We start from the raw sequence: 57,671 nt of genomic DNA, 5'->3' as shown, positions 1-57,671 counted from the left end.
ATTAAGGTATCGTCCGCCACGTCTAACTTTATGATTGGCGTCACGGCGGCAGCCAGCGCAGTGGCCTGGTACAGCCGCGGCGAAATAGACGTTAATCTGGCGGGCCCGGTGGCGCTGGGTTCAGTGGTCGGCGCACTGCTCGGTGCCCGGCTACTGATGTGGCTGCCGGCCGAAAAACTGCGGCTGTTCTTTGTGGCGGTTCTGATACTGCTGGCCGGGCAGATGCTGATGAGCACCTTCGGGATTCAATTTCCGGGAGATTTATCATGAAACGTGCCGAAAATCACCGGGCGATAGCGCTGCTGCTCTCCTGGGGCAGCCCCCTCTCTACGCTGCTGATTGCCGCAGGGATAGCGCTTACGCTCTGGCCGCTGGCACCGCTTCCCTTGAGCGGTAGTGATATTGTCAGGGCAGGAATTCTGGTGCTAATTCTGCTGCCGGTGGCCCGGGTGGTGTTGATGCTGATAGGGTTTATTCGCCAGCGCGACAGGCTGTATGCGCTGATTGCCGCACTGGTGTTGATGATTATCGCTGCGGGTGCGTGGCTGGGGTAAAAGCGGGGCAAAAGCCCCGCTATCTCACACTCAGAATGACATCGTCACCCCCGCATAATAAGCACGACCGGGTTCGTTATAGGTCGACGCTCCCTCGTTTTCACGATACAGCCGCTTATCCAGCAGGTTACTAACACCGCCGTTCAGACGAAGATTCTGGTTAATTTTATAGTTCACGCCAATGCCCACAATAGAATAGGCTCCCACCTCTTTAGTAGACATACCATCAACCCCCTCTTCTTTACGCATTTCGGCGTATTCACGCGGCTTTTGACGCCCGTAGAAGGTCCAGTTCACATTGGTGGAAAGCTTATCCGTCACCTGCCAGTCGAGCATGGTGTTGACCGTATACTTCGGAATAATCGATAGCGGATTACCGGTGTCTTTATTTTCCGACTGAATCATATAAGTCGCGTTAGTGCGCCAGTTCAGTACGTCGCGCATTACCGGCACCACCAGGTTAGCTTCCAGCCCTTCCACTACCGCTTTACCGCCGTTTTCCCAACGCAGAATGTTGTAGCCGTTGGAAGCATAGCCAATCAGCTCGGTTCCGGAGACTATCTTGTTTTTATAATCGTTACGGAAATACGTGATTCCCGCATCCCAGCCGTCGTAAGTAAATTCCAGGCCGATCTCTTTGTTGACGCTGATTTCAGGTTTCAGGTTACTGTTACCCATCAGATAGCAGCTACCGGAAGCAATATTGTTCGGACAGCCGTTGCCACGGGTACTCAGCAGATAGCCTTCACTGGACTGATACAGGTTCGGCGCCTTAAACACCCGGGCGATCCCCGCCTTAATCTTGAAGTAGTCACCCAGCTCCTGCGATGCATTTAAACTGGGGCTCCAGTTCGAGCCAAATTCGGTGTGGTAGTCGAAACGTAGCCCCGGAATAATATTGGTGCCCGGGCGCAGCTCAATATTGTCTTCAAAATAGGCGGCGGCGGTATTGGCGCTGTTTTTACTGCTGCGCTCGCTGGCATCGCCGGAGATCGAGCCTATCGTAGTACCGGACGCATTGGTCATCGACATCGAATTAGGATCGTCCAGCGCCTCGCGGTTCCACTCCGCGCCCAGAGTGATGGTCTGGTCAAACAGCAGATTCAGCGGCAGGTTCACCTCGGCCAGCGAACGGTAGCTTTCCAGTTTGCTGGTATCGTAGTCGGTGGCGTTAATCATCCCTTCGACCTTACCACCCGCCCCTTCCTGCATCCGGGTGTTATGGGTGTTTTCGTAGTAGAACCCCAGTTTTGACTGCCCCCAGTCCCAGATACCGTTATGGGTTATGCCGTAGTTCTGGCGGTACATCCGGTTGGTCTCTTTCCCGTAAAGCGTGGAGATCAGGCCGTCCGGGCTGACGTTGCTGTTACTGTACTGGGTATCCCCGGCGTAGATGTTGCCCTGGCGACTGTATCCCGCTTCAAAGTCGATGATCTGCCGGGGAGACAGCTTCCAGGAGACCATGGCATTAATGTCTTTATTGCGCACCCCTTCACGCCCGGCGGCGTAAGATCCATTCTGGGCGGTATTAATGTCGGCGGCGTCGGCATCGGTTTTATTGATATTGCCGTACAGGCGCATAGTCAGCGCATCCCCGGCCAGTGGCCCGCTCAGGCTAAAGTTGGCACGTTTAGTGGCGCCCTCCTGGTCATTCTCCGGCTGATTAGTAAACAGCGACAGCGAGCCGTGCCAGTCGTTAGACGGTCGTTTGGTGATGATATTCACCACGCCGCCCGCGGCGCCTGAGCCGTAGCGAGCGGCGGCGGGACCACGCAGCACTTCGATACGCTCGACCATTTCCGGCGGTACCCAGTTGCTGTCGCCACGGGTATCTCTTTCGCCGCGCCAGCTGTAGCGCACAGAATTACGGGAGGTCACCGGAATTCCGTCAATCAGTATCAGCGTGTTTTCTGGCCCCATACCGCGAATATCAATCTGGCGGTTATTGCCACGACTGCCGCTGGCGCTGTTGCCGGTCAGGTTAACCCCTGGCATTTTGCGGATGATATCGGACAGATCGTTTACCGGCGGATCCTTTTCGATATCGTCGGCAGTAATGATGGAGACCCCAGGCTGCTGTTTGAGCTCCTGCTCCGCAGTGGCCTGTACCACCATCACATCTCCATCCCCGACCGAAGAGTCATCTGCGGCAAACGCACTGCCGCCCGCCAGGCTGGCAATCAGTACAGCCAGCGGCGTCTTGATGTAATTTTTATTAATAAACATGACGTTATTTTCCATAATGTAACCAAATGAAAGGCGCAAATCAGGATGATAATGATAATCCTTATCATTACAATCTGGGGTAATGAATCTCCTTATTTTCTTCACAATTTCTTCAGCACTTGAGGCTACGGGGAAGAGTTCGACATCAACAACGCATGAGATAAATCTGTGGTTTTAATCAGCCCAAATGAAAAACCTACAGGACAATTCAACATCCGGCTATTAAAAGTAAAAAAACGGACATGAAATAATATTCATTTAAAAGAAATAAAAATGCATTAAAGGATAACTAAAAATCGTCTCAGGGAAGAAAATAAACCATAAGAAACGCGCCAGCTCTACCTCGATCGCAGCCTGTTTGAGGGTACCGCTCCCGGCGCAGGGGTGGTCTATGAAATTTTCCGCCAGACCTCCGGCGCTGATGCGAGCTTCAGCGCACGGCCTGTGTCTGAACAGGAATTTCGCCAGATCTGGAACCGTAGCCGCAGCGGGTCACAGGGTAAAGACCGGCTATTCTTTTCGTTGCGCTATTTGCCGCAGGCCAGAGGGATTCTGGCCTATTAACTTCGGCGTGAAGCTTTAAATGATAAAAACCGACTGAACGTCATGATTCGATGAAATATGAGGCGACAGTGGCTATTCCGTTCACCGGTTCCGAAACCGACATAAGGGAAATCACCTTAAAGTGAACGGAACCTTCACCAGCGCGGCATATTCTCCCCTCACACAGCACTGTCGTGAAAATAACGCCACTGTGACGAGCCCTCTCCCCCAGGGAGGAGAGGGCTGGGGTGAGAGGAAACGTACCAGAGCCGTCTGTTACCTTCTCCCCACTCCCTTATCATGCCCTCTGCGCGCCGCGGCCCGACGACGCTTATCCAGATCCTTAATCAGCCGGTTAATCTCGGGAGCTGCAAACATCGCCTCCAGCGTCTGACTCAACTTTCGCCGCCAGTTCGGATACTGGGAGCTGGTGCCAGGCACGTTAACCGGCGTCGCCATATCCAACCAGTCCTCCGGCTGCAACCCCAGCAGTCCGCTATTACTGTCGGCAATATAACGCTGCATCGCCCGGTTCAGTACCGGCGACATCGCCATACGCCGCGCCTGATGCCCGGAACGCTTCGCCAGACAGTCGTGGCGATGCAGAGCATCGAGCAGCGTCTGCTTCGCCTCCTCGCGATCCGCATACAGCTCTTCCAGCACTTCCGCATCCGGGTAAAGACCCAGCTTCCGCCCAAGGGTCAGATCGCCGCTTTCCCAGTAGCCGCGCAGGGTCGGCATATCATGGGTGGTAACCACCGCCATTGCCTGTTCTGGCCACGCCTCGGGGGCGCGCACCTGATTCTGACTATCGCGTTCGAACCACAGCACCTTATAGGAGTAAACCCCGCCTTCACGCAGCTTGCCGACAATCTCCGCAGGCACGGTGCCCAGATCTTCACCGATCACCATACAGCGGTGACGATGGCTTTCCAGCGCCAGAATTGCCAGCAGGGAGTCCACCGGATAGTGCACATAGGCGCCGCGATCCGCAGTTTCCCCATAGGGGATCCACCACAGGCGCAGTAGCGACATCACGTGGTCAATACGCAGCGCGCCGCAGTTTTCCATATTGGCGCGCAGCAGATCGATAAAGGGCTCCCAGGCACGCTCCTCCATCACATGAGGATTCATTGGCGGCAGACCCCAGTTCTGGCCCAGCGGGCCCAGAATATCCGGCGGCGCGCCGACGGAGGCCTTCAGGCAGTACAGTTCGCGATCGCTCCAGGTCTCGGCACCGCCTTCCGCCACCCCCACCGCCAGATCGCGGTACAGGCCAATCGGCATCTCCAGCTCGCCGCACTGGCGCCAGCACCCGGCAAACTGAGACCAGGCCAGCCACTGTAACCACTGCCAGAACGCCACTTCGTCAGCGTGCTGTTGACAGAATTCCGTCACGGCGGGGAGATGGGCTTCGCGATACGCTTCCGGCCATGCCGGCCAGCCCCAACGACCGCCGTCTTCCGCCATCTGGTGCGCGTGTAACGCATCGAAGGCCGCCTGCCAGTAAAGACTGTCGCCGCGCTCGCGCACAAAGCGCTGCCAGGCAAGCAGCGATTCATCCTGTTCATCGCGCAGCGTAAACCGGCGCCATGCCAGGCGCAGAGCGGCAATCTTCAGGCGAGTCACCGCCGCATAGTCCACCCATTCGGCATCGCGCGCCGCCGCCAGGCTGGCGCGGGTGCCTTCGGCCTGCCACCAGCGCTGTGCCTCCTCGCTCAGACGGAAGTCCTCCACTGCCTCAACGTCGATATAAACCACGTTGAGCCAGCGGCGCGATGAAGGGCTGTACGGGCTGGCGCTTTCCGGGTTCGCGGGATACAGCGCGTGTATGGGGTTCAGACCGATAAAACTGCCTCCGCGCTGCGCCACTTCGGTCAGCATCTGCTTCAGATCGCCAAAGTCGCCGATTCCCCAGTTGCGCTCCGAACGCAGGGTATAAAGCTGAACGCAGGCGCCCCACAGCTTGTCGCCGGTGTTTAACGCATCCGGGGTATAACAACGCCGGGGAGCGACAATAATCCGGCAATGCCAGCGAGCCTCCTGCTGAACCAGCGTCAGGCTGTGGTAGCCCATGGGCAGGTCACCCGCCAGTTTCAGACCGTGGTCGGCCCGCACCTTACCGTTGTAATGCTGATCGCCCTCTTCGGTGGTGAGGTGCCAGAGGTACTCCCCCTTCCCCGCCACCGGCAGCACCATACTGCTGCCCACGATAAAGACCTTTACGCCTGGCACCGGCGCCGCGGTTTCGCGATGCGAAGCCGCGGCGCCATCCATGGCTTCCAGCAAACGCTGTCGGGTCTGGTCCGCAATGGCCTGCGGCTTGCCGTGAGCATTAATGTAGCTTGCCGCAATGCCCGCAGCGGCGGCAGCCTGTTCAAGACGTTTGCTTTCCATGGCGTTTCCTTCTTTCACAATTAGCGCTTTGCCTGCCAGATACGCGCCTGATAGTCGCGGATCGAACGGTCAGAGCTGAACATACCGCAGCGAGCCGTGTTGAGGATCGCCGCGCGGGTCCATGCCTGCGGGTCGCGATACAGCATCTCAGCCTGCTTCTGAGCGTCGGCATAGGCGGTGAAGTCGGCCATGACCAGGTAAGGATCGCCCCCCTCTTTGCCCAGGCTATGCAGCATCTGGTCGAACGCGTGCTTATCGCCGTCGCTGTAAATACCCTGCTCCAGCTCTTTCATCACCGCATCCAGCGCCTTATCGCCCTTACGCCACTTAAGCGGATCGTAGCCCTTCGCTTTCAGCGCTTTTACCTGCTCAACGGTATGGCCGAAGATAAAGATATTGTCGTCACCGACCTGCTGGGCAATCTCTACGTTAGCGCCGTCCAGGGTGCCGACCGTCAGCGCGCCGTTCAGCGCCAGTTTCATATTGCCGGTACCGGAAGCCTCTTTACCGGCGGTCGAAATCTGTTCGGAGATATCCGCTGCCGGAATCAGGCGCTCCGCCACCGATACGCAGTAGTCCGGCAGGAAGACCACTTTCAGCTTATCGCCCACTTTCGGGTCGTTATTGACCGCCTCAGCCACCTTGTTAATGGCGTAGATAATGTTCTTCGCAAGATAATACCCCGGCGCCGCCTTGGCGCCGAACAGGAAGACGCGCGGTACCCTGTCGGCCTGCGGGTTTTCACGAATCTCTTTATATAGCGCCAGAATATGCAGCAGATTAAGGTGCTGGCGCTTGTACTCATGCAGGCGCTTGATCTGCACGTCAAACATCGCCTGCGGGTTAATGTCGATACCGGTACGCGCCTTCACGAATTCGGCCAGACGCACCTTGTTACGCTGTTTAATCGCCTGGTACTGCTTGCAGAAAGTCGCATCGTCGGCAAAGGCTTCCAGTCCGCTCAGGGCATCCAAATCGTTGGCCCATTCGCGCTTGAGCGTTTCATCCAGCAGCGTTGCCAGTTCCGGGTTGCACTGCTTGATCCAGCGGCGCGGCGTGATGCCGTTGGTTACGTTATGGAATTTACCCGGCCACAGCAGGTGATATTCAGGGAACAGATCCTTCACCACTAGTTCGGAATGCAGCGCCGCCACGCCGTTGACCGCAAAGCAGCTCACCACGCACAGGTTCGCCATCCGCAGCTGGCCGTCATGCAGTACCGCCAGCTTCGCCCAGACCGCTTCATCTCCCGGCCACTGCTTCGCGACCTGCTTCTTAAAGCGAACGTTGATTTCCCGGACGATCTGCATATGACGCGGCAGCAGGGTGCGCACCAGGCGCTCATCCCAGCACTCCAGCGCTTCCGGCATCAGGGTATGGTTAGTGTAAGCGAAGGTACGGCTGGTGATGGACCAGGCGTCGTCCCAGCTCAACTGGTGCTCATCCAGCAGCACCCGCATCAGTTCAGGAATGGCGATGGTCGGGTGGGTATCGTTTAGCTGAATCACTTCATAATCCGGCAGCTCCGCCAGCTTGCGCCCCGCCTGGTGATGGCGGCGCAGAATATCGGCTACCGAGCAGGCGCACTGGAAATACTGCTGCATCAGACGCAGTTTCTTGCCGGCCTGATGGTTGTCGTTCGGATAGAGCACTTTGGTCAGCTTTTCGGCATCGATGCCCTGCTGCTCCGCCTTCAGGAAATCGCCATCGTTAAAACGGGTCAGATCGAAGGGATGGGCATGCTTCGCCTGCCACAGGCGCAGCGGCTGTGAGATCCCGTTGCGGTAACCGATGACCGGCAGATCCCAGGCTTCCCCCTTCAGCACAAAAGCCGGTTCCCAGCGCAGCTTTCCATCCTCTTTCACTACCTTACCGCCGATGCCCACCTGAACGTCCAGCGCTTCATTATGGCGGAACCAGGGGTAACTGGCGCGCTGCCAGTCATCCGGCGCTTCCATCTGATGGCCGTCGTTAAAGGACTGACGGAACAGACCGTACTGGTAGTTCAGGCCATAGCCCATCGCCGACTGCCCTACCGTCGCCATGGAATCAAGGAAACAGGCCGCCAGACGCCCCAGGCCGCCGTTCCCCAGCGCCGGGTCGGTTTCCTGCTCCAGCAGGTCGCTCAGTTCGATGCCGTGTTCGCTCAGCACCTCTGCCACCTCGCCGTACCAGCCCAGGTTCAGCAGGTTGTTCCCGGTCAGACGACCGATCAGAAACTCCATCGAGATGTAGTTCACGTGACGCTGGTCCGCTTTGGCTTTTTTCTGCGGGCGGGCGGACAGCAACTCTGCCACAGCGCCGCTCACCGCATGCCACCACTGGTGCTGCGTCATCTCCTGTGCGGCATGAAGCCCGTAATGTTGCCACTGACGCGTCAGGGCGGCCTGAAACTGCGCTTTATTAAATGACATGGACATAGGTAATCGGATTCCTGTAATGATTGAAATGCTGTTTTCGCTAGTGTGCCAGGCTGCCTACAGCACTTCCTCATCCCGAGGGGGATTAGCCTGGGAGGAGGAGTAGGGATGAGAAAAAAGTGTGATCGAGACCACTCAAAATGGCCGGTATCACCCGTTATTCATGCTCCCTTGCCAGGATTTATCCGAACTTCACACCGGGTAAATACAGTGTCCCTTCATGGCAAAATGACATCAGGTAACCGCATGAAAATATTATAATTAGCGTTTATTGACTGTCAGGTTATTATTCTGATGAAATAATTTCATCACCTGACTAATTAATTGCGCAGACAATGATGATAAGAAGTCACTTAATTTCAACCGACATACATTTCTTTAACCAGATTTAATTTGCTATACCGGGCAGGCAGTCAGGAAAAGTCTCGGGTGGCTCAGGCTGTAATGTAAATAACGCGGAAAACTGTGATAAGGCGCAACTTTGCCGGGGTAAAAAACGCGCCGTGCTTGCATTGCAGGATAATCTGATCGAAGTTATGTAATAATTAATTTCGAGGTGTAAAAAAAATCAGGTTAGAGATGGCCTGGCCGCTATCTCGTTTCTGATTGACCACCCTTTCCTGTACGGTAACGTCATTGAGTATGCTGATTCCTTCCAAATTAAGTCGTCCGGTCCGACTCGAGAACACGGTGGTTCGCGATCGCCTGCTGTCCAGGCTTGGCGGCGCGGGGAATTATCGTCTGGTGCTGGTCACCAGCCCGGCTGGCTACGGCAAAACCACGCTGATCTCCCAATGGGCGGCGGATAAAAGCGATATCGGTTGGTTTTCCCTGGACGAAGGCGATAACCAGCCGGAACGCTTTGCCAGCTATCTGGTGGCCGCGTTACAGCAGGCCACCGGCGGCCACTGCTCCCGCAGTGAAGCGATGGCGCAGAAGCGTCAGTACGCCAGCCTGAGCTCGCTGTTCTCGCAGCTGTTCATTGAACTGGCCGAATGGCAGCAGCCGCTGTGGCTTATCATCGACGACTATCATCTGATTTCGAATCCGGCGATCCACGACGCCATGCGCTTTTTTCTGCGCCACCAGCCGGATAACCTGACTCTGGTGATACTGTCGCGTAACCTGCCGCAGTTGGGCATCGCTAACCTGCGGGTGCGCGAACAGCTGCTGGAGATCGGCAGCCAGCAACTGGCCTTTACCCATCAGGAAGCCAAGCAGTTTTTCGACCATCGCCTGAGCGCGCCCATTGAAACAGCCGACTGTCAGCGCCTGTGCGACGACGTCGCGGGCTGGGCCACCGCACTCCAGCTTATCGCCCTGTCCGCCCGCCAGAACAGTGGCGCGGCACACTACTCCGCCCGCCGACTGTCAGGTATTAACGCCAGCCACCTGACCGATTATCTGGTGGATGAAGTACTGAACAACGTCGATGACGATACCCGCCGCTTCCTGCTGACCAGCTCCCTGCTACGCTCCATGAACGACGCGCTTATCGTTCGGGTCACCGGCGCGGAAAACGGCCAGATGCGGTTGGAAGAGATCGAACGTCAGGGCCTGTTCCTGCAGCGCATGGATGGCAGCGGCGAGTGGTTTAGCTACCATCCGCTGTTCGGCAGCTTCCTGCGCCAGCGCTGCCAGTGGGAAATGGCGACCGAACTGCCGCTGCTACACCGCGCCGCCGCCGAAAGCTGGATGGCTCAGGGCTTCCCCAGCGAGGCGATTCACCACGCGCTGGCGGCCGGCGACGATATGATGCTGCGCGATATCCTGCTACATCACGCCTGGGAGCTGTTCCACCAGAGCGAACTATCGCTGCTGGAAAACTCCCTGAAATCCCTGCCCTGGGAGACGCTGCTGGAAAATCCGCGCCTGGTACTGCTCCAGGCCTGGCTGATGCAGAGCCAGCACCGCTATGGCGAAGTGAATACTCTGCTGGCCCGCGCCGAACAGGAGATGAAGCAGGAGATTGATACCACCCTGCGCGGCGAATTCGACGCCCTGCGCGCCCAGGTGGCGATTAATAACGGCGACCCCAACGAGGCCGACCGACTGGCGCGCTCGGCGCTGGAGGCACTGCCGCTGGCCAGCTTCTACGGACAGATTGTCGCCACCTCGGTTCTGGGCGAAGTGCACCACTGCGCCGGTAACCTGCAGCAGTCACTGGCGATGATGCAGGAAACCGAAGCCATGGCCCGCCGCCACGAGGTCTGGCACTACGCGCTGTGGAGCCTGATCCAACAAAGCGAGATTCTGTTTGCCCGCGGCTTTCTGCAGGCAGCCTGGGATATTCAGGAGAAAGCTTTTGCGCTGATTCACGAACAGCATCTGGAACAGCTACCGCTTCACGAATTCCTGCTACGCATCCGCGCCCAACTGCTGTGGGCCTGGGGACGGCTGGATGAATCGGAATCCTCGGCCCGCGGCGGTATGGAGGTGCTGTCCGGCTATCAGCCACAGCAGCAGCTACAGTGCCTGGCGCTGGTGGTGCAGAACGCGCTGGCGCGCGGCGATATCGATAACGCCCGCAGCCATCTGAACCGGCTTGAGAACCTGCTCGGCAACGGCGCTTACCACAGTGACTGGGTTTCTAATGCCGATAAGGTCCGGGTTATCTACTGGCAGATGACCGGCGATCGCGCCGCTGCCGCGGCCTGGCTGCGCCAGACGCCGAAACCAGACTTCGCCCGCAACCACTTTCTGCAGGGCCAGTGGCGTAATATCGCCCGGGCGCAGATTCTGCTGGGGGAGTACGACGAAGCCCATCGGGTGCTGGAGGAGCTTAACGCCAACGCTCGCGCTCTGGAATTGATGAGCGATCTGAACCGTAACCTGCTGCTGCTCAACCAGCTTTACTGGCAGCAGGACAGCAAAAACGAAGCCCAGCGCGTACTGATTGAAGCGCTAAACCTGGCCGGAGGTACCGGCTTTCTGAGTCACTTTGTGATTGAAGGCGAAACCATGGCTCAGCAATTGCGCCAGCTGATTCAACTGAATATGCTGCCGGAGCTGGACCAGCATCGCGCCCAGCGGATTCTGCGGGAAATCAACCAACATCACCGGCATAAGTTCGCCCACTTCGACGAAAACTTCGTGAGCCGCCTGCTAAACCACCCACAGGTACCGGAGCTGATCCGCACCAGCCCGCTGACTCAGCGCGAATGGCAGGTGCTGGGGCTTATCTACTCGGGCTACAGCAACGATCAGATCGCCGGTGAACTGGACGTGGCGGCCACCACCATTAAAACCCACATCCGCAACCTCTATCAGAAACTGGGGGTCGCTCACCGCCAGGAGGCCGTCGCCCAGGCTCGCCAGCTATTGCAGATGATGGGCTATAACGCGCTGTAGTAAAAAACCACCTGCGTAGCAGGTGGCATTGATAACGCCCCAGAGGAGCGTACTGAAAGCCCTACAGTTAGTCTCTGCTTGTTCTGAACGATTTAAATCCAAAGACAATAAGGCAAAGCCAAAACCTGTTGCTGACCACCTCCATAGGAGGTGGTGTTCATGCAGGGATAAAAAAAGGTGCGCCAACGCGCACCAGTTACTGCAAAATCAGCACCGTGGGGTAGCGATTACCCCTTGCCTTTTACACTGCTGATAAAGGTGGTTCGGGCGGAGGAGGATCCCAGTCGCTCGGCTTCATTCAGCAGTTTCAACGCCTTATCAATATCGCCCTTCGCCACAGCCTGTTTAATGGCCTGGTTGAAATACGCTTCGGTATCCGACAACACCGGCCCACTCTTCGCGGCAGGCGCAGGCGCTGCGGCTGGCGTCGCTGTGCTGGCCGGTGCGCTATATACCGGGGCGGTATTGCCGACGGTTACCGGCGCCGGGCCGGAAGAACCGAACAGCGGCCCAACCAGCACGCTGGAGCTGGTGTTGGTGCTCACCTTCAGCTTCAGGCGGCCGTCGGTGACGTGACGGGCGATAGGATCCGGAATATCCGGCACTGCGTTTCCGGCCCCTTTCGCGTAAGCCTTGGCCGGATCGATCTGAACGGTAGTCTGCTGTAGATCCCGGGCGGTGGTAAAGACCAGCACATAGAGCTGCTGCTGGCCCAGCGCCGGGGTGAGCTTAAGAGTGCCTTCCAGACGATCGGCGGACATTACTCCCGGCGCCTGGTAAGTAAAGTAACTGCTGGGGAAAAAGGCCGAAGGCGTCATATTCTGGTCAAGCACCAGCACGTTAGGCGCGAAAACCTGATTTTTATTGACTTCACTGGTCAGGGTAATGGTCAGCTCGCCAATATTGGCCGGTACGCTGTATGCCGCCACCGGGCCGCGAATATCGCCGACGTTCAGGCTCTGACCACTGCTGGCAAGGTCGGTAGTCCGGGTTTTGGACTGGTTAACCGGCGTCCAGCGTAACTGGCGTAGCTGCTCGGCGGAGACGCGCGGCGCCGCGGAAGTATCCTGGGGAACGATATTCACCTCAGCCAGACTCACCGCTGGCAGAGAGGCGAACAGACCTGCGCTCAGGCACAGAGCGACGAGACTTTTCTTCATTTTCATTGTTGTCACCTGAATTTAGGGAGAGCGGCGCAAAGGTAGCCAGGCAAAAGCGCTTTACGCCCGCGCAATTAAAGCAGAGGGGAGCATTGCTCCCCTCACTGGGCTGTTACCACCAGATTTCCATCTGGGCGCCGAAGGTAAACTCATCATCGTTACCGCGGCTGTTAGTGAAGATGCCGTTACCGGAAGTGTCACGCAGCGCGGCAGTGGTCAGGTTGTCGCCATCTTTTGCGTAACCCCATTTTTCATCCCACTTAGCGTAGGTGGCGAAGACGCGGATCGCCGGACGGGACCAGATGCTGTCGCCCGCCTGCCACTGCTGAGCCAGGGTGATTTTATACTGACCGTTACGGTCACCGGTCTGCTGGGACTTCACATTGTCGTAGCCCACTTCCAGCAGGGTGCTCATGATCGGAGTCCACTTGTACATCGGGCGTACGCCCACGGTCCACCAGTCATTACCACGGCTGTTGTCGAGGTCTGTTTTCTGGAACATCGCGACGTACATCAGATCCCAGTCGTCGGCCAGGGTCACCGCACCGTGATCCAGCACGCGCCACATCTTGCCGTCGTTATTAATGCTGGAACCGTTAGCCAGGCCTTTACCGTGAGAGCTCATGGCATCGGTGGCGTACTGCAGCACAAACTTGTTATAGCCCTTCAGAACGCTCTGGGTATGTTCGGCGGTGAACATCCAGCCATCTTTAGAGGCGCCATCTTCCAGGCGATAGCCGTCACGCGGGTTCGCACGGCCGTAATCCACGCCCAGCTCCAGCATGCCTCCCGGGTTGATTTCCATGCTCGACAGACGCACGTCGAAGGTGTCGTTAGCGGTACGCTCGGCGTAGTCGCGCTGACGCTCGCTGGTGTAGTTATAAGAGCCGCCAGCCTCAGAGGCGCGAGTGGCGGCCAGAGAAAGCTTACCGAAGCCCAGATCGACGTTCTCAAGACCGGCGCCAGGGCCGGAGATATCCCAGTAGTAGAAGTCGATCATATGGACGTCGTGACGCTGATAGAAGCGCTTACCGGCCCAGATGGTGGAGCCCGGCAGCCATTCGATCAGGTTTTTACCCTGCACATTCACTTCACGGAAGGCCGGGCTGGTATCTTCCCAGTCGTTCTGCTGGTTGATGGAGTAAGCCACATTCGTGTCGAAATAGAAGCTCTTGTCGCCCTCTTTCCACACTTCCTGGCCCAGCTTTAATTCAGCGTAAGTTTCACATTCGTTACCCAGACGGTATTTGCTCTGTGCCCCGGTAGCCTGGAAGCACTGCTGTTCACCGCCGCTGCCGGTCCAGCCAATGCCGGAACGGGCGTAGCCGTGGAAGTCGACCGCCAGCGCCTGAGCGGACAGCATGCCGGCGGCGACAGCCATGGCCAGCGGAAGTTTGCGCAGTGTTATCATCGTTATTTCTCCTGAAATTGCTTTTATTGTGTAGGCGTACCCTTAAACGCCAGGCTCCTGATGCAACCGACGACAGGCAGTACCATCCTCACGGAACAGATGGCAGCGCTCCGGCGGCAGGCCGATGGCGAATGTCGCCCCCTCCTCGACCAGCACTACATCGTTCTGGCGGTACACCAGGTTCTGCTGGATGGCGGGGATCTGAATATGAATCTGGGTTTCGTAACCAAGCTGCTCCACCACCTGAATCTCACCTTCCAGGGTGACATCGGCGATTTCGCTGGGCAGAAGATGTTCAGGACGAATGCCTAAAGACATTCTGGCGCCGACCTGAACGCCAGCACTTTCGACCGGCAGCCAGATCTGCTGGCGGTTCGGCAGTTCCACCTGCACCTGGTCGATGGCGGTAGCGGTGACTTTTACCGGCAGGAAGTTCATCTTCGGCGAGCCGATAAAGCCCGCGACAAAGCGATCTGCCGGGTAGTGATAGAGTTCCAGGGGCTTGCCCACCTGGGCAACGCGTCCGGCGTCCAGTACCACGATTTTGTCGGCCAGGGTCATGGCCTCGACCTGATCGTGGGTGACGTAAATCATGGTGCGCTTCAGGCGCTTGTGCAGACGGGAGATCTCAATACGCATCTGCACGCGCAGGGCGGCATCCAGGTTGGAAAGCGGCTCATCGAGCAGGAACACGTTAGGCTCGGCCACCAGGGTTCGGCCAATGGCCACGCGCTGGCGCTGACCGCCGGAAAGCGCTTTGGGGCGGCGGTCCAGCAGGTGGGCCAGTTGCAGCACTTCGGCCACCTGGGTTACGCGCTGATTCATCACCGCTTTCTTCGCCCCGGCCAGCTTCAGGCCGAACGACATATTTTCCGCCACGCTCAGATGCGGGTAGAGCGCATAGGACTGAAAGACCATTCCCACGCCGCGCTGGGCGGGCGGCACATCATTCATTCGGGTTTCGCCAATAAACAGATCGCCGCTGGTGATGGTTTCCAGCCCGGCAATCATGCGCAGCAGCGTCGATTTTCCGCAGCCCGACGGTCCGACAAAGACCACGAATTCCCCTTCGGTGATGTCGAGGTTAATGTCCTTCGACACCACCACATCGCCCCAGGCTTTGGTGACATTCCGTAGCTGTACGCTCGCCATGCACTTCTCCCTCATTACAACGGACCGTCCACGGACGGATATTTTCGATGTCGGGACTATGGCGGATTGCCGCAAATGGGGAATCCTCCGCCCTGATGCTTTTTTGTGGGGGAGGAGATGGGAGGATGAGGGAATGGGCCTCGGGCGGTGATGCGCGGCGGCGGCGCCATTTTCGTGATCCAGTGACCATTCCTGGCCGCCTTTTTATGTGCGCCAGCACACATTAATGGCATTTATGTTACCGGGATCACATCTGGAGGGGGTGGGGCGTAGGGGGTGGGAGGATGAGAAGCGCTTGCCCGCGACGCAGACTGGGTGACGTACTCTATATACCTTCAAAAGGACGGGACTATGAAAATCAAAACCGGCGCTCGCCTTCTCGCGCTTTCCGCGCTGACAACGGTGATGTTCTCCGCCTCCGCGTTTGCCAAAATCGAAGAAGGCAAACTGGTCATCTGGATTAACGGCGACAAAGGCTATAACGGCCTGGCCGAGGTGGGTAAGAAATTCGAAAAAGACACCGGCATTAAGGTGAGCGTTGAACACCCGGACAAACTGGAAGAGAAATACCCCCAGGTCGCCGCCACCGGCGATGGCCCGGATATCATTTTCTGGGCCCATGACCGTTTTGGCGGCTACGCTCAGTCCGGCCTGCTGGCCGAAATCACCCCGGATAAAGCCTTCCAGGATAAAGTCTACGACTTCACCTGGGACGCCGTGCGCTACAACGGCAAGCTAATTGCCTACCCCATCGCGGTGGAAGCGCTGTCGCTGATTTACAACAAAGACCTGGTCCCGAATCCGCCGAAGAGCTGGGAAGAGATCCCGGCGCTGGATAAAGAACTGCGCGCCAAAGGCAAGAGCGCCATCATGTTCAACCTCCAGGAGCCCTACTTCACCTGGCCGCTGATCGCCGCCGACGGCGGATACGCCTTTAAAGCGGAAAACGGCAGCTATGACGTGAAGAACGTTGGCGTCAACAATGCCGGTTCCAAAGCGGGCCTGGGCTTCCTGGTCAACATGATCAAGAACAAGCAGATGAACGCCGATACCGACTACTCCATTGCCGAAGCGGCCTTTAACAAAGGCAACACCGCCATGACCATTAACGGTCCCTGGGCATGGGCCAATATCGACAAGAGCAAGGTGAACTACGGCGTCACCACGCTGCCAACCTTTAACGGCAAACCTTCTAAGCCCTTCTCCGGGGTACTGAGCGCCGGTATCAATGCCGCCAGCCCGAATAAAGAGCTGGCGAAGGAGTTCCTTGAGAACTACCTGATGACCGATGACGGTCTGGATGCCGTGAACAAAGATAAACCGCTGGGCGCCGTAGCGCTGAAATCCTACCAGGAGAAGCTGGAAAAAGATCCGCGCATCGCGGCCACCATGCAGAATGCCCGCAACGGTGAAATCATGCCTAACATCCCGCAGATGTCCGCCTTCTGGTACGCCACGCGTACCGCGGTCATCAACGCCATTACCGGCCGTCAGAGCGTCGATGCCGCCCTGAACGACGCCCAGGAGCGAATCACCAAGTAAGCCAGGAGCGGCCCTGCTCTACGGGAGCGGGGCCGCAGAGCATCCCGATACAGAGGAATGACCCCATGGATGTCGTTAAAAAGTCTTTCTGGCAGAGCGATGCGCTCAGGTGGCTGTCTATCGCCGCGCTGGGCCTGCTGTCAGGTTATCTTGTGGTTTTGATGTACGCCCAGGGGGAGTACCTGTTCGCCATACTGACGCTGGTGCTTTGCTCAGTTGGCCTCTATATTTTCGCTAACCGCCGCGCCTACGCCTGGCGTTACGTTTACCCGGGGCTGGCCGGTATGGGGCTGTTCGTCCTGTTCCCGCTGATCGCCACTATCGCCATCGCCTTTACCAACTACAGCAGCACCAACCAGCTCACCTTCGAGCGCGCCCAACAGGTGTTGATGGACCGCACTTACCAGGCGGGCAAGGCGCTTAATTTCGGTCTCTACCCTCAGCAGGATAAATGGCGTCTGGCCCTGAGCGACGGCGACCAGCACTATATTTCCGAGCCGTTCACCTTTGGCGGCGAACAGACGCTTGAGATGCACGCGACAGGGGCCCTACCGGAAAGCGAGCGCGCCACCCTGCGCGTGATTACCCAGAACCGCCAGGCGCTGGGCGCTATCACCGCCGTACTGCCGGATGAAAGCAAACTGGTGATGAGTTCCCTGCGTCAGTTTTCCGGTACCCGGGCGCTCTACACCCTGGCCGATGACGGCACGCTGACCAACAATCAAAGCGGCGTGAACTACCGACCGAACGACCATATCGGCTTCTATGAGTCGGTCAATGACGACGGTAGCTGGGCCGGCGAGCAGCTCAGCCCCGGCTACACCGTCACCATTGGCTGGGATAACTTCACCCGGGTCTTTACCGATGACGGGATCCAGAAACCCTTCTTCGCTATCTTCGTCTGGACCGTAGTCTTCTCGGTGCTGACGGTAATTCTGACCGTCGCCGTAGGTATGGTGCTGGCCTGCCTGGTACAATGGGAATCCCTGAAGGGCAAGGCTATCTATCGGGTACTGCTGATTCTGCCCTACGCCGTTCCGTCGTTTATCTCGATTCTGATCTTCAAGGGGCTGTTCAACCAGAGCTTCGGTGAGATCAACATGATGCTTAACGCGCTGTTCGGCATTAATCCGGCCTGGTTCACCGACCCGAATACGGCACGCGCTATGCTGATTATCGTCAATACCTGGCTGGGCTACCCCTACATGATGATCCTGTGCATGGGGCTGCTCAAGGCGATTCCTGACGATCTCTACGAAGCTTCGGCCATGGACGGCGCCGGTCCGTTCCAAAACTTCTTCCGCATCACGCTGCCGCTGCTGCTTAAACCGCTAACGCCGCTGATGATCGCCAGCTTCGCCTTTAACTTTAACAACTTCGTTCTGATTCAACTGCTGACCAACGGCGGGCCGGACAGGCTGGGCACCACCACGCCTGCGGGTTACACCGACCTGCTGGTGAGCTACACCTACCGTATCGCCTTTGAAGGGGGCGGCGGTCAGGACTTCGGCCTGGCGGCGGCTATCGCCACGCTGATATTCCTGCTGGTGGGGGCGCTCGCCATCGTGAATCTGAAAGCCACGCGCATGAAGTTTGACTAAGGGAGAACAAACACATGGCTATGGTCCAACCCAAATCTCAAAAATGGCGACTGTTCGGTACTCACCTGCTGCTGCTGCTATTTATCGCGGCGATTATGTTCCCGCTGCTGATGGTCATTACCATTTCACTGCGCCCGGGTAATTTCGCCACCGGTAGTCTGATTCCCGATCAGATCTCCTGGGAACACTGGCGACTGGCGCTGGGCTTTAGCGTGGAGCACGCCGACGGCCGCGTGACGCCACCGCCCTTCCCGGTGTTGCTGTGGCTGTGGAACTCGGTCAAGGTAGCGGGAATTACCGCGCTGGGCATTGTGACGCTGTCTACCACCTGCGCTTACGCCTTTGCCCGTATGCGTTTCCCGGGTAAGGCGACGCTGCTGAAAGGGATGCTGATTTTCCAGATGTTCCCGGCGGTACTGTCACTGGTGGCGCTGTACGCTCTGTTCGACAGACTGGGCCAGTACATTCCGATGATTGGTCTGAATACTCACGGCGGGGTGATCTTCGCCTACCTGGGCGGCATTGCGCTGCACGTCTGGACCATCAAGGGCTACTTTGAAACCATCGACAGTTCGCTGGAAGAAGCGGCGGCGCTGGATGGCGCCACGCCGTGGCAGGCCTTCCGTCTGGTACTGCTGCCGCTGTCGGTGCCGATTCTGGCGGTGGTCTTTATTCTGTCGTTTATCGCCGCGATTACCGAAGTGCCGGTGGCCTCGCTACTGCTGCGCGACGTGAACAGTTACACCCTGGCGGTGGGCATGCAGCAATATCTGAACCCGCAGAACTATCTGTGGGGCGATTTTGCGGCGGCGGCGGTGCTGTCAGCGATCCCTATCACCGTGGTCTTCCTGTTGGCCCAGCGTTGGCTGGTTAGCGGCCTGACGGCGGGCGGGGTTAAAGGGTAACGCCTCATCATTTTTCCTGTGGCTCTCCCGGCGCTTTTTACCCTGTGCAGCGCCGGGCAGAGAAAAAGGCAATGTCACTGCCTCCCTCGTTTCAATGTGCTTTTAGCGGCCCACAGGCCGCTTTTTTTTACCTGTAATAAATTATCAGCGATGCGCTGTATTTCTGCGCTTTGAATCTGTCTCGCAATATTTAGATGAGATTTCAGTGTTGTTTTATTGACGGAGAAATATGATTGCGGTGGTGCTTTATTCATGAGGAATATACCGCGCTGGCGAAGGTTCCGTTCACTTTAAGGTGATTTCTCTTATGTTGGTTTCGGAACCGGTGAACGGGTCAGGGTGGCTCAATCGCCACCACCCTGACAACCCGGGCTCCCCGGCGGTAACTCCAGTTTCATACCAATTCACGATGAACCTTTTCATGGTTCACGAAAAGCTTTACGAGCGGGATCGGGGAATGCAGATATGAGCCTGGCCTATGAACAAACCCTGTGCTACATCCGTTGTTTTGTTAACGCTGCACAGCAGGGATGCACCATGAAAAAAACAGATTCACCGGTTCCGCATGATGGCCTGTTTAAAACCTTTCTGGGCCATACCGATACCGCCCGGGATTTTCTGAAGATCTATCTGCCGCCGGAGCTGCGCAAGATATGCTGTCTGAATACGCTACAACTGGAGTCCGGCTCCTTTATTGAAGAAGATCTCCGTACTTATGCTCTGGTCTTTGAAAACCACAACGGGCGAGGCCTATATTTACACGCTGCTTGAACACCAGAGCAGCCCGGATCGTCATATGGCCATTCGGCTGATGAGATATGCGATAGCCGTGATGCAGCGCCATCTGGATAAAGGACACGCGCAACTGCCGCTGGTGGTCCCTTTCCTGTTTTGCCACGGGCGCGCCACGCCGTGGTCAGGGACGCTGAACTGGCTGGAATTGTTTAATGACCCGGAAGTGGCGCATCAACTCTATACCCATCCCTTTCCGTTAATTGATGTTGGCCTGCTGGAGGATAACGACATCATGAAACATCGCCGTATGGCGATGCTGGAGCTGGTCCTAAAACACATCCGCACCCGCGATCTGGTGGCGTTTATGGAACCACTGGTCACGCTAATACTTGCGGGATACACTACGGAAAGCCAACTGGCCACGTTAATGAACTGGATGTTACAGACCGGCGATTCGGCCCAACCACAAGTGTTTCTCAGGGAGATGGCCCAACAGTCGCCGCACTATAAGGAACTTTTTATGACTGCCGCACAAAGACTGGAACAGCAGGGAATAGAGAAGGGTATCGAGACGGGGCGCCGGGAAGGCATCAGACTGGGGGAACAAAAAGCGAAACAGGAGGTTGCCCGCAGCCTGCTGAAAATGGGGCTCCCCGTGCAGTCAGTGATAGAGGCCACCGGACTTTCTGAAAGCGCTGTTGCACAGCTCGCATCCTGAAGCCGTGCCGCAATGAGATAAGCCACCGTCGTAAACGAAGGTGGCTTTTTTTATGGTTCATCGACTGGAAACTTGCAGCGTTCAACAATGGTGCTGAGAACGGACGGAACAGCCATATTCCGCCAAATTCATCTTTAAAATATTCACACCAGAAGATGAAACAGCACCGCAAACAGAACAATATTCGCCAGCACAATAGCCCAACCGTTATACAGCATATATTTCAGATGGGTGGACTGCGCCAGCCCCATCTGACCAAACATATCCGATGACGGAAACGGCCCAAACCAGTCCACCTGACTCGACGCCAGCAATACAGCAGTGGTTCCCTGGGGCGGCACCCCGGCGGCCATCAGCATCGGGCCGAAGATCTTATAGGTAAAGGTCATCTGCGCTACCGCGGCACCGGGAACGTGCCCGACGATATTAAAGGCGAAGATAAAGAAGCACAGCCAGGCAGGGGAAATACCTTCCAGCAGCGGCTGGGTGTAGCTCAGCAGCCCCTGGTAGGCGTTCAGACCATCCATCAGCTCCAGAATCGGGTTATACAGCCAGTACAGAAGAAACATCCATACCAGCCGCCCGCAGCCGTGATAGAGCGCCTGTAAAATCGCCGACGGCCCCAGTCCACCCACCAGCCCGGTGATTAACGCCACCAGCAGCATCACGATAATCGCGAAACTGAAGCCCGCCTGAATCACCACGCCAACGATCGCCATCACGATAATGGTGGCGGCAAAGGCCAGGGCGCTCAGGCGACTGCGCCGCCGGGCCGGGCTCTGTTCGCTCTCCTCGCTACCGGAGAAATCGACCTCGTAGCGCAGTTTGCCTGCGGTCATCTTCTGAATCTGGCCCGCCATCAGCCAGCCGGTCAGCAGCGTCACGGCGCTCATCGGCAGCCCCACACAGAGCAGATATTCGGGATAGCTCAACCCGCCCAGCTTAAGGATGGTAACGGTACTCGGGGTAAAAGGGCCGGTAAACAGTCCTACCGAACCGGCGGTCATCATCAACGCTGCCACCGTCGGCGGCGTCAGGCCCACCGCCGCCGCTACCGGAATAATGACCGCCACGATAATGGCGTTACCGCCTGCCATGGTGCCCAGCGCGCCGCAGATCAACACCGACGACGCCATAATGCCAAGCTTAACCCTGGTCTGGCTCGACAGGCCGATACGATGAACCACAAATTTCACCAGTTCCACCGCGGCACCGGTACGGGTCGCCACCTCCCCCACTCCGGCACCGAGCATAATAATAAGCCCCACGGTGGCGATAAAAGAGCCGGTGGACTTCGCAAGCATAGTCCCCATTTCCGGCAGGCCAGTGGAGGTCATGATCATGGCGACCACTATCGACGAGATAACCGCCAGCACAATATCTATTCCCGCAAGGCTCAGCAGCGCCAGAGCCACGATGGGGGTAAAGCCCAGTAGCCCCAGTTCATGGCCGGGATGGGCCCGACACCAGATGGCGGTCAAAACAAACAGCGTCAGCAGCAAACCGGTAATAATATTTTTGCGGGTGAGGTTTCGCCCGGCAGGCGGGCTGCCAGGAAGCGTTGAGTCACTCATAAGGTTCCTTAAATGCCAAATCAATGCCTGCTCAGAACTTATCTTCCCTCGTTATCGTTATGGGTGAGGGTAATGGGTACAGCGGGTGGTGTTCTGAGAATCATGGGCGCCGCCTGAGCAGCAACTCAGCAGTAAAAGTAAATATTTTGCTGATTGGTTATTAAACTTATGTTAATTTTTGGACCGCCAAAAATGATTTTTTGTCTGCTGCCTATAACCCAGAGTTAACTCCTGATGAAGCTGCGCCACCTGGAAATCTTCTACGCCGTGATGACCTGCGGTTCACTTTCACGGGCAGCGGAATCGCTGAATATTTCCCAGCCCGCCGCCAGTAAGGCCCTGAAAAGCGCCGAACAAAAACTGGGCTTCCCGCTGTTTCAGCGGGTGCGCGGCAAGCTGCTGCCCAGCAGCGAAGCGCTGACGCTGTTCGAAAAGGCCCAAACGGTCTACCGGGATCTGGATAACCTGCGGCTACTGGCGGACAATCTGGCCCGGGACCCGCGGGCCAAAATCGCGCTGGGCTGCCTGCCAAGTCTGGGCCTGAGCCTGGTGCCAGGAATCGTCACCGACTTCTACCAGCAGAACGCTAATCTGGTGATGACGCTGAGTACCGATCATACTGAGACGCTTGTCAAAAAACTGGACCTGCGGGAGATCGATCTGGCGCTCACTTTTCAGCCTATCCAGCAGGGCGAGATTACCGCTACCGCTATCGCCCGGGCGCCGCTGGTGTACATTGACCGGGACTATCGCCAGGGAGCGGTCACCATGGAAGAGATAGACCAGCAGCGCTGGATCTACCCCGGCGCTCATTCGCTCTCGGCCGCCATTGCCGCCCGCCGCAACTTTGCCACTACTCGCCTGAACGTACAGACCTACTACATGGCCACCGAATTTGTGAAACGCGGCATGGGATGCAGCATTACCGATATCTTTTCCGCCCGTCACAACCTGGCGCCGCAAATGATCCACCCGATTACCCCGCCGCTGATGATTAACCTGTGCCTGCTGCGCCGGGCAGATGTCTCCCTGAGCCCAATTACCCAAAAATTTGTCGATTTTCTCTGCCAGCGGCTGCGCGATCAGCTTCAGGAAATTAACCTGGAGTTATACCCCGAAAATAAAAATTCAATTGCGCAGTACGGGTAAATGCTTTGACATAAATACCGCATTCATTAGCGGAAGTGTCAGGGTATGAATAAGCGTATTGTAGTGGTGGGCGGCGGCGTCATTGGGTTAGCGACGGCCTGGGTGTTAATTAAAAGCGGACATCAGGTTCAGTTGCTGGAGCGTAATGCCCTGCCCGCTCGGGCAACCAGCTTCGCCAACGGCGGCCAGCTCAGCTATCGCTATGTGGCCCCCCTTGCCGACCGCGGCGTGCCGTTACAGGGCATAAAATGGATGGGTAAAGCCGACTCGCCGCTTAACCTGCGCCTGAGAATGTCACCCGATCAGTGGTGCTGGCTGCTGCAATTTCTGCGGGCCTGCCGCCGTCAGACCAATAAAATCAACGGCGCCCATATACTGCGTCTGGCGCTGCTCAGCCGCCAGATAATGCAGGAGTGGCGCGATGAGGATAATCTGGCGGACTTCGACTGGCGGCGCTCGGGAAAATTAATTATTCACCGTCAGGATGATTCCCTGAATAAAGCGGTGCAGGGTATCGATCCTCAGTTTCAGCAGCATCTTAGTCACGATGACTGTATTAAGCTGGAGCCAGCCCTTGCCCATATCGGCAAACAGATTCGCGGTGGTATCTATTCGCCGGAAGATGAAACCGCAGACTGTTATAAATTCTGCCAGGCGCTGCTCGAAAAACTGACCCACAGCGCCAGCTTTACCCTGACCACCCGCTGTGAAGTACAGGGGATGAAGCGCCAGGGGGAGAGGATTCGCGCGCTGGAAACCAGCCAGGGCACGATTGGCGGCGATGAATTCGTGGTGGCGGCCGGTAACGGTAGCGGCGCGCTGCTGGGTAATGCCGGAATACGGGTGCCGCTGTGCGGACTGAAGGGCTACAGTCTGACGCTGCCTTATCCGCAGCGACCCGGCCTGGCGCCTGACGTCAGCGTGACCGATTATGGTCATAAGGTGGTCTACGCCCGGCTGGGTGACAGGCTGCGCATCGCCGCCATGGTCGACATCGGTTACGATGGCGATGAAATCCGCCCGGCGCGTATCCAGGCGCTGAAACGCATTGTCGCCGCCAGCTTCCCTGACTTACAGGGGCTGGATCAGGCCGAAATCTGGACCGGCATGCGGCCTTCCACACCGGCAGGTCCGCCGATGCTGGGGCGCGCCGGTTATCAAAATCTGTGGATGAACCTTGGTCAGGGCAGCCTGGGCTTTACGCTCGCCGCCGCAAGCGCGACGGTGCTTGGCTCGCTGATCCATGGCGAAGCGCCATCCATCTCTGTACAAGGCCTTACATGGGAGCCATAACATGAAAATAACCCGCAACAATCCCCAGCCGCGACTTTCCGCCAGCGTTAGCTGGGGCGATCTGATTTTTCTGTCAGGCCAGACGCCGAAAAGCAGCGAACAAGACATCACCCTGCAAACCCGGGAAGTGCTGGAGAAGATCGATAGCCTGCTGAGCGAAGCGGGCAGCGATAACCGCCATATTCTTTCCGCTCAGGTATGGCTGAAGAATATGTCCCGCGATTTCGCGGCCTTTAACGACGCCTGGGTCGCCTGGCTACCGGAAGGTCACAGCCCGGCCCGCGCCGCAGTTCAGGCGGAAATGGCGCGTGCGGATATTCTGGTTGAAGTGATGATTACGGCGGTGAAAGCCTGATTTTCACCCTAAGCCCCCTCCCGACAGATGGGAGAGGGGCGCCCCCAACCTTAAAACCGATTTGTTATCTCTTCTTGTTCATCATGCTCAAAAATTAAAGTTGCCATTCTGGCAACGATGTGCGCAAAATAGACATAGTTGCCAAAATGGAAACAGGGATGTAGTGATGCATGTCATATCCAGAGAGCCGTTTGTCCTGGCCGCCCGACACTTCCCTAATCAGGCAGGTGCTATAGACGGTCTGTACCATGAACTAAAACGTACCAGATTCACCGCTCCCGTAGATCTGAAAGCGACATATCCCAGCCTGGACAGAATGAAATATCGGGAAAAATGGTGGGTCATCGATATTGGCGGCGGCCATCTGAGGGTGGTGTTCTTCGCCGACTTTGAACGTGGAAAAATATTTATTAAACACATCACGACGCATGCAGAGTACGACAAACTGATTAAATACTACCGGGAGATGAAAGAATGATGTACTCCGACGCAGTACAGGCGGTCAATACCCTGGTTCGACTGGTTCCTCTGCTGGGGGACAGCCGCGCCCGGAAGGACTACGAAGAGGCCGTAAAGCTAACGGAATATCTGGTCGAATTCGAACCAGACAGCCCTTTGATCGATATGCTGACTGCAAAAATCGATGCTTATGAGGAATCCGCCCCCGAATTTGCCGAATTTAATGCCCGCATAGCCGCCGCAGGCAACGGCCTGACGCTATTGCGCACCCTGATGGATCAGTACGGCCTGAATACCAGCGATTTGAAAGAGGAGATTGGTTCCAAATCTCTGGTTAGCCGGGTGCTCAGAGGCGAGCGAACGCTGACCCTTGAGCATATGCGTAAGCTGTCCAAACGCTTTGGAATTCCGGTGAGCCGGTTCGTCGATTAACAGAGGGCGCCCCAACGCGTTCGTTGGAGCGCCCTGATCTCGCCCTGACATATACCCCTGAGCTACATCGAGAAAAAGAAAAGTAGGATAACAAGGTACATAATGTTTTCTTCTCTAATTGTTGATAGTAGTAAAACCCCAAATCCAAGAGCAATCAGCCACAATTACCCTATCTATTCCACTAAACGTTAGCAGTTATATCCAAGAAAACACTCACCTATGGTATTATATATACTTCTATCTGGTGTCTCTATGCTATCTGGCAACATTCAAAATTATCAATCATTAAATATTATGATATATTTACGCTTTCAATTTATGGATGAATACGATGAACACAGGAAAAAGTGACTTTGATTTTTTACAAGAAATTGGTGTTACAACTGAGCTTGTAGAAACCAGTGGCATACCTGTAGATACTTTGCGAGAGATTGTAAAAGATTACAAACATAATGAGCTTACTTTGCTGGATGAAGCAGAATATATAGCAAAAAAAATTCAGCGTTGTAATGCTATTCACTCTGTTCGCTGGCGAATAAAAAGTCACTCCCATCTTATAAAAAAATACTCAGAAAGATCACCGAAGAAAACCCATCCGAAAAATACAAGGAAATAAATGCGGATAATTATAAATCTATTATTACCGATCTCATAGGCGTCAGAGCCATTTATCTTTTTAAAAGTGACTGGCAAACAGTCCATGATCATATTTTATCTCGATGGGTATTAAAAGAAGATGAACCTGTAACGATATATCATCGAGAAGGTGATATTATGGATATCTACAAAAATCATCCTAAATGTGAACAAAAAAGACATATTCACAACTATCGTTCAATTCATTATATTGTACCTGCAACGAATATTCAGTCAGTGCAAGTTTATTGTGAAATTCAAACAAGAACAATTTTTGAGGAAGGATGGAGCGAGATTGATCACCAGGTTAGATACCCAGATTTCTCCGATGACGAAAACTTGATGAGTTACCTAACCATATTTAACAGGTTAGCAGGTAGTGCCGATGAAATGGGTAGTTATGTTAACGATTTAGTTGAATTAATAAAAAAGAACAATGAATTAGAAACCGAAAGGAAAACAAAGGAATCTCAATACACCTCCGAAAAAGAAAAGCTTGAAGAAGAAATAAAGATATTATCATCGGACAGAAAAAAATATCGATAAAATTAAATTCGCTTATGAAAAACTAATTAAAGTTCAAAACGATGAATTAACAAATTTAAAAGAAGCGTTAAAATCCCAATCCAATGAAACAATACGTTTAAACAGACAAAAAGACCCTGTTGTTAACATAATATATCAAAAAGATACAGACAAAACCGACACATCATACAAAGGCGAGGTAAAAATTGAAGTTATGAGAAAAAACAATATGGCATCATTTGCCATTCACTTCAACCCAGCCTTGACTGATATCCCAGTTGTAGAGGTTCAGCCGATCAAGACTAGCTGCAAAAATACAGAACTAAATGATTTAAAAATTAAAACAGGTGGTAGTAAAACCAGTGATTTTAATATTCATGTGCAAAATGATAAGTTGGGTTACATTGAAAAGGGAGAGTATATTTTTTCATTCTCAGCGAGAGTATCCTGAGAATGAATTTAAGCTTTCGGCTGCCTACTCTCCTGAGTTTTAGAAGGGAGGCGATTATTTTCGGCAACAGTAGAATAAATAATTGTATAGGGAATGAACCAGCATGGCACTTACAGAACTAATATAGTGGGCTCTTGTAGCACTTGCGCCAACCAAACAGGAAGATGGCATTCTCTCGGCAGCATAAGCGAGCTGTCCAGGCAGAATGAGCCGTTCCGGCTAACCTGTTCCCTGGAAGAGAAGGACAAGCAAACACTGGAATACCGTTTTCTGAACACACAAGGCTAGTATGTCAGGAATATCAAGGCGTTGAATGTCTGCATGAACGACATTTATCTCTCACGAGCAAACCGCAATGTCGCATTTGACGATAGTACCCACCCTACCTGATAACGTATCTGAATCGTAATGTAGCGGGCCTGATAAAGATGTTTAGTTCCTGTGGCTGGCAGGGAGAGTCTGAGTACGATTATCCCTGCCCTCCAGTATTCACTGCTGGGGCAGGGATAGCCTGAAAAGCTTGTCCTCATGTTGTGGCCCCGCAGTGCCAGTTCACGTACGAAGGCCTCTGAGGCTGAAATTTCGCCTGCCTATAAGAACATCCTGTCATGTTCTCACCCTTTGGTAAGGTGCCCTGGTTGTCCAACAGGTTATTAATATATTTCCGCATCAGTGCAGCCATACTACGGAGCCCCATGGTCTCTTCGTCAAGCACGAGCGTGACATCGACCAGAGGAAAATCACCGTTGTTATCACTCAAAGCGATAACTTAACGTCATCCCTACCCCATAGTTGCGGCCGGGAGCCGGTTCAAAATAACGACCGTTGCTCTCGTTAACGATAACCGAGCCGACATAGTCGCGATCGAACAGGTTATCGACCCGCCCCCAGACATCCAGCAGCCAGTTATCCTTCACGAATTTATAGCCGGTATTCAGCCCCACGGTGGTGTAGCCCGGCGCCGAGGCGCTGTTAGCGTCGTTGGCCTGGATGCGGCTCAGATAGCGCACTTCGCCGCCCGCGTACCAGCCCTGTTCCGGCAACCAGCCCAGCGAAGCGTAAAGGCTGTTACGGGCGATTCCAGGCATTCGGTTGCCGCTTTTGATATTGGCGCCTGCGTCCTCACGGTAGGTGGCATCCAGCAGCGTCCAGGCAAGCTTCGTGCGCCAGCTATCCATAAACTGCTGATCCCAGGCCAGCTCCACGCCGCGGCGCCGGGTTTTGCCCGCGTTCTGATAGCTGGTGCGCCCGTTATTACTGCTGGCGACCACAATCTCGTCGCTGGTATTGGTTTCAAACAGCGCGGCGCTAATCAGCCCGTTGCCTACCCGCATCTTACTGCCCACTTCTACCGTATTACTGGTGGAAGGCTTCAGTTTAAAGTTCAGGCCGCTCTGGCCATCGTTACGGTATGAAAGTTCGTTGATGGTCGGCGTTTCATAGCCGCGCCCAACGGAGGTATAGACATTCCAGGCGTCGGTCAGCGTGTACTTCAGCGCCGCGGCAGGCAGCCATTTGTGATAGCTGGCCTCGCCGCTGTCGTCGCCGTTGCCCGGCACCACATAGTGGTCGTTAGAGTCGAACCAGATGGAGCTGTAACGCACCCCGGCGTCCAGCGTCAGGCGCTCGGTTAGCTGCCACGAGGTCTGTAAGTAGGGGTCGACGTTCCACATCAGGTTGCGCTCTTTGCGGCGCAGATCGCCCTTCTCCCCCAGGGTGTAGTGGCCGTTGCTGTAGATAAAGTTTTCATAGCCCCGGCGCTGCTCGGTCATGGTTTCGTAATCGATACCAGCGGTAAACGATACCGGCAGCGGCCCTTCGGTCATGCGGTGAGTCCAGCGGGTATCGATGCCCTGATAATGGCGGGTCAGATCGATAACGCCCCCGGCGTGCTGGCGGCTACGTTGCTGAACAAAATACGGGATAGACTGATACTGCACGGTTTCGCGCATCCCGGCCCAGGCCGTCATGCTGAAGTCGTCATTATCGGTAACGGCACGCTGATAGCGCAGGCCAAGCTGGGACTGGCTGACGGTTTTACGGGTGTTGTACTGCTCGGCTCGCGGCGCCTGATGCGGATCGCTGCGCCACTCTTCCCGCGTCAGCCCACCCGGGTCGTTAGCTTTAATATTGACGCTGTTAAAGCTCAGGGTCAGACTGCTGCGATCGTCAATATTGACCCCCAGCTTCGCATTGGTCAGATCGCGGTGAGCGCTGCTGTGGTCGCGAAAGCCGTGGGTGGAAAAACGCGAGGTGGTGAGATCGTAGTTGAGATCGCCAGGCGCATCGCCTTCCCCCGTCGCGCCACTCAGCCGGACGCCACTGCGCCAGCTGCCATAGCTGCCGTAATAGTTGCTGGTGGAAAGCGTGGTCGGCTGGCGACCGCGTTCGGTGGTGATATTAATCACACCGCCGGAGGCATTGCCGTATAACGCGGAAAAGGGGCCGCGCAATACTTCAATGCTTTCCACCGAACTTAAATCCACGTTAGAGATCTGGCTCTGGCCGTCAGGCATGGTGGAAGGAATGCCGTCCTGATAGATGCGGATACCGCGTACCCCAAAGGTGGAGCGGGAGCCAAAGCCGCGCAGGGAAAGCTGGAGATCCTGAGCATAGTTCTGACGGTTTTGGATCTGTAATCCGGGCACGTCGCTCAGCCCTTCCGAGAGGTTGACCTGCGGCCTGGCCTGGCGCAGGTCGTCGCCATAGTCGACGCTCACCGCACCCGGTGCCGTAAGCGGCGAGAGCCCACGGTCCGGCGCCGCTGTCACTACCATGGTTTGTTCTTTCTCAACACCATTAGCCGCCTGAACGGCGGTAGCGGGAGCCAGTATCAGCGGCATGCCGACGAGTATTTTTTTCATAGTGCTATCCGTAACGCGAAAAGTGTTCGTCCTGAAATAAGGAAACGATAAAAGCAAAAGCGTAATCACAGAGTACCGGGCATTCCCGATAACTGTATAGTCCAATATCAGGATTCCGCTCACATTGGTTGGCCCCCGATCTCGTAAAAGAGGGCATCGATGAAAAACCGGCCATTCAGGAATGCAGTTCAGCGACCGTCATAGTGAAAACCAGCCGCTCGCCGTGACGGTTTTCATAGGCGTGGGCCACATCGGTTCTGGCAACCGCAGAGCAACCGGCTGCTACGCTAAGTTCTCTGTCGCCGAGGCTCAGCGTCAGGATTCCCTCTTCAACGTGCAGCAGCTCAAACGTCCCCTGAGGGTGACCGGGCGAGCTGAAGGCTTCGTCCGTAAACATCTCCCAGCGCCACAGCTCAATCATATTCGGCCCGCTGGTACCAGCCAGTAGCCGGGCGGAGCCCCCCTGTTCGCCGCGCCACAGCGTTGGGATCTCCCCGGCCTCAATCAGGTACGCCGCTGGCGTGCTGGTCACGTTCACCACATCGGCCACCGACAGCCCCAGCGCCGCCGCCACCTTACACAGAATGGCGATGCTCGGATTGGCGCTGCCCTTCTCGATTTCCACCAGCATCCCTTTACTGACGCCTGCGCGTCTTGAAAGCTCATCCAGCGACAGCCGCTGCGCCTTGCGGGTGTTTTTTATCCGCAGCGAAACCGCTTCGCTGACGCGTTCAATATCGGCACCCGAATCGGTCGATTTATTGACTTTTTTGGTCATCGGTCATTACCATGGTATAAAACAGTCAATACAGGATTATCATATGCTTTGCGTAACCCCGTCAATCGACCCGAAAATCGCCACTCTGGCCCCCGGCTTTCGGGCGCTCAGCATCGCGGTAACTGCCGCCCCTGTCGAGAATCCGCATGTCGGCCAGCAGGCGCTGAATCACGCCTGCGCCGTGGCTGCCAAGGGTGGCGCCCCCTGGGCACAGGCGCATCTGGCCGCCTGGGACGAGGTCTTTAAAGCCTTTGGCGCCAAACCCAAACGCACGCCCTGCTCCGCCGCAGCGTTATTAAAACGCGTTCAGCGCGACGGCATCCTGCCCGCCATCGATCCGGTGGTCGATCTCTATAACGCCATCAGTATTGAATACGCTATTCCGGTCGGCGGGGAAAATATTGCAGCTTACGTGGGCGAACCGCGACTGAAGATCGCTAACGGTACCGAGCTTTTCGACACCGTGAAAGAGGGCGAATTGTCGCACGAGCTACCGGAACCCGGCGAAGTGGTATGGTGCGACGATAAAGGCGTCACCTGCCGACGCTGGAACTGGCGTCAGGGCGTCAGAACCCGCCTGTGCGCCGATGACGAACGTATGTGGTTTATTCTGGAAAGCCTGCCGGAGATGCCGCTGGACGCCCTGCAGGAAGCGGGAGACAAACTGTGCGAGGGGCTGATACGGATGATGCCCGGCGCCAGCATCAGTAAAACCTTGATCGGCGTTCAGGCATAAAGGCTACCCGGCTGGCACACTGGATCTTTATGTACGACAAATTGTGTCGTTCACGCATTAAGGAACAAAATATGACCCTGTTTCTCAGCAGCTTTATCTTCGACAAAGGGGAGTACGACGACGACTTTTACCGTCTCGATGGCTGGATTGAAAACTTCACCAAAACCCTGACTGATTTTATCGGTATGGAAAGCTATACCGATACCGCCAGCGGCCGCATCATCAATAACTATTACTGGCGCAGCCGGGAAGCCATGGAAATCCTGATGACCAACGTTGAGCATCAGAAGGCAAAACAGCAGAACGGGCGCTGGCTGGAAGGTTACCAGGTGATCATTGCGCAGATAGAAGGCGCCCATAACCATCATCTTTCTCATCCTCTGGCGAATTATCCGCTACGCTATAGCGGTATTCCTGAAACTTCGGGGCAATAAATCCTCCCCCGATTCCGGAGGTTGAGTGTCGATTTTTACCGGCCTGAGCGCCTTTCCGTTAACCCCCCTGCGCGACGGGCTCCCTGATCAAGCCGCGTTTGTCGGCCTGATTGCGCGGTTACGCCGCGCCGGGGTCGATTCCATCAGCATACTGGGCTCCACCGGCTGTGCCCCTTACTTAAGCCAGCAGGAACGCGCTGAAGTTACCCGGTGGGCGATAGCCGCCGCCGAAGGTATTCCGGTGATCGTCGGTATTAGCGCCCTGAGCACCCGGGAAGTCGTCCAGTTGGCCCGGGATGCCGAACAGGCAGGGGCCAGCGGAGTGCTGCTGGCTCCCTTCTCTTACCAGCCGTTAACGGAAGAGGAGGTGTTTCATCTGTATGAGACGGTCACCCACCAGAGCTCCCTGCCGCTATGCGTCTATGACAATCCCAGAGTCACCCGCTTCGAGTTTAGCGACGCCCTGTACGCCCGCATTGCCGAGCTGCCGGGCGTGGCGTCATTTAAAATTCCGGGAGGCCCCGCCAACCCTAATGCCGCCAGGGAACGGGTCGAGAAACTGCGCGCGCTACTGCCCGCTCATATCACTCAGGGCGTTAGCGGCGATGCCTGCGCCGCCACCGGTCTGAATGCCGGATGCGACGCCTGGTATTCAGTGATCGGCGGGCTGTTTCCGGATCAGGCGCTGGAGATAACCCGTGCCGAACCGCCCGGGGCCATCGCCCTTTCAGAGAGGCTGACGCCGCTATGGGCGCTGTTTACCCGCTTTGGAAGCCTGCGCTGCATCGCCAGCGCTGCCGAAATTCTGGGGCTGGCGGCCCCCCCCTGCTTACCGGCCCCACTGCGGGCGCTGGAAGGGGAAGCGCGCCAGGAGCTGGCTGAAGTTCTGAAACGGCTGGGACTGGCATAATCTCCGTTTAACGCAGCGCGCTGCGTAACAGATGAAAACACTGTTCAATCAGCGGCGGCAGCGGTTGTGAATGACGCAACAGCGCCACGGTGCGGGTCAGTTCTGGCTGTTGCAACTGCACCACCCTGAGCTTAGGGTCGTTAAGATGCATGGTGTAAAGGTGAGGCAGAATGGCGACGGCCAGTCGTGAACGCACCAGCCCGTACAGCGTTTCGATGTAATCCACCCGGTAGCGCACCGCCAGGGTCAGGCGTTGACTCTCGACCAGCGATGCCACCAGACGATGACCGTTGCCGGTTGAGAACATCGCGATATCGCGCGCGCCAAGCTGTTTCCAGGGAAGGTGCACCGACTGGGACAGCGGATCGTCGCGGTGCAGCACCGCGACAAAGGGATCCTCACGCAGCGGAAAAGCGTTGAGCGCAGCCGGCACCGTGCTATCCAGCGCGCCGACGCCAAAATCCACCCGTCCGTGTTGCAGACTCTCCATAAGCGCATCATTCGCGCGATCCAGAAACTCTACTCGCAGCCGCGGAAACACCTGAGTCAGGCGCTGCGGAATAACGGGAAACAGCAGTGAACTGACTGACGGAATCAGGCCGATCCGTACCGTACCATCGCCGCCGGCTTCCACCACCTGCTGCATATCGTGAAACCCCATCTGCGCCGCGCCAAGCACCCGCCGGGCATGAGGTAAAATCGCCATACCCAGTTCGGTCAACGATACCGCCGACGCCGTGCGGTTAACCAGCTTTCCGCCGAGTACGTTTTCAATCTGACGCAACGCGCTGCTCAAAGCGGGCTGGCTAATCGCCAGCCGACTGGCGGTATCGGTAAAATGGCGCAACTCGGCCAGCGTCACAAAGTACTGGATTTGCTTAAGCGAAAGCGCGGGCAGGCGCTGCCAGGGTTCTGTCATGGGGCGATTCCGGTGTCATTTTTATCCAGCATAACGTTTTGTTATCGGCCGATAAATTTATTCAGCTGGGCAAACGATTGCGCTGCTTTTAAAGTAGCGACTCTGTCCGTTTTTGCCGGGAACCTTTATGCCCACCTCAGTTGAAACCCGCCGCCGGGCTGTACAGGCGGCTCGTGGCGAAATCGCCTTCGATCTGTTACTGACCGACGCTCAGATCGTCGACATGGCCACCGGCGAAACGCGTCCGGCTGATATCGGCATCGTCGGCGAACTTATCGCCAGCGTCCACCCTCCCGGCAGCCGTCATGATGCGCATCAAACCCATACTCTTTCCGGCGCCTGGATTACTCCCGGACTGATAGACACCCATGTGCATCTGGAAAGTTCCCACCTGCCGCCGGCGCGCTACGCCGAAATCGTCGTGGCTCAGGGAACCACAGCCGTATTCTGGGATCCTCACGAACTGGCGAATGTGCTGGGCATCGAAGGGGTCCGCTATGCCGTCGAATCCAGCCGCAACCTGCCACTGCAGGTAATGGTGGCCGCGCCTTCCAGCGTGCCGTCCACACCCGGGCTGGAGTGCTCCGGGGCGGAATTTTCCGGCAAAGAGATGCAGACCATGCTCGCCTGGGATGAAGTGCGCGGCGTCGCGGAAGTCATGGATATGCATGGCATTCTGCACGGCAGTGAGCGGATGCAGGATATTCTGGAGGCCGGACTACGTAGCGGTAAATTGATTGAAGGGCACGCCCGGGGCCTGAGCGGCCAGGATCTCCAGGCCTATCTGGCGGCTGGCGTAACCTCGGATCATGAACTCACATCCGGCGCGGACGCGCTGGAAAAGCTGCGCGCCGGGCTGACCCTGGAGATACGCGGTTCGCATCCCTATCTGCTGCCGGAAATTGTGGCGGCGCTGAAAACGCTGCCGCATCTTTCTTCCCAGGTAACCCTGTGTACCGACGATGTACCGCCGGACATCCTGCTGGAAAAAGGCGGTATCGTTGCACTCCTTAATCTGTTAATCGAACACGGGCTACCAGCCGTGGATGCGTTACGTTTCGCCACGCTCAACGCCGCCATCCGCCTGCAGCGTAACGATCTCGGCCTGATTGCCGCCGGTCGGCGCGCCGACCTGGTGGTTTTCGACTCTCTGGAGCAACTCCAGGCACAGCGCGTCTATGTGGCAGGTCGTCAGGTCGCGCAGCACGGCGTCATGATGGAATCGGTAACTGGCGCGCAAACAGCGCCGCCACGCGATACCCTGCGCCTGGCCCCGCTAGCGCCCGGGGATTTCACCCTGCGTATCGGAAATATTCAGCACGGCGAGGCGCGACTGCGCCATATTTGCGGCGCGCGCTTTACCCGGTGGGGAGAAGCAGAGGTATTGATCCGTAACGGCTGCGTGCAACTGCCTGACGGATTTAGCTTTATCTGGGTTCAACACCGCCACGGCCGCCACGACGCAAAGCCGCAAATAGCGCTACTGGAAGGCTGGGGCGAGCTGCGCGGCGCCATCGCCACCAGCTATTCGCACGATTCTCACAACCTGGTCGTGCTAGGCCGCTGCCCACATGATATGGCGCTGGCCGCCAATACCCTTATCGCCAGCGGCGGCGGCATGGCGCTTACGCAAAACGGCTCGCTTATCGCTCATGTGGCCATGCCGATAGCCGGAATGCTTTCCGACAGCCCCCCTGCCGAACTGGCCGCCGCCTTCCGCGAACTGCGCGAGCGTAGTGCCGATATTGCCGACTGGGAACCCCCATACCGGGTATTTAAAGCGATCGAAGGCACCTGTCTGGCCTGTAACGCCGGCCCACATCTGACCGATTTAGGATTAACCGACGGCGCCACCCGCCAGATTGTCGATCCTGTCATTGACTGTCGGGAAACACCGACTGACGCACAACAACAAGATGATAGCCCAGGAGAGCCAAATAATGGCCAATACCACTGTTAACTCGCCCGCACCGGCCAACTGGCTGGAGCGGCGCTTTGCGCTGTATACTCGCGGCAGCAGCGTACGTACCGAATGTCTGGCCGGCATTACCGGCTTTCTTGCCGCCGCTTATCTGCTGGTGGTGATCCCCAGCCTGCTGGCCAGCGGCGGTATGGATAAAGGCGCCGCCACCACAGGAACCATCGTGGTATTCGTTATCGGTTCGCTGCTGATGGCCTTCTACGCCAACCTGCCGTTTATCGTCGGACCGGGAATCGGCGGATCGGTGCTGGTCGGCGTCACTCTTTCGGACAGCGCCGGCATCGGCTGGCAAATCGGCCTCGGCATCGCCTGCTGGTCAGGGATTCTCTTCTTCCTGCTGACCAAATTCGGGCTGCGTGAAGTCGTGACCCGCTCGGTTCCCCAGTCGATCAAACTGGGCCTGACCGCTTCCATCGGCCTGTTCGTTGCGGTGTTGGGATTTCGTAACGCCGGGCTGGTGCTGGCTAATGTTAAAACCAACGCGCTGATGCTGGGCGACTTCCTGTCGCCCGGCGCGCTGGTGGCGCTGAGTGGCCTGTTTCTGGCCATTGCACTACAGGCGCGTCGGGTGCCGGGCGCCATTTTATGGGCCATTTTGTTCGCCACCCTGGTCGGCGTACCGGCAGGCGTTACCCAACTTCCGGCCAGCTTTATCGACCTGCCGCATCCCATTACGCCGGTGCTGGGCGAGATTGACCTGACAGGCGCGCTGAACATTGCCTTTCTGCCTTTTTTATTCGTCTTTTTCGCGTCAGAATTTTTCTCCACTATGGGGACAACGCTGGCGGTAGGCGGTGAGGCCGGACTGCTGGATGACGAAGGCAATATGCCGCATATCAATCGCCCGTTTATGGTGGATTCTATCGCCGCCGCGCTGGGGCCATGGGTCGGCATTCCGGCTGCGACCGCGTTGATTGAATCTTCGGCGGCGGCGGAAGCAGGCGGCAAAACCGGGCTGACCGCCCTGGCGGCGGCGACCATGTTCCTGCTGATGCTGCTGTTCACGCCAGTGGCGCTGATGATCCCTAAAGAAGCCACAGCGCCAGCGCTGATTTTGATTGGTCTGAATATGTTTAGCGGCCTGCGTAAAGTCGAACCTGGCAACTTTACCGATGGGCTGCCGGTACTGATGATGGTGATGATTACCCTTATCGCCAACAGTTTCGGTACCGGTATCGCCGGTGGGCTACTGTTCTATATCGCCATTAAAGCCGTTGCGGGCAAATGGCGCGACATTCCGGTGGGACTGTGGATATTGGCAATTCCGCTGATTTATTACTTTGCCACGCTGGTAAGACACTGACAGCCTCTTTCGTCTCCCCCGGGCGGAAAACCGCCCGGGGCTCAGATCCCCCAGAACATCAGATTTATCGCATCCTTAATCGCATTCTCATAATGGCTGAGATCGGCCAGTTCCCGGCCAGTCACGGCAGTGGTCACGCTGGCCATATCAGTGGTCATTAGTCGGTAGTCATCACCGTCGAATCGAACCACCGGATACAGTTCACGGGAAACGCGCTCTGACAGCAGGCTGGCGCTAACCAATGGGATCACCATTCTTCGGCCAGGGGTATCCACTATATCGCTCTGGACGTCGACGAACAGGCGGTAGCGGCTCTCCTTCCGCTTATAGGCATAGGCACGGTACTGCATCTCACCAGTCCCTGTTTTCATCGGCAAACGAGCCATTCTGTTCGATAAAGCGGGCGACCTCGGCCATCCCTTCAAGGTTTTCGGCCCGCCAGCGTTCGGCGCGCAACCGTCGGGCTTCCTGTTCCATGGCGGCGCTGACCAGTCCTGAGATATTGACCCCGGCCTCCTTAAGCTGCTGGTAGTGATCGCTGTCGACGGTCACGGTGATCCGCTGTTTCATGATGCACGCTCCGGTATGTAATTCGGGTATGCGATACAGTATATACTTCCCTCTGCAGCCGCAGTGACATAATTCGCCAGGCCGCTATTGGAGGCGCGGCCGCTACCTGCTAACGGTTAATTCAGCATCCCAGCCGCTGGCGAAACGTCTGTAGCCTCTCTTCGCTCATGCCCACCTGCTGCGCCGCTTCACAAATCGCCTGCCAGCTACCGGCATCCAGCGGAATGCCCTGCTCCAGACGTTCCCGCCGGGTATTCACTTCCCATTCGCCGGGTAACAGAATCGGCGCATCGTCGGCATGCGGCGACGCTTTAACCCACCCGGCAAAGGCCTCGGTCTGCTGTTCGCAGTCCGGCGCGCCGAACAGTTCCGGATTGATGATAATTGTCGTCATGCAGTTGAGGATGGCGTCCGCGCTATCCTGCAATGTCTCCTGATGGGTGGTTTTCCCGCCGGAAAGCGCTCCGCCCATAATTTCGCACATCGCCGCCAGGGCATAGCCTTTATGCTGTGCGAAGGTCAACAGCGAACCTAATGGCGAAACCTGCATCACGGCGGGATCGGTAGTCGGTATCCCGTCTGCGTCAATCAGGCACCCTTCCGGCACCGAAACGCCTTTGTGCCAGGCCACGCGCGTTTTACCGAAAGCGATAGCGCTGGTGGCGTAATCCAGCAGTAGCGGGAAGTCGTTTTTGCGCGGGAAAACAACGCAGAACGGGTTGGTTCCGAACCGGCTATCGCGGCCATTAAATGGCGCAACCATCGGATTACCCACCACGTTAACAAAATGAACAGAGACGAAACCCGCCGCAGCGCACTGTTCAGCCCAGTAGCCAATACGTCCGATATGGTGGGAATTGTGCAGGGCGACGGCCGCAATACCGAACTCACGCGCTTTGTCGATGCCAAGCGCCATCGCCTCGTGGGCCGCCACCTGACCAAAGGCGCCATTGCCGTTCAGCGTCACAATCGCACCGGCGTCTTTCACCACGCTGGCATGCTGGTTAATTTGCAGATGTCCCAGTGAATATGAGCGGATATAGCTGGGGATCATCCCAATGCCGTGCGAATCGTGTCCGGCAAGGTTTGCGGCGATCAGATGATCGGCAACCTGCTGCGCCTCCTGCTCATGGCTGCCCATCTGGCAGAAAATAGCCTGAATAAAGTCGTGCAACGTCTGCGCGTGGAAGCGATGTCCACTGTTCATGGTGAGCTCCTGTTTGTGCTGGGGATAAGTTGCGTTTGTTATTTTTCAACAGGCTATGCTGCGCGCAGAGGGGCGGGAGATCAATAAGCGAGTCATAGATTTGATTCGGCGCCATAAAGAAAACCCTTCCGCCGCCCTTGCGCTGTCGGCCCACAGCGGCGGAAGCGTAAGCCGCTACACGCCCAGTCTGTCCCGCAGGCTGTAGTACGCAGCCCCCATGGCGGTAAAGGGAATGCGCAGGTTGCGGCCCCCCGGGAACGGATAGTGCGGCAGACGGGCGAAGGCGTCGAAGCGTTCGGCATCGCCGCGTAGCGCTTCGGCGATCAGTCTGCCGGCCAGGTGGGTACAGGTCACGCCGTGCCCGCTGTAGCCCTGCATGTAGTAGATATTGTTCTCCAGCCGCCCAAACTGCGGCATCCGCGACATGGTAAGCAGGAAATTGCCAGTCCAGCGGTAGTCTACCTTCACCCCTTCCAGTTGCGGGAAAGTCTTCAACATCTTCGGGACGATCAGGCGTTCCACGTCATCCGGATCCCGGGCGCCGTAGACCACGCCGCCGCCGTACAGCAGCCGGTTGTCCGCCGTCAGGCGATAGTAATCCAGCAGGTAGTTACAGTCCTCAACGCAGTAATTGGCTGGTATAAGCTTTTTCGCCACATCGGCGGGCAGCGGCGCGGTAGCGACAATCTGCGTGCCACACGGCATGCTGCGCTTCGCGAGTTTAGGCTCCAGCTTATCGCCCAGATAGGCGTTACCGGCAATCAACACATAGCGCGCCGTTACCTGGCCGTGGGCCGTTTTTACGATCGCCGGTGAACCATGTTCGATTTTCACCACCGGCGACTGTTCGAAAATCCGTCCGCCATTCAGTTTGATGGCCTGAGCCTCGCCAATCGCCAGATTGAGCGGGTGAATATGGCCACCGCTGCGATCGAGCAGCGCACCGACGTAGCGCTCGCTCGCCACTTCGCGGCCGATAGCTTCTTCATCCAGCAGCGTTAACTGGCTATTGCCGTAACGCTCCCAGTTGGCCTTCTGCTCTTCCAGTGTCGCCATCTGCCGGTGATTCAGAGCGACAAACAGCCCACCTTCGCGGTAGTCGCAGTCGATCCGGTAGCGACTGATGCGCTCGCGGATAATCTCACCGCCTTCGAACATCATGCTGCCCAGCATTTTTGCGGCATCGGCGCCATAGCTGCTTTCAATCACATCGATATCACGGCTGTAGGAGTTTACCAACTGCCCACCGTTGCGCCCGCTGGCGCCGAAACCGACCCGCGCAGATTCCAGAACCACCACGTCATAGCCCTGCTCGACAAGATGCAACGCCGATGAGAGCCCGGTAAAACCGCCGCCCACCACGCAGACATCACAGTGAATGGACTCCGTCAGGGCGGGAAACGGCGCATATTCGTTAGCGCTGGCGGCATAATAACTTTCGGTATGTTCAGTCATGATTAACACTCCAGAGCAATCCAGATGGTTTTCAGTTCGCTGAATTTATCCAGCGCATGCAGTGATTTATCGCGTCCGTTGCCGCTCTGCTTCACTCCGCCGAAAGGCACCGTCATATCGCCGTCGTTGTAGTTATTCACAAATACTGCCCCGGACTTCAGACGGCGGCTCAGGCGATGCGCCCGGGAGAGATCGCGGGTCCAGACCGCCGCTCCCAGGCCGTAGTCGCTGTCATTGGCAAGCGCCAGCGCCTGCGCTTCGCTGTCGAAGCGCGTGACCACCAGCACCGGGCCGAAAATCTCTTCCCGGGACAGACGCAGGGTCGGGTCGCTGACCGCGAAGATAGTTGGCCCCAGGCTCGCGACCTGCTCACAGTCACGCCCGTCCAGCAGTAGCTGCGCGCCGCTATTTTCGCCGTCGCGGATAAAACCGTGCACGCCGTCGGCGTGGGCGCTGTCAATCAGCGTACCCATAGTGCATGCGGGATCGAGAGGATCCCCCGGCAACCAGTTTTGCGCCTGCTGTTTCAACAGCGCCAGGAAACGGTCGGCAATGCTCTCTTCTACCAGCAGGCGAGTACCGGCAATGCACACCTGCCCCTGGTTATAGAAGATGCCCGCGGCCGTAGCGGCGGCGGCTTTTTCCAGATCCGGGCAGTCGGCGAAAACGATGTTGGCGCTCTTGCCGCCCGCTTCCAGCCAGACGCGTTTCATATTGCTGTCGCCAGCGTCACGCAGTAGCTGGCGCCCGGTGCGTCCGGAGCCGGTAAAGGCCATCACGTCGACATCCATATGCTGCGACAGCGCCTGCCCGGCTTCATGGCCGTAGCCGCTAATCACGCTGAGCACGCCGTCCGGCAGCCCCGCCTGCTGCGCCAGCGCCGCCAGGCGCAGCGCGCTGAGTGAAGACTTCTCTGACGGTTTCAGCACCACGCTGTTGCCCGCTGCCAGAGCGGGCCCCAGCTTCCAGCAGGCCAGCATCAGCGGGAAGTTCCACGGCACCACTGCGGCCACCACGCCTGCCGGTTCGCGAACGATCAGCGCCAGGGCATCCTCCCCGGTGTTCGCCACTTCGCCATAGACCTTGTCGATAGCTTCGGCGTACCAGCGAATGGCGCGCACGGCGCCGGGAATATCGTCGCGCAGGCTATGGCGAATCGGTTTGCCAGTATCCAGGGTTTCCAGCAGCGCCAGCTCTTCGGCGTGCTGCGTCATTAAATCGGCCAGCCGGTTGAGCACCGCCTTGCGCTGCGCAGGCGCCGCCCGGGACCAGTCGCCGCGTTCGAAGACCGCCCGCGCGGCGGCCACCGCCCTGTCCACGTCCTCCTTTTTGCCGCGTGCCACCTCGACCAGAGTCTGGCCGGTGGCAGGATTAATACAGGCAAAGGTTGTTCCGTCCCGGGCCGCGCAATATTCACCGTTAATAAACAGACGCCCTTCCGGCACGCAATGACGCACCTTTTCCTGCCAGTATTCCTGTGAATGGAAGTCCATAATTACCCCTTAATTTTCAATTAGATATAACAGGTCATCGCTCTGTTTGCGGCAAAAGGCGGCCGCAGGCGGCCCCGGGAAATATTTCCCGTAAAAGCCAGCCAAAGGCCTGAATAAATCAGGCCACTTTAGAAATCAGAATGTGGTGGGGGTATGCGCGCTGATAATGCGGCAGATACCCGCCGATGTATTGCTAAAGCTGTGGGGAATTCCGGTGTTGATGGCATAGCTCTGCCCGGTGGTCAGGTGGTAGCTCTGACCGCTGATGGTCAGTACCACTTCGCCTTCCAGCACCGTACCTATCTCTTCCCCCTGGTGCTTAATCCGCTCCCCTGTCGTGGTGCCAGGCTGATAGGTTTCAAACATCATGGCGAGCTGCCTTTCGGGGTTGCCGTTATGAACCAGCTTCATCGATACCCCCTGGCTGCCGATCTCGATCAGATCCTGCTGTTCAATCACCACCCTGGGCTGGTCGGGTTTATCCGACTCGGCAAAGAACTCCGACAACGACAGTCCATACACCCTGAGCAGTTTTTGCAGGGTACTGATGGCGGGACTGACTTTGTCCTGTTCGATGGTGCTGATGGCGCTGTGGGTTAACCCCGACAGTTCCGCCACCCGGCGCTGTGAAAGACCCAGTTGCTGGCGAATTTCCGCCAGACGCTTCCCCGGAGCCAGGGCCTGATCGCTCATATACGTATTTCCTTAAAATTATGGTCAAACCTGCTGTTTTTCAGCGTGATAGTTCTGACAGGCGCTGATAAAGCCCGCCAGCAACAGACGCGAAAGCTCATACTCGCGACTGTTCCATTCCGGATGCCACTGCACGCCCAACGCCCAGGGATGGTCGTGAACGCTGACCGCCTCTACCAGTCCATCCTGCGCGCGCGCCTCAATACACAACCGCGGGCCTAACGTTTTCGCACCCTGCCCGTGTAATGAGTTCACCCAAAAGGTACTGCATCCCGGTATCAAACGCGAAAGTAACCCGCCCGATTGCACCTGCACTTCGTGGGAAGGCGCATACTGCTGTTCCACCGGAAGTTCCGGATCCTCGCGGTGTTCGAGAAACGCCGGTTCGTCAAACAGGCGACGATACAGAGTCCCCCCGGTGGCGACAACCAGTTCCTGCATCCCCCGGCAGATGGCGAAAAGGGGGATGCGCCTTTCGAGCGCGGCGTCGATTAGCGCCATGCTCAGAAGATCACGCCCGGGATCGGCGTCAGGCTCATCGCCGTTTTCACCATAAAGGTGCGGCTGCACGTTGCTGGGGCTTCCGGTCAGGAAAATACCGTCGAGTTTGGGCAGTAGCGCCGCCAGAAGCTGGGGTTCAGCCAGCGCATGCGGTAGCGCAATCGGCAGACCGCCAGCAAATAAAACCGCATCCAGGTACTTTTCTTGCAGGGTCTGGGACTCGTGTCCCTTAATCCTGTTCCTGCACATCACAACACCAATAGTCGGTATGTCAAATATATTGCCCATGATCGGCCTCACATGCTGGACTAAATTATTTCCAAAACACTTCCATTTTGCCACTTTCCGTTCAATATTTTCACAATCTAGCAGTGCAATAACCATTTTTCAAACTTAAATTAACATTTGACAAACATACCGACTGGATACAAATTCAACAGAACGGACATTATATTTAACAGTCGTCCAAACCGTTCGCAACCAAGACAACGATGGTGAATCATGGAAACCAATATCCTGGAAGTTGAGAGCTTTATTCAGCATTCTGAAGAGAGGCGAAGTAGCGCGTTCGGCCTTGAGGTAAAACGTTATCTGGAACGCTATCCGGAAACCCAGTATGTGGATGTGCTGCTGACCGACCTTAACGGCTGCTTCCGCGGCAAGCGTATTCCGGTCTCCGGCCTGCATAAACTGGACAAAGGCTGCTATTTTCCGGCATCGGTGTTCGCCATGGACATTCTGGGCAACGTGGTCGAAGAGACCGGGCTGGGCCAGGCGCTGGGAGAACCGGATCGCACCTGTATCCCGGTGCCGGGCACTCTGACCCCTTCTGCCGCCGAACCACAAACCATCGCCCAGCTACTGCTGACGATGCTGGATGAAGATGGCACTCCCTTTGACGTTGAACCACGGAACGTTGTCAACCGGCTCTGGCAGCAACTACGCAGCCGCGGCCTGTTCCCCGTGGTAGCGGTAGAGATGGAGTTCTATTTGCTGGATAAGCAACGCGATGCCGACGGCTATCTGCAACCCCCCTGCGCTCCAGGCACCCAGGACCGCAATACCCAGAGTCAGGTCTATTCGGTGGATAACCTGAATCACTTCGCCCGGGTACTGAACGACATCGACGAGCTGGCCCGCCTGCAGCTCATTCCCGCCGACGGTGCGGTAGCCGAAGCCTCTCCCGGACAGTTCGAAATCAACCTTAACCATACCGATAACGTGCTGGATGCCTGTGACGACGCCCTGGCCCTTAAGCGCCTGGTGCGAGTGGTGGCGGAAAAACACGATATGCACGCCACCTTCATGGCCAAGCCGTACGAAGAGCACGCCGGTAGCGGTATGCACATCCATATCAGCCTGGTCGACAGCCAGCGCCACAACGTACTGGCGGACGATAACGGCGAAGATTCGGCGCTACTGAAGCGCGCGCTGGCCGGTATGATCGATCTGATGCCCGCCTCCATGACGCTTCTGGCGCCGAATGTGAACTCCTGGCGTCGCTTTCAGCCCGGCATGTACGTACCGACTCAGGCCTCCTGGGGCCACAACAACCGCACCGTAGCGCTGCGTATTCCCTGCGGCGATCGCAACAACCACCGGGTGGAATACCGGGTGGCGGGCGCCGATGCCAACCCCTACCTGGTGATGGCCGCGATACTGGCCGGCATATTGCACGGTCTGGACAACACACTGCCGCTGCCGTCACGGGTGGAAGGCAACGGTCTGGAACAGGAAGGCGTGCCCTTTCCCATTCGTCAGAGCGATGCGCTATCGACCTTCGCCAGCCATCAGGCGCTGCGCGAGCAGCTGGGGGAACGCTTCAGCCACGTCTGGCTGGCCTGTAAAAACGACGAACTCACCCAGTTCGAACGTCTGATTACCGACACCGAAATCGACTGGATGCTAAAAAACGCCTGAGGGCGTAAAAAACGCTCCCGTCGGGGGCAAATAATCAGTAGCATCATGCGGCCTGAGTGGAACCGGGCCGTCATAATTTTCCCAACGCGAGGCCCACCACAGCCGACGTTCGCAGGGACATTTTCCGAATGCCGTCCAGGGAGCGCAGGCGGCAGCGGGTCTTCCGATAACAGACAGATTTTGACGAGGAAATAACATGATGCCGTTCTCAGCTTACCCGCCGGGTGCGGGCCTGCGCCCGGGCCACAGTGAATATGGGCCAACTGAATGCCTGAATACCGGCGCGTTTCCCTGGTTCCCGACAGCGCGATTTACCCTCTTGCTAAAGCGGTTTGCAATAAGGATCACACTACAGCAAATCGTTACCGGCAAAGGGGGCGCGCGCCATGTCCACTAATACCTCGCTCAATACCGCCGCCGTCGCCAAACCGCAGCTGCGCAAATCCCTGAAGCTCTGGCAGGTGGTGATGATGGGCCTGGCCTATCTGACGCCAATGACGGTATTCGATACCTTCGGCATCGTCTCCGGGGTCAGCAACGGTCATGTTCCGGCCTCCTACCTGCTGGCGCTGGCGGGCGTGCTCTTTACCGCCATCAGCTATGGCAAGCTGGTACGCCAGTTCCCCCAGGCGGGCTCGGCCTATACCTACGCTCAAAAGTCCATTGGCCCCCACGTTGGCTTTATGGTGGGCTGGTCGTCGCTGCTCGACTATCTGTTTCTGCCAATGATTAACGTGCTGCTGGCGAAGATCTACCTGACCGCGCTGTTCCCGGAAGTGGAATCCTGGATCTGGGTGGTAGGTTTTGTGATTATCCTGACCGCAGCCAACCTGAAGAGCATTAATCTGGTCGCCAACTTTAATACCCTGTTCGTGCTGGTGCAGGTGGCGATTATCGCCGTCTTTATCTTCCTGGTGGTTCACGGACTACAGCGCGGCGAAGGGGTGGGCACTGTCTGGTCGCTACAGCCGTTTATCAGCGAAAACGCCCACCTGCTGCCGATTATCACCGGTGCGACCATTGTCTGCTTTTCGTTTCTGGGCTTCGATGCGGTGACTACGCTTTCGGAAGAGACGCCGGACGCCGCCAAAAAGATCCCCAAAGCGATATTTCTGACCGCGCTCTACGGCGGTTTTATCTTTATCGTCGCCTCGTTCGCCATGCAGTTGTTCTTCCCGGACAACTCGCGTTTTAAGGATCCCGACGCTGCGCTGCCGGAAATTGCCCTGTACGTCGGCGGCAAGCTGTTTCAGTCAATCTTCCTGTGTACCACCTTTATCAACACCCTGGCATCGGGGCTGGCTTCCCACGCCAGCGTCTCGCGACTGCTGTATGTGATGGGGCGCGACCGGGTCTTCCCGGAGCGGGTCTTTGGCTATGTGCATCCGAAGTGGCGCACTCCGGCGCTGAACGTGATTATGGTGGGGATCGTCGCGCTGTCGGCGCAGTTCTTCAACCTGGTGACCGCCACGGCGCTGATTAACTTCGGGGCGCTGGTGGCCTTCACCTTTGTTAATCTTTCGGTATTTAACTTCTTCTACCGCCGGGAAGGGCGTAATAAAACCCGCAAAGAGAAGTTCCACTACCTGGTGCTGCCGCTGGTGGGTGCCGCCACGGTCGCCGTGCTGTGGATCAATCTGGAAGCAACCTCCCTGACCCTGGGGCTGGTATGGGCCGCGCTGGGGCTGCTGTACCTGACCTGGCTGACCCGACGTTTCCGTCAGCCGCCACCGCAATACGATGCGGCTAAGGCGGAGCGAATCTGGGAATAACTTATTCCCGGGAGTGCCTGTAGGCTCTCCCGGGAATTCTGTTCAAAAGGGGAAAATATACGGCAAAGGATTAAGCCAGCATCTCCAGGACATCAATGTCTTTCATGGTAAAGACCCTGTTACTGTCACCAAATTCAACGTGCCAGCTATTATCAGAAACCATTATTCTTGCATCGCTACTGTGCTCATCAGCGAAAGCACCGGATAAAAACGCTATCATATTTCCGCTGGGATCCAGTGGAGTTATGGAGTTGTGGAGCTTTTGCAGCGCCTCCTTTTTTTTACTGTCTTCTACGTGACTGCCCAAATCACCATTCAGCTTAGTTAACACTTTTGCATAAGACTTTTTCAGATCAATTCTTGCTTTAGACAGTGACTTAAGGGCCACCATCAACTTTTTATTAAGCCTGACCTGGTTGTCTTTATATCTTGATCTCAAAATTAAAAACGCGCCGACCATAACTGAGCTGGCACCCGCCGAAGCAAGAGCAACCCTGACGCTAATCTCTCTCATAACCGCTGCGATAGCCCCCCCGGAACTTAACAGGCTACCTAACGGAGATAATATTTCCCACAGATAATCGCGCGTTGTTTTATTGTAAACATCCCTGACCCGTAGCGGGTTCCAGGAGTTCAGATTACCGGAGGAGAATTGGTTAAAGAACCCCCCAGTACCGGGGGTTATGGCCGGATTGATTCGGCTTTGTAAGTGTTGTTCTTCATCAGGCGGCATCGTTCTCATCTGATGGCTGCCAGCAGTGCTGTTAGTCAGCAGCGTTTCATAGGTTCTCATTGCCAGATCGACATCGTCATTGGCAAAGCTTTGCAACTCATCTTCATGAAGATGATTGACAACATCGACCAGTAACTCCATCTCTTTTCGACTAAATTTGGCCTCAGAACTACTGGGTGCACTGCTATTATAAATAGCATTATTAATCGAAGATGCTATTCCAGCCATTGGTTACCCCACCATGATTAGATTTCTTTATTCTGTTTAATATCCCATCCTGCTTTGGTCTCTGCCCCTTTGGTGCCCTGATCGCTCTGCTCCCAGTAATGCAGATTCGCTTTTGCCGCCTGAAAATAGTAATTGACCATAATTTTATCCGTCTGGCCGACGCCGGTAAATTTACAGCCAGTGACAAGGACATCCTCAAGAACTACGCGGGTATATTCCAGCTTCTGGCCCCCGGCCTTACAGGCGGATAACTCAACCTTATCCACATGTTTACCGGATGCGCAGAATTTCAGGATAGCCGGGGTTCCTTTATCGATAAAAGCCTGTACGGCAAAGTCACTGAACTGAACTTTACCTGTTCCACCACCACCGCCTACGGACATATTGCCCGGCTGGCTGGCTCCCCAGTTAAAGGACAGAATATCGATCCAGTTTTTATGCTCTGAATCCTCAGATTCACCGGTAACTCCATCAACCTTCAGATACATATCGATAGCCATTATTTTTCCTTTATCACGTGACAGAAAACAATCAAGGTTCTCCTTAGATAGACGTGTTCATGATTCATTTCAACACATTTACTTTGCATTTATTGAATCTAAGAAAAGTCTCAATTGCATGATAATTTCAGGTGACGCCTCAGGTCATTGATGGCAGCGATATTTTTAGCAAAACACCCACCCGGCAGGAGCCAATTATGGCCTGTTTTATTAAGTATGACTAAATCCAACATTCACACCTCTGCGGCTTCCCCTTTGTTACTATTCCGGCACGCAAAAATTAAGCGCTACTCCCTTTGTTAACCACGCCGGTACGTTATGAAAAAACTCGCCATCTTTTGCTGCGGACTGCTGTTCCCGGTCCTGTCCCAGGCCAGCGCACTCTACTTTTATGAAATCGGCACCGAGGATACCGCGCTTGCCGGTGCCGGGCAGGCCGCCCGCGCCCAGGATGCCTCGACGATTGCCACCAACCCTGCGGGAATGACCCGACTGCCGGACCATATGTTAACCACGGGTATCCAGGTGATGGACGGCGATGTCTCCTACGATATGGAGAATAACGGCAGAGATCCTGGTGACGTCATGCGACCGTTTCCCAATGCCAGCCTGTTCTACAGCCAACGTCTGAGCGACAACCTCTACGCCGGTATCGGTATGTACGGTAACTTTGGTCTCGGCCTGGACTTCGGCAACTGGGCAGGAGAGCGGTTAATCAATAAAGCGACAATGGTAGGTGTCACCCTTAGTCCTTCCATTGCCTGGAAGCTGAGCGATAAAGTCTCCATCGGTTTCGGCCCCGGCATTAACTACGGCTATCTGAGCCTGAGGCGCGACGTTAACGGCAGCGATGAACGCCAGCATGACAGCGACTGGGCCATGAATTACAAGCTCGGGTTACTGATGGATCTGACCGATCAAACCCGCATGGGGATAACCTGGACCAGCAAAACCGATTACGACTTTGATATCGATAGCACGGCTCGCTTCCCTAACCTGCCGAACAGGGAATATAGCCTGCCCCTTTCCGCTCAGGTGCGGGCTCCCCAGCAGATTATGGTCAGTCTGGTACATGATATTAACCGCCAGTGGTCCGTTATGGGGGATTTAGGCTGGCAGGACTGGAGCCAGTTCGGCAGCCCGGAAATCTCGGCTGGTAACCGGGATCTTACCCACAGCAACCGTCTGAAAGACTCCTGGCATACCGCACTGGGGGTTCAGTATCGGCCAAATGAGAAATGGCGAATTAACGGCGGTATCGCGTTTGACAGCACCATCTACGATTCCCAGAGCGATGTGTCGTTGTCGTTGCCAACCGGCGATGAATGGCGTTTCGCGACCGGCGCCCAATACCAGATTACGCCGTCCAGCAATATCGGTTTCGCCGTGGAATATCTGCATATGCAGTCGTCAAAAGTGCAGTCGCCCCCGGCAATTAAAGGCGAATACAACCGTCCTTACTTCTGGTTCGCCAGCGTCAACTACAGCTATCAGTTCTGAAACTATTACCCTAAGGTAACTACTTGTGGTGCCCCCGGCCTTTTGCTAATAATAAGCCGGGTCTGATACACAGACTCTTTATTCATCAGCATGTTATATCGGCTATTGGGTTATTTATGGCCGGGGCTTCCCCGCGCCATCACAAAGAGAAACCGGGTATGAAAAGTGCAGTAAAACCTATGGCGATGGCGGCGACGCTGCTGGCGGCAGCTTTTTGCTCCAGCGCCCTGGCGCAGAATATTTCCCCCGTTCAGCAGGAAAAAAATCGCCAGCTGGTGATTAATTTCTATAACGACTTTTTTAACCGCCACGAGGTGGATACAGCCGCCCGGGTGGTGGCGGAAGATTACCGGCAGCATAATCCCCAGGTGCCGGACGGCAAGAGACCTTTTGTGGAAGGATTCCGCGACTATTTCCGGCAGAACCCCAACGCCCGGGCGCGTATCGTACGCAGCGCCGTAGACGGCGACAGGGTCTGGCTGCACGTTCATTCCACGGAGCACGACGGCGATCGCGGTGAAGCGGTAGTGGATATTTTCCGGGTTCGCGATGGTAAAATCGTCGAGCACTGGGACGTTATCCAGGCGGTGCCGGATAACGCGCAAAATGCCAACACCATGTTCTGATCCTCCTCCGGCGCGGTACTCTCCGCGCCGCCATGCCATACCAAAAAGCATTGTATTAACAGGAAATCCTGTAACCGCGATCGCACTTTTACGCGCCTGCGCTTTCCGTGTCGGCACAGTGGTTTACATTTTCATAACACACTACCATACCAACAGGTTCCCGATTATGCAGGCCATCCGCAAGACCAACGTCAGATTTCATATCGCCATCCTGATGTTGTTCGCCACCATCATTAACTATCTGGATCGCACCGTGATGTCGGCGGCGGCGCCGGTGATTGAAAAAGAGCTGGCGCTGAATGCCGAAGAGATGGGCTGGATTATGTCGGCCTTCTTCCTGAGCTATGCCCTGTGTCAGATACCGGCGGGATATCTGGCTGACCGCTTCGGCCAGCGCCGGACTCTGGCGGTATCGGTGATCTGGTGGTCGCTGGCAACCATGGCGACCGGTCTGGCCCGCACGCCGCTGGCCTTTGTTTCCGCCCGGATCTTTATGGGGATCGGCGAAGCCGGAGCTTACCCCTGCAACAACGGCGTTACCGCCAAATGGTTCCCGGACCGCGAACGCGGCAAAGTGGTGGCGCTGTTCGACAGCGGTTCCAAGTTCGGCACCGCCTTCGCCATGCCGCTGGTGGTGTGGGCCATTGCCACCTGGGGCTGGCATGCCGCCTTTTATCTGTGCGGCGGGCTGGGGCTGCTGTGGGCGATATGGTGGCTACGGGTCTACCGCGATCCGGAAAGCCACCCGGCCGTGAGCCAGGATGAACTCGACTGGATCCGCAGCGGACAGGCCAAGAAAGAGGGGATCGATAACCGCATTCCCATGAAATGGTATCAGCTGTTTAAGTACCGCAACGTCATCGCCATGTGCGCGGGCTTCTTTATGCTGAACTACGCTATCTTCTTCTTTATTACCTGGTTCCCCACCTACCTGATGAACGAACGCGGCATGAGTCTGGCGGAGATGGGCTTTGCCGCCATGCTGCCGCCGCTGAGCGGCATTGTCGGCCAGTATATCGGCGGCTGGTTTACCGACTATCTGTACGCCCGCACCGGCAACCTGAATATCGCCCGCAAGATAAACCTGGTCGGCGGCATGCTCCTTGCCACCAGCATCGCCCTGGCAGGAATTACCGAATCCACTCAGGGCATGCTGGCGCTGCTGTGCCTTTCCTATGCCGGTCTGGCCTTCGCCGCATCGGCGCTATGGTGCCTGCCAGGCGATATCGCGCCGCGCAATATGACTTCGCTGCTGGCGGGAATGCAGAACGCGATCGCCAACTGCGGCGGCATTCTTGGCCCGGTGGTGACCGGCTATCTGATCGCCAGCAACAACGGCTCCTTTATTCCGGCGCTGGCAGTATCAGGCGGCGCCTGTCTGGCCGGGGCGCTTATCTATCTCTTTGTTCTGAAAGATATTAAGCCGATAGAGGCAAACGACGGAAGGCAGAAAAGCGAGTAAGGGGAGATTTAGCTCGTGATAAAAGAAAGGCTCCTTACGGAGCCTTCAGATTTCACATAGCTTGCGATTAAGCGCTTTTTGTTTCAACTTCATTCTCAACAAGGTCGATGAAGAGTGGTTATTTTTTTCAAACAAATACTTCGACTCAAAGGGTTCATTTGCATTCACCACTGCGGCATCGACCAACGCCTTAAACACTCTCTTATCTTTGTTGTAGTCCCAGGCGAAAGGAACTGAACGAGATTGCTTACGACAATATGGCATAGCATGCCCTCCCTTCGACAACATGTTTATATGCTCGTAACTCTTCTGGTAACAGTGAGCGCGGAATCTTTTTTGGCAACCCAGTATGTTGATTATACCTCGGTTCATTTTTTAACCCAAAGATGTAGTCGTAAGTCTCTTCCAGTGAGATGCTACGCCCCCTGTCAACCACACCTCCAGCCGCCGCCTGAAAAACGAAACCACCCACGTTAAAGGTCTCAAAATGGGAGATCAACGCCAGGGAGACAGTCTGAAGGACAATGGCACTCCCCAGGCCAGCGAACTGTACGAGCCTGAAGTCACCAGAGATATCCGTTCCATCAAAGACATCAAAGTACACTTCAGCCATACCATTACCAGGGAAAGGAATACCATTCGGCATCTCATAACCTATTCGGGTAAATATGTCCTCATCAACCAGACTGCCGACAATAACCGTGTAGAACTGATGACCAGCAGAAAAAACATAACTATGATGAACCCGACGATCATAAATAAATTTCTTTCTTCTCAACCTGTAATCATCAAGGTATTCCTCTTCCTCAATACGCACCTATCGCCTCCTTCCTGGAGATTTTTATCATGCCTGAGTAACAACGGGCCGCCGCCAAAGGATGTATCAACACCACCTTTGATCATTAGGGTTATGCTTACCGCTGCGTAACGCCATGGTTTATCGCCGTCAGCGGCTCATTAACGTCAAACAACTCGCAGACCACCTCGTTAACGCCCATGGCCTGAAGCCTGGCAGTATGCTTAGCCATATAGGCCCGGGCGCTCTTATCATCTTCAAACAGGTAGATGCCCCCCGCCAGCTGGCGCTGAGCATCTTCGGTCCAGACTTTCCAGATAAATCCCGGCTCCTGGTTAATGGATTCGGCCAGATCCTTAAGCTGTGTGGCCATCTGCGCCCCAAACGGGCCGCTGAAATCGAAGTGAATCTGTATTAATTTTGCCATTATCGTTCTCCATAACGGTTGCGATCAGGGCTGATTATGACACCACTCCCGGTGAAAGCCAGCGCTGTCACCAGGACTTTCCCGGGCGTTTTATGAGACATTAATCACATATTTCAAGCCGTTAGCGACGCCGGATAACCGCTCGGGCGACGCAGCAACCGCTCGCCACGCCATACGACCGCTCAATCAACTTTCCCCCAGAGCGCTGTACAAATTTGCGACTATACGGCCAACGCTGGAAACAACCCTTTTTACCCCCGACCGCGACAGGAGTCAGTGCGGTCTTCTCTTAGTCAACAAACAGCAAAAAAAAGACAAGCAGGTCCCTATGAATAACAACAAACTCATCAGGCATATCCCCTGGGTCGCACTGGGGATACTCGGTGCGTGCTGTCTGGCGGTGGTTGCGCTACGGCGCGGCGAACACGTCAGCGCACTCTGGATAGTCGCCGCCTCGGTGTCGGTCTATCTGGTCGCCTATCGCTATTACAGTCTCTATATCGCGCAGAAGGTCATGAAGCTCGACCCAACGCGCTCAACTCCCGCGGTCATCAACAACGATGGCCTTAACTACGTGCCCACCAACCGCTATGTGTTGTTCGGTCACCACTTTGCCGCCATTGCCGGTGCCGGTCCGCTGGTGGGGCCGGTACTCGCCGCCCAGATGGGCTACCTGCCGGGAACCCTCTGGCTGCTGGCCGGTGTGGTGCTGGCGGGCGCAGTGCAGGACTTTATGGTGCTGTTTATCTCCTCGCGCCGTAACGGTGCCTCGCTGGGTGAGATGATCAAAGAAGAGATGGGCCGGGTTCCGGGCACCATCGCGCTGTTCGGCTGCTTCCTGATTATGATTATCATCCTGGCGGTGCTGGCGCTGATTGTGGTGAAAGCCCTGGCCGAAAGCCCATGGGGGGTATTTACCGTCTGCTCCACGGTGCCGATTGCGCTGTTTATGGGTATCTATATGCGCTTTCTTCGCCCGGGCCGGGTGGGTGAGGTTTCCGTTATCGGCATTGTGCTGCTGGTGGCCTCCATCTGGTTTGGCGGCGTGATCGCCCACGATCCTTACTGGGGACCGGCGCTGACCTTTAAAGACACTACCATCACTTATGCGCTGATCGGTTACGCTTTTGTCTCTGCCCTGCTGCCGGTCTGGCTGATTCTGGCGCCGCGCGACTATCTGGCCACCTTCCTGAAGATTGGGGTTATTGTCGGTCTGGCGCTGGGTATCGTGATCCTGAATCCGGACCTGAAAATGCCAGCGGTGACTCAGTATATCGACGGTACCGGTCCGCTGTGGAAAGGGGCGCTGTTCCCGTTCCTGTTTATCACTATCGCCTGCGGCGCGGTTTCCGGCTTCCATGCGCTTATCGCATCCGGCACCACGCCCAAGCTGCTGGCCTGTGAAACCGACGCCCGTTTCATTGGCTACGGCGCCATGCTGATGGAATCCTTCGTCGCTATTATGGCGCTGGTGGCGGCATCGATTATCGAGCCGGGTCTTTACTTCGCCATGAACACCCCACCGGCCGGTCTTGGCATTACCATGCCGAACCTGCATGAACTGGGCACCGATCAGGCGCCGATGATTATGGCCCAACTGAAAGAGGCCACGGTCCATGCGGCAGCGACTGTCAGTTCCTGGGGCTTTGTGATTTCGCCGGAGCAGATCCTGCAAACCGCGAAGGATATCGGTGAACCTTCGGTGCTGAACCGCGCAGGCGGCGCACCGACCCTGGCAGTCGGTATCGCCCACGTGTTCCATAAGATCATTCCGGCGGCCGATATGGGCTTCTGGTATCACTTCGGGATTCTGTTCGAAGCGCTGTTCATCCTGACCGCCCTGGACGCCGGTACCCGCTCCGGTCGCTTTATGCTCCAGGATCTGCTGGGTAACTTTATTCCGTTCCTGAAGAAAACCAACTCGCTGCCTGCCGGTATCGTCGGCACCGCCGGTTGCGTAGGGCTGTGGGGCTATCTGCTGTATCAGGGCGTGGTGGATCCGCTGGGCGGCGTGAAGAGCCTGTGGCCGCTGTTCGGTATCTCTAACCAGATGCTGGCCGCCGTGGCGCTGATTCTGGGCACCGTGATCCTGATTAAGATGAAGCGTACCCGCTACATCTGGGTCACCATGCTGCCGGCTATCTGGCTGCTTATCTGCACCACCTGGGCGCTGGGCCTTAAGCTGTTCAGCAACAATCCGCAGATGGAAGGCTTCTTCTATATGGCCCGTCTGTATAAAGAGCAGATCGCACAGCAGGGTTCCAGCCTGACCGCAGAGCAGATAACCAATATGAACCACATTGTGGTGAACAACTACACCAACGCCACCCTGAGCATTCTGTTCCTGGTGGTGGTGTACAGCATCCTGTTCTATGGCGTGAAGACCTGGCTACAGGTGCGTAATAATCCGGAGCGTACCGACAAAGAAACGCCGTACGTTCCGATTCCGGAAGGCGGTGTGAAGGTCTCTTCGGGGCATTAATACCGTAAGATGAATAGTAAAAGGGGCCGCTGATGGCCCCTTTGTTCTTACAGGCAAGGCTCAGTCATCATCGTACTCTTGTTTTGGCCCTCGCCAAAAAAAAGCTACTAATAAGTAGATAACAATCCTACTCCTCAATGTCATATAGACGTATTAACCGTGTGCAAACCGAATTTCACCGGAAAATATTGTGATCAAACTCCCTTTCTTCGTTAAAGCCAAACCAATACCTCTTTGCTTGATGCTATGAATATAATCTACAACTAAGTAGCTTTTGTAGCGAGAATACAGGTGAAACATGACAATGCCCAACGAACTAGCTAATGCAATCCGAATCCTTAGTATCGATGCCATAGAGAAAGCGAAATCAGGCCACCCCGGCGCACCGATGGGCATGGCCGATATTGCCGAGGTTCTGTGGCGCAAATTCCTGCGCCACAACCCTGATAACCCTAAATGGGACAACCGGGATCGTTTTGTTTTCTCCAACGGACACGGATCGATGCTGATCTACAGCCTGCTGCATCTTTCCGGTTACGCACTCTCTATCGACGACATTAAAAATTTCCGCCAACTGCACTCGAAAACCCCTGGTCATCCCGAATATGGCTACGCTCCGGGGGTTGAGACCACAACAGGCCCCCTGGGTCAGGGCATTGCCAATGCGGTCGGTATGGCCCTTGCTGAAAAGACCCTGGCCGCACAGTTCAACAGACCCGAACACGCCATCGTGGATCACTATACCTACGCCTTTCTGGGGGATGGTTGTCTGATGGAAGGGATATCCCACGAGGTATGCTCCCTGGCCGGAACGCTTGGCCTGGGAAAATTAATCGCGATATACGATGACAACGGCATTACCGTTGATGGTTCAACAGACGGCGTATTCACCGACAATACGCCATTACGCTTTGAGTCCTATCACTGGCACGTTATCCGTGATGTGGACGGTCACGATCCACAGGCTATTAGTGCTGCTATCGAAGCTGCCCGGGCAGAAAAACAAAAACCCAGCCTGATCATCTGTAAAACCGTTATCGGTTACGGCTCCCCGAACCGAGCCGGTTCAGAAACGATACATGGTGCCCCGCTGGGCGCCGCCGAAACCCAACTCACCCGGGAGCGACTTAACTGGCCATACGGCGCTTTTGAGATCCCCGAACATATATACCAGCAATGGAACGCCCGGGAGCAGGGGCGGGAATGGGAAGCGCAGTGGCAGAGTCTGTTCCAGTCCTATCGTGAAAAATGGCCGGAGCAGGCCGCCGAATATCAGCGCAGAATACATCAGGCGCTCCCCGAAAACTGGCATGATTATGCTGACGCGTTGATCCAGCAGTTGCAGGAGACTCCGGTCGATGTTGCGACACGCAAAGCCTCACAGACCGCGCTGGAGGCATTCGCCCAGATTCTTCCCGAATATCTTGGCGGCTGCGCGGATATCACCCCCAGTTGCCTGACCACCTGGTCCGGCTCGGTTCCGGTTCATCAGCAGGCTGACGGTAACTTCATTCACTATGGCGTGCGTGAATTCGGGATGACCGCGATGGCGAACGGCATTGCGCTACACGGCGGTTTCCTGCCCTACACCTCAACCTTCCTGATGTTTGTCGAGTATGCCCGTAATGCGGTACGCATGGCCGCATTAATGAAATTACGCCATATCATGGTCTATACCCACGACTCCATCGGGATGGGGGAAGACGGTCCTACCCACCAGCCGGTGGAACAACTGGCGAGCCTGCGAATAACGCCAGGGCTCAGAACCTGGCGCCCCTGCGATCGGGTCGAA

At 56.2% G+C, this 57,671-nt stretch carries 47 protein-coding genes and 1 pseudogene (2 of these 48 only partly in view); 27 read left to right on the top strand and 21 right to left on the bottom strand.

The window, feature by feature from the left end:
• On the top strand, window positions 1-270 hold the 3' end of the coding sequence (locus SCU88_RS06790; RefSeq protein ID WP_175339572.1) for a TSUP family transporter. Its footprint begins 579 nt before the window's first position; 270 of the gene's 849 nt are visible here — the last part of the coding sequence; its start codon lies off the left edge, out of view; the stop codon is at window positions 268-270.
• Complete coding sequence (locus SCU88_RS06785) at window positions 267-554, top strand: DUF1634 domain-containing protein (protein ID WP_175339571.1); 288 nt, start codon at window positions 267-269, stop codon at window positions 552-554. Before SCU88_RS06790 ends, SCU88_RS06785 begins: the two co-directional genes overlap by 4 nt.
• 30 nt (window positions 555-584) lie before the next feature.
• On the opposite strand, the gene SCU88_RS06780 is transcribed toward SCU88_RS06785, so the two are convergent.
• The 3 genes from SCU88_RS06780 to malP form a co-directional block, all read right to left on the bottom strand.
• Window positions 585-2,780: a FepA family TonB-dependent siderophore receptor gene (locus tag SCU88_RS06780; RefSeq protein ID WP_175339570.1), complete on the bottom strand. Its 2,196-nt coding sequence runs from the start codon at window positions 2,778-2,780 to the stop codon at window positions 585-587.
• Between the two features lie 819 nt (window positions 2,781-3,599).
• A complete protein-coding gene (gene malQ, locus SCU88_RS06775) occupies window positions 3,600-5,720 on the bottom strand; it encodes a 4-alpha-glucanotransferase (RefSeq protein WP_175339568.1) in 2,121 nt (706 codons plus the stop codon).
• A 20-nt stretch (window positions 5,721-5,740) separates the two neighbouring features.
• Complete coding sequence (malP, locus tag SCU88_RS06770; RefSeq protein WP_175339567.1) at window positions 5,741-8,140, bottom strand: maltodextrin phosphorylase; 2,400 nt, start codon at window positions 8,138-8,140, stop codon at window positions 5,741-5,743.
• A gap of 642 nt (window positions 8,141-8,782) precedes the next feature.
• On the opposite strand from malP, the gene malT reads away from it, so the two are divergent.
• A complete protein-coding gene (gene malT, locus SCU88_RS06765; RefSeq protein WP_138099179.1) occupies window positions 8,783-11,491 on the top strand; it encodes an HTH-type transcriptional regulator MalT in 2,709 nt (902 codons plus the stop codon).
• Between the two features lie 227 nt (window positions 11,492-11,718).
• Here the strand turns inward: malT and malM are convergent, their stop codons facing one another.
• From malM to malK, 3 genes are all read right to left on the bottom strand, one after another.
• Window positions 11,719-12,657: a maltose operon protein MalM gene (malM, locus tag SCU88_RS06760; RefSeq protein WP_175339566.1), complete on the bottom strand. Its 939-nt coding sequence runs from the start codon at window positions 12,655-12,657 to the stop codon at window positions 11,719-11,721.
• Between the two features lie 106 nt (window positions 12,658-12,763).
• Window positions 12,764-14,062 carry a maltoporin LamB gene (locus tag SCU88_RS06755; protein ID WP_175339565.1) on the bottom strand — a complete coding sequence of 433 codons (1,299 nt, stop codon included), beginning with the start codon at window positions 14,060-14,062 and terminating at the stop codon, window positions 12,764-12,766.
• Between the two features lie 42 nt (window positions 14,063-14,104).
• Window positions 14,105-15,214, bottom strand: a complete 1,110-nt coding sequence (gene malK, locus SCU88_RS06750; protein WP_138096256.1) for a maltose/maltodextrin ABC transporter ATP-binding protein MalK — start codon at window positions 15,212-15,214, stop codon at window positions 14,105-14,107.
• A gap of 351 nt (window positions 15,215-15,565) precedes the next feature.
• On the opposite strand from malK, the gene malE reads away from it, so the two are divergent.
• The 4 genes and pseudogenes from malE to SCU88_RS06730 all read left to right on the top strand — a co-directional run bounded on the left by malE (window position 15,566) and on the right by SCU88_RS06730 (window position 20,715).
• Complete coding sequence (gene malE / locus SCU88_RS06745; RefSeq protein ID WP_175339564.1) at window positions 15,566-16,756, top strand: maltose/maltodextrin ABC transporter substrate-binding protein MalE; 1,191 nt, start codon at window positions 15,566-15,568, stop codon at window positions 16,754-16,756.
• 65 nt (window positions 16,757-16,821) lie between these two features.
• The gene (gene malF, locus SCU88_RS06740; RefSeq protein WP_138096254.1) at window positions 16,822-18,357 is read left to right on the top strand and encodes a maltose ABC transporter permease MalF; all 1,536 of its coding nucleotides are present in this window, start codon (window positions 16,822-16,824) and stop codon (window positions 18,355-18,357) included.
• Window positions 18,358-18,371: 14 nt separating this feature from the next.
• The gene (gene malG, locus SCU88_RS06735; RefSeq protein WP_138096253.1) at window positions 18,372-19,262 is read left to right on the top strand and encodes a maltose ABC transporter permease MalG; all 891 of its coding nucleotides are present in this window, start codon (window positions 18,372-18,374) and stop codon (window positions 19,260-19,262) included.
• 537 nt (window positions 19,263-19,799) lie between these two features.
• Window positions 19,800-20,715: pseudogene (locus SCU88_RS06730) on the top strand (Rpn family recombination-promoting nuclease/putative transposase).
• 143 nt (window positions 20,716-20,858) lie between these two features.
• Here SCU88_RS06730 and SCU88_RS06725 read toward each other — a convergent pair.
• Entirely contained in the window at window positions 20,859-22,289 is a 1,431-nt protein-coding gene (locus SCU88_RS06725) for a Na+/H+ antiporter NhaC family protein (protein WP_175339563.1), read from the bottom strand.
• Between the two features lie 234 nt (window positions 22,290-22,523).
• Between SCU88_RS06725 and SCU88_RS06720 the strand changes: the two genes are divergently transcribed.
• From SCU88_RS06720 to SCU88_RS06685, 8 genes are all read left to right on the top strand, one after another.
• Window positions 22,524-23,438 carry a LysR family transcriptional regulator gene (locus SCU88_RS06720; protein WP_138096251.1) on the top strand — a complete coding sequence of 305 codons (915 nt, stop codon included), beginning with the start codon at window positions 22,524-22,526 and terminating at the stop codon, window positions 23,436-23,438.
• Window positions 23,439-23,483: 45 nt separating this feature from the next.
• Window positions 23,484-24,731 (top strand): D-amino acid dehydrogenase, encoded by a 1,248-nt coding sequence (locus SCU88_RS06715; protein ID WP_175339562.1) that lies wholly within the window; start codon window positions 23,484-23,486, stop codon window positions 24,729-24,731.
• 1 nt (window position 24,732) lies between these two features.
• Entirely contained in the window at window positions 24,733-25,086 is a 354-nt protein-coding gene (locus tag SCU88_RS06710; protein WP_175339561.1) for a Rid family hydrolase, read from the top strand.
• A gap of 166 nt (window positions 25,087-25,252) precedes the next feature.
• The gene (locus tag SCU88_RS06705; protein ID WP_175339955.1) at window positions 25,253-25,564 is read left to right on the top strand and encodes a type II toxin-antitoxin system HigB family toxin; all 312 of its coding nucleotides are present in this window, start codon (window positions 25,253-25,255) and stop codon (window positions 25,562-25,564) included.
• Complete coding sequence (locus tag SCU88_RS06700) at window positions 25,561-25,977, top strand: helix-turn-helix domain-containing protein (protein WP_175339560.1); 417 nt, start codon at window positions 25,561-25,563, stop codon at window positions 25,975-25,977. Before SCU88_RS06705 ends, SCU88_RS06700 begins: the two co-directional genes overlap by 4 nt.
• Window positions 25,978-26,308: 331 nt before the next feature.
• Complete coding sequence (locus SCU88_RS06695) at window positions 26,309-26,593, top strand: hypothetical protein (protein ID WP_431810105.1); 285 nt, start codon at window positions 26,309-26,311, stop codon at window positions 26,591-26,593.
• Complete coding sequence (locus SCU88_RS06690; protein ID WP_431810155.1) at window positions 26,506-27,159, top strand: hypothetical protein; 654 nt, start codon at window positions 26,506-26,508, stop codon at window positions 27,157-27,159. Before SCU88_RS06695 ends, SCU88_RS06690 begins: the two co-directional genes overlap by 88 nt.
• Before the next feature lie 208 nt (window positions 27,160-27,367).
• Window positions 27,368-27,589: a hypothetical protein gene (locus SCU88_RS06685; RefSeq protein WP_431810104.1), complete on the top strand. Its 222-nt coding sequence runs from the start codon at window positions 27,368-27,370 to the stop codon at window positions 27,587-27,589.
• Between the two features lie 752 nt (window positions 27,590-28,341).
• On the opposite strand, the gene pqqU is transcribed toward SCU88_RS06685, so the two are convergent.
• Both pqqU and SCU88_RS06675 read right to left on the bottom strand, forming a co-directional pair.
• Window positions 28,342-30,453 carry a TonB-dependent receptor PqqU gene (gene pqqU / locus SCU88_RS06680; RefSeq protein ID WP_138096248.1) on the bottom strand — a complete coding sequence of 704 codons (2,112 nt, stop codon included), beginning with the start codon at window positions 30,451-30,453 and terminating at the stop codon, window positions 28,342-28,344.
• Window positions 30,454-30,628: 175 nt separating this feature from the next.
• Window positions 30,629-31,231, bottom strand: coding sequence for a helix-turn-helix domain-containing protein (locus tag SCU88_RS06675; protein ID WP_138096247.1), 603 nt, complete (start codon window positions 31,229-31,231; stop codon window positions 30,629-30,631).
• 43 nt (window positions 31,232-31,274) lie between these two features.
• On the opposite strand from SCU88_RS06675, the gene SCU88_RS06670 reads away from it, so the two are divergent.
• The 3 genes from SCU88_RS06670 to SCU88_RS06660 all read left to right on the top strand — a co-directional run bounded on the left by SCU88_RS06670 (window position 31,275) and on the right by SCU88_RS06660 (window position 33,311).
• Complete coding sequence (locus tag SCU88_RS06670) at window positions 31,275-31,967, top strand: B3/B4 domain-containing protein (RefSeq protein WP_138096246.1); 693 nt, start codon at window positions 31,275-31,277, stop codon at window positions 31,965-31,967.
• A 71-nt stretch (window positions 31,968-32,038) separates the two neighbouring features.
• Window positions 32,039-32,401, top strand: coding sequence for an antibiotic biosynthesis monooxygenase family protein (locus SCU88_RS06665; protein ID WP_138096245.1), 363 nt, complete (start codon window positions 32,039-32,041; stop codon window positions 32,399-32,401).
• Window positions 32,402-32,432: 31 nt separating this feature from the next.
• Entirely contained in the window at window positions 32,433-33,311 is an 879-nt protein-coding gene (locus SCU88_RS06660) for a dihydrodipicolinate synthase family protein (protein ID WP_138099178.1), read from the top strand.
• A gap of 7 nt (window positions 33,312-33,318) precedes the next feature.
• Here SCU88_RS06660 and SCU88_RS06655 read toward each other — a convergent pair whose 3' ends face one another.
• Window positions 33,319-34,230 carry a LysR substrate-binding domain-containing protein gene (locus SCU88_RS06655; protein ID WP_175339559.1) on the bottom strand — a complete coding sequence of 304 codons (912 nt, stop codon included), beginning with the start codon at window positions 34,228-34,230 and terminating at the stop codon, window positions 33,319-33,321.
• Window positions 34,231-34,357: 127 nt separating this feature from the next.
• Here SCU88_RS06655 and SCU88_RS06650 point away from each other — a divergent pair, with 127 nt between their 5' ends.
• Complete coding sequence (locus tag SCU88_RS06650) at window positions 34,358-36,190, top strand: adenine deaminase C-terminal domain-containing protein (RefSeq protein ID WP_175339558.1); 1,833 nt, start codon at window positions 34,358-34,360, stop codon at window positions 36,188-36,190.
• On the top strand, window positions 36,171-37,514 hold the full coding sequence (locus SCU88_RS06645) for an NCS2 family permease (protein WP_175339557.1): 1,344 nt from the start codon (window positions 36,171-36,173) through the stop codon (window positions 37,512-37,514). Before SCU88_RS06650 ends, SCU88_RS06645 begins: the two co-directional genes overlap by 20 nt.
• Before the next feature lie 41 nt (window positions 37,515-37,555).
• Here the strand turns inward: SCU88_RS06645 and ccdB are convergent, their stop codons facing one another.
• From ccdB to puuD, 7 genes are all read right to left on the bottom strand, one after another.
• Window positions 37,556-37,864: a type II toxin-antitoxin system toxin CcdB gene (gene ccdB, locus SCU88_RS06640; RefSeq protein ID WP_175339954.1), complete on the bottom strand. Its 309-nt coding sequence runs from the start codon at window positions 37,862-37,864 to the stop codon at window positions 37,556-37,558.
• 1 nt (window position 37,865) lies between these two features.
• Complete coding sequence (gene ccdA, locus SCU88_RS06635; RefSeq protein ID WP_138096240.1) at window positions 37,866-38,084, bottom strand: type II toxin-antitoxin system antitoxin CcdA; 219 nt, start codon at window positions 38,082-38,084, stop codon at window positions 37,866-37,868.
• A gap of 121 nt (window positions 38,085-38,205) precedes the next feature.
• Window positions 38,206-39,291 carry a malate/lactate/ureidoglycolate dehydrogenase gene (locus tag SCU88_RS06630; protein ID WP_175339556.1) on the bottom strand — a complete coding sequence of 362 codons (1,086 nt, stop codon included), beginning with the start codon at window positions 39,289-39,291 and terminating at the stop codon, window positions 38,206-38,208.
• Between the two features lie 174 nt (window positions 39,292-39,465).
• Complete coding sequence (locus SCU88_RS06625) at window positions 39,466-40,746, bottom strand: FAD-dependent oxidoreductase (protein ID WP_175339555.1); 1,281 nt, start codon at window positions 40,744-40,746, stop codon at window positions 39,466-39,468.
• A gap of 2 nt (window positions 40,747-40,748) precedes the next feature.
• Window positions 40,749-42,239, bottom strand: a complete 1,491-nt coding sequence (puuC, locus tag SCU88_RS06620) for an aldehyde dehydrogenase PuuC (RefSeq protein WP_175339554.1) — start codon at window positions 42,237-42,239, stop codon at window positions 40,749-40,751.
• A 135-nt stretch (window positions 42,240-42,374) separates the two neighbouring features.
• Window positions 42,375-42,932: an HTH-type transcriptional regulator PuuR gene (gene puuR / locus SCU88_RS06615; RefSeq protein WP_175339553.1), complete on the bottom strand. Its 558-nt coding sequence runs from the start codon at window positions 42,930-42,932 to the stop codon at window positions 42,375-42,377.
• Window positions 42,933-42,956: 24 nt separating this feature from the next.
• Window positions 42,957-43,721 carry a gamma-glutamyl-gamma-aminobutyrate hydrolase gene (gene puuD, locus SCU88_RS06610; protein ID WP_175339552.1) on the bottom strand — a complete coding sequence of 255 codons (765 nt, stop codon included), beginning with the start codon at window positions 43,719-43,721 and terminating at the stop codon, window positions 42,957-42,959.
• 213 nt (window positions 43,722-43,934) lie between these two features.
• On the opposite strand from puuD, the gene SCU88_RS06605 reads away from it, so the two are divergent.
• Window positions 43,935-45,353, top strand: a complete 1,419-nt coding sequence (locus SCU88_RS06605; RefSeq protein ID WP_175339551.1) for a glutamine synthetase — start codon at window positions 43,935-43,937, stop codon at window positions 45,351-45,353.
• Window positions 45,354-45,739: 386 nt separating this feature from the next.
• Window positions 45,740-47,125, top strand: a complete 1,386-nt coding sequence (locus SCU88_RS06600; protein ID WP_175339550.1) for an amino acid permease — start codon at window positions 45,740-45,742, stop codon at window positions 47,123-47,125.
• Between the two features lie 70 nt (window positions 47,126-47,195).
• On the opposite strand, the gene SCU88_RS06595 is transcribed toward SCU88_RS06600, so the two are convergent.
• Window positions 47,196-48,086 carry a hypothetical protein gene (locus SCU88_RS06595; protein WP_175339549.1) on the bottom strand — a complete coding sequence of 297 codons (891 nt, stop codon included), beginning with the start codon at window positions 48,084-48,086 and terminating at the stop codon, window positions 47,196-47,198.
• 17 nt (window positions 48,087-48,103) lie between these two features.
• Window positions 48,104-48,586 carry a type VI secretion system tube protein Hcp gene (locus SCU88_RS06590; RefSeq protein WP_175339548.1) on the bottom strand — a complete coding sequence of 161 codons (483 nt, stop codon included), beginning with the start codon at window positions 48,584-48,586 and terminating at the stop codon, window positions 48,104-48,106.
• 318 nt (window positions 48,587-48,904) lie between these two features.
• Between SCU88_RS06590 and SCU88_RS06585 the strand changes: the two genes are divergently transcribed.
• The 3 genes from SCU88_RS06585 (at window position 48,905) to SCU88_RS06575 (ending at window position 52,174) form a co-directional block, all read left to right on the top strand.
• Window positions 48,905-50,086 (top strand): outer membrane protein transport protein, encoded by a 1,182-nt coding sequence (locus tag SCU88_RS06585; RefSeq protein WP_175339547.1) that lies wholly within the window; start codon window positions 48,905-48,907, stop codon window positions 50,084-50,086.
• A gap of 158 nt (window positions 50,087-50,244) precedes the next feature.
• Complete coding sequence (locus SCU88_RS06580) at window positions 50,245-50,712, top strand: nuclear transport factor 2 family protein (RefSeq protein WP_175339546.1); 468 nt, start codon at window positions 50,245-50,247, stop codon at window positions 50,710-50,712.
• 166 nt (window positions 50,713-50,878) lie between these two features.
• The gene (locus SCU88_RS06575) at window positions 50,879-52,174 is read left to right on the top strand and encodes an MFS transporter (RefSeq protein ID WP_175339545.1); all 1,296 of its coding nucleotides are present in this window, start codon (window positions 50,879-50,881) and stop codon (window positions 52,172-52,174) included.
• 247 nt (window positions 52,175-52,421) lie between these two features.
• On the opposite strand, the gene SCU88_RS06570 is transcribed toward SCU88_RS06575, so the two are convergent.
• Together SCU88_RS06570 and SCU88_RS06565 are read right to left on the bottom strand one after the other, a co-directional pair.
• Window positions 52,422-52,991 (bottom strand): hypothetical protein, encoded by a 570-nt coding sequence (locus SCU88_RS06570; RefSeq protein ID WP_175339544.1) that lies wholly within the window; start codon window positions 52,989-52,991, stop codon window positions 52,422-52,424.
• A gap of 97 nt (window positions 52,992-53,088) precedes the next feature.
• Entirely contained in the window at window positions 53,089-53,397 is a 309-nt protein-coding gene (locus SCU88_RS06565) for a monooxygenase (protein WP_431810103.1), read from the bottom strand.
• A gap of 328 nt (window positions 53,398-53,725) precedes the next feature.
• Between SCU88_RS06565 and SCU88_RS06560 the strand changes: the two genes are divergently transcribed.
• Window positions 53,726-55,879, top strand: coding sequence for a carbon starvation CstA family protein (locus SCU88_RS06560; RefSeq protein WP_175339543.1), 2,154 nt, complete (start codon window positions 53,726-53,728; stop codon window positions 55,877-55,879).
• Between the two features lie 298 nt (window positions 55,880-56,177).
• Window positions 56,178-57,671 carry the 5' portion of a transketolase gene (tkt, locus tag SCU88_RS06555; protein ID WP_175339542.1) on the top strand. 501 nt of this gene lie beyond the right edge of the window, so only the first 1,494 of its 1,995 coding nucleotides appear in the window; it begins with the start codon at window positions 56,178-56,180; its stop codon lies beyond the right edge, outside the window.

The sequence above is a fragment of the Jejuibacter sp. L23 genome (assembly GCF_050815825.1).
In the GTDB taxonomy this organism is placed as follows: Bacteria; Pseudomonadota; Gammaproteobacteria; order Enterobacterales; family Enterobacteriaceae; genus Jejubacter; species Jejubacter calystegiae.
This window is presented reverse-complemented; position numbering and strand designations above follow the sequence as displayed.

Excerpts from the sequence above, each read along its gene's own strand:
- SCU88_RS06650 (WP_175339558.1), top strand. The coding sequence starts at position 34,358 with ATGCCCACCTCAGTTGAAACCCGCCGCCGGGCTGTACAGGCGGCTCGT.
- SCU88_RS06710 (WP_175339561.1), top strand. The coding sequence starts at position 24,733 with ATGAAAATAACCCGCAACAATCCCCAGCCGCGACTTTCCGCCAGCGTT.
- SCU88_RS06600 (WP_175339550.1), top strand. The coding sequence starts at position 45,740 with ATGTCCACTAATACCTCGCTCAATACCGCCGCCGTCGCCAAACCGCAG.
- pqqU (WP_138096248.1), bottom strand. The coding sequence starts at position 30,453 with ATGAAAAAAATACTCGTCGGCATGCCGCTGATACTGGCTCCCGCTACC.
- SCU88_RS06725 (WP_175339563.1), bottom strand. The coding sequence starts at position 22,289 with ATGAGTGACTCAACGCTTCCTGGCAGCCCGCCTGCCGGGCGAAACCTC.
- SCU88_RS06780 (WP_175339570.1), bottom strand. The coding sequence starts at position 2,780 with ATGTTTATTAATAAAAATTACATCAAGACGCCGCTGGCTGTACTGATT.
- SCU88_RS06560 (WP_175339543.1), top strand. The coding sequence starts at position 53,726 with ATGAATAACAACAAACTCATCAGGCATATCCCCTGGGTCGCACTGGGG.
- SCU88_RS06630 (WP_175339556.1), bottom strand. The coding sequence starts at position 39,291 with ATGAACAGTGGACATCGCTTCCACGCGCAGACGTTGCACGACTTTATT.
- SCU88_RS06700 (WP_175339560.1), top strand. The coding sequence starts at position 25,561 with ATGATGTACTCCGACGCAGTACAGGCGGTCAATACCCTGGTTCGACTG.
- SCU88_RS06575 (WP_175339545.1), top strand. The coding sequence starts at position 50,879 with ATGCAGGCCATCCGCAAGACCAACGTCAGATTTCATATCGCCATCCTG.
- SCU88_RS06665 (WP_138096245.1), top strand. The coding sequence starts at position 32,039 with ATGACCCTGTTTCTCAGCAGCTTTATCTTCGACAAAGGGGAGTACGAC.
- SCU88_RS06685 (WP_431810104.1), top strand. The coding sequence starts at position 27,368 with ATGGCATCATTTGCCATTCACTTCAACCCAGCCTTGACTGATATCCCA.
- SCU88_RS06655 (WP_175339559.1), bottom strand. The coding sequence starts at position 34,230 with ATGACAGAACCCTGGCAGCGCCTGCCCGCGCTTTCGCTTAAGCAAATC.
- malT (WP_138099179.1), top strand. The coding sequence starts at position 8,783 with ATGCTGATTCCTTCCAAATTAAGTCGTCCGGTCCGACTCGAGAACACG.
- malE (WP_175339564.1), top strand. The coding sequence starts at position 15,566 with ATGAAAATCAAAACCGGCGCTCGCCTTCTCGCGCTTTCCGCGCTGACA.
- SCU88_RS06715 (WP_175339562.1), top strand. The coding sequence starts at position 23,484 with ATGAATAAGCGTATTGTAGTGGTGGGCGGCGGCGTCATTGGGTTAGCG.
- SCU88_RS06785 (WP_175339571.1), top strand. The coding sequence starts at position 267 with ATGAAACGTGCCGAAAATCACCGGGCGATAGCGCTGCTGCTCTCCTGG.
- ccdA (WP_138096240.1), bottom strand. The coding sequence starts at position 38,084 with ATGAAACAGCGGATCACCGTGACCGTCGACAGCGATCACTACCAGCAG.
- SCU88_RS06595 (WP_175339549.1), bottom strand. The coding sequence starts at position 48,086 with ATGGCTGGAATAGCATCTTCGATTAATAATGCTATTTATAATAGCAGT.
- malQ (WP_175339568.1), bottom strand. The coding sequence starts at position 5,720 with ATGGAAAGCAAACGTCTTGAACAGGCTGCCGCCGCTGCGGGCATTGCG.
- SCU88_RS06675 (WP_138096247.1), bottom strand. The coding sequence starts at position 31,231 with ATGACCAAAAAAGTCAATAAATCGACCGATTCGGGTGCCGATATTGAA.
- SCU88_RS06705 (WP_175339955.1), top strand. The coding sequence starts at position 25,253 with ATGCATGTCATATCCAGAGAGCCGTTTGTCCTGGCCGCCCGACACTTC.
- SCU88_RS06645 (WP_175339557.1), top strand. The coding sequence starts at position 36,171 with ATGGCCAATACCACTGTTAACTCGCCCGCACCGGCCAACTGGCTGGAG.
- puuR (WP_175339553.1), bottom strand. The coding sequence starts at position 42,932 with ATGAGCGATCAGGCCCTGGCTCCGGGGAAGCGTCTGGCGGAAATTCGC.
- malM (WP_175339566.1), bottom strand. The coding sequence starts at position 12,657 with ATGAAAATGAAGAAAAGTCTCGTCGCTCTGTGCCTGAGCGCAGGTCTG.
- SCU88_RS06720 (WP_138096251.1), top strand. The coding sequence starts at position 22,524 with ATGAAGCTGCGCCACCTGGAAATCTTCTACGCCGTGATGACCTGCGGT.
- SCU88_RS06625 (WP_175339555.1), bottom strand. The coding sequence starts at position 40,746 with ATGACTGAACATACCGAAAGTTATTATGCCGCCAGCGCTAACGAATAT.
- SCU88_RS06605 (WP_175339551.1), top strand. The coding sequence starts at position 43,935 with ATGGAAACCAATATCCTGGAAGTTGAGAGCTTTATTCAGCATTCTGAA.
- malK (WP_138096256.1), bottom strand. The coding sequence starts at position 15,214 with ATGGCGAGCGTACAGCTACGGAATGTCACCAAAGCCTGGGGCGATGTG.
- SCU88_RS06565 (WP_431810103.1), bottom strand. The coding sequence starts at position 53,397 with ATGGCAAAATTAATACAGATTCACTTCGATTTCAGCGGCCCGTTTGGG.
- SCU88_RS06695 (WP_431810105.1), top strand. The coding sequence starts at position 26,309 with ATGAACACAGGAAAAAGTGACTTTGATTTTTTACAAGAAATTGGTGTT.
- SCU88_RS06590 (WP_175339548.1), bottom strand. The coding sequence starts at position 48,586 with ATGGCTATCGATATGTATCTGAAGGTTGATGGAGTTACCGGTGAATCT.
- SCU88_RS06755 (WP_175339565.1), bottom strand. The coding sequence starts at position 14,062 with ATGATAACACTGCGCAAACTTCCGCTGGCCATGGCTGTCGCCGCCGGC.
- SCU88_RS06670 (WP_138096246.1), top strand. The coding sequence starts at position 31,275 with ATGCTTTGCGTAACCCCGTCAATCGACCCGAAAATCGCCACTCTGGCC.
- malF (WP_138096254.1), top strand. The coding sequence starts at position 16,822 with ATGGATGTCGTTAAAAAGTCTTTCTGGCAGAGCGATGCGCTCAGGTGG.
- SCU88_RS06580 (WP_175339546.1), top strand. The coding sequence starts at position 50,245 with ATGAAAAGTGCAGTAAAACCTATGGCGATGGCGGCGACGCTGCTGGCG.
- puuD (WP_175339552.1), bottom strand. The coding sequence starts at position 43,721 with ATGGGCAATATATTTGACATACCGACTATTGGTGTTGTGATGTGCAGG.
- malG (WP_138096253.1), top strand. The coding sequence starts at position 18,372 with ATGGCTATGGTCCAACCCAAATCTCAAAAATGGCGACTGTTCGGTACT.
- malP (WP_175339567.1), bottom strand. The coding sequence starts at position 8,140 with ATGTCCATGTCATTTAATAAAGCGCAGTTTCAGGCCGCCCTGACGCGT.
- puuC (WP_175339554.1), bottom strand. The coding sequence starts at position 42,239 with ATGGACTTCCATTCACAGGAATACTGGCAGGAAAAGGTGCGTCATTGC.
- SCU88_RS06585 (WP_175339547.1), top strand. The coding sequence starts at position 48,905 with ATGAAAAAACTCGCCATCTTTTGCTGCGGACTGCTGTTCCCGGTCCTG.
- ccdB (WP_175339954.1), bottom strand. The coding sequence starts at position 37,864 with ATGCAGTACCGTGCCTATGCCTATAAGCGGAAGGAGAGCCGCTACCGC.